Origin of the sequence: Paracoccus sp. (in: a-proteobacteria) (assembly GCF_030536915.1) — a bacterium.
In the GTDB taxonomy this organism is placed as follows: Bacteria; Pseudomonadota; Alphaproteobacteria; order Rhodobacterales; family Rhodobacteraceae; genus Paracoccus.
Genome location: NZ_JAUNPC010000007.1, coordinates 1 through 47,408, shown reverse-complemented (window position 1 = coordinate 47,408; position 47,408 = coordinate 1). Strand labels below are relative to the sequence as shown.

Genomic DNA, 47,408 nt, shown 5'->3' with positions numbered 1-47,408 from the left:
CCCGGCCCGCTGCCTTGGCGGGCCGGTCCTGTTTTGCTCATTCCGCGGCCGGCAGGATGCGGCGGGCCAGTTCCGAATGGCTGCGATACTGTTCCTGCCATTCCGAAGGCCCGTTCGAGGGGCTGACCTGCACCGCCGTCACCTTGAACTCGGGGCAGTTGGTCGCCCAGTCCGAGTTGTCGGTCGTCACCACGTTCGCCTGCGTGTTCGGATGGTGGAAGGTCGTGTAGACGACGCCCGGCGCCACCCGGTCGGTGATCTTCGCCCGGATCGTCGTGTCACCCGCCCGGCTGGCCACGCGGACGTAATCGCCCTCGCGGATGCCGCGCTGCTCGGCGTCATGGGGGTGGATCTCCAGCAGATCCTCGGGGTGCCAGACGGTGTTGTCGGTGCGCCGGGTCTGGGCGCCGACGTTGTACTGCGTCAGCGTCCGGCCCGTTGTCAGCAGCAGCGGGAAGCGGCCGCCGGTGCGTTCGTCGCTGGGCACATACTCGGTGTTGATGAACTTGCCGGGGCCGCGTGCGAAGCCGTCGATGTGCATGACCGGCGTGCCCAAGGGGGCATCCGCGTTGCAGGGCCATTGCACCGACTGCTCGCGGTCCAGCAGGTCGTAGCTGACGCCCGAGAAGCTGGGGGTGGTCAGCGCGATCTCGTCCATGATCTGCGAGGGGTGGTCGTAGTGCCAGCCCGCGCCCAGCGCATTCGCCAGCATCACCGTGATTTCCCAGTCGGCATGACCGTTCATGGGGGTCATGGCTTTGCGGACCATGTTGATCCGCCTCTCGGCATTGGTGAAGGTGCCGTCCTTTTCCAGGAAGGATGATCCCGGCAGGAAGACATGGGCGTAGTTCGAGGTCTCGTTCAGGAACAGGTCGTGGACGATCAGGATGTCGAGGCTCGCCAGCGCCGACTGGACATGGGTCGTGTCGGGGTCGGACTGCAGCACGTCCTCGCCCTGGCAGTAAAGGCCCTTGAACCGCCCCTGCGTCGCCGCGTCGAACATGTTGGGGATGCGAAGCCCCGGTTCATCGGACAGCAGCACGCCCCAGACGCGCTCATAAAGCTTGCGCGTCTCGATGTCGGTGACATGGCGATAGCCCGGGTATTCGTGCGGGAAGGACCCCATGTCGCACGAGCCCTGCACGTTGTTCTGCCCGCGCAGGGGGTTCACGCCGGTGCCGGGCTTGCCGATGTTGCCCGTCATCATCGCAAGGTTGGCGATCGCCATGACGGTCGTGGAACCTTGCGAATGTTCCGTCACCCCCAGCCCGTAGTAGATAGAGGCGCGGGGCGCCTTCGCATAGGCGCGGGCCGCCTGCCGGATCAGGTCGGCGGGGACCTGGCTGTAACGCTCGACTTCCTCGGGGGAATGGCGGGGGTCCAGCAGGAAGTCGCGGTATTCTAGGAACTCGTCCCAGTCGCAGCGTTCGCGGATATAGGCCTCGTCATAGAGACCCTCGGCCGCGATCACATGGGCCATCGCGGTCAGGACGGCCACGTTGGTGCCGGGCAGCAGCGGCAGATGCAGCGCCTCGTTCCGGTGCGCCGTGTCCAGCAGGTCGATATGGCGCGGGTCGAGCACGATCAGCCCCGCCCCTTCCCGCAGCCGACGCCGCAGGCGCGAGCCGAAGACGGGATGCCCTTCCGTCGGGTTCGCCCCGATCACCAGCGCGAGGTCGGTGTCCTCGACCGAGTCGAAGTCATGCGTTCCCGCCGAGGTGCCGAAGGCGGTCTTGAGGCCATAGCCAGTGGGCGAGTGGCAGACGCGGGCGCAGGTGTCGGTGTTGTTGTTGCCGAAGACCGCGCGGGCGAGCTTCTGCACGAGATAGGTTTCCTCGTTGGTGCAGCGGGACGAGGTGATGACGCCAACCGAATCGCGGCCATGCTTCTCTTGCGTGGCGCGCAGGCGGTCGGCGGCGAAGCGGATCGCCTCGTCCCAGGACACCACCCGCCACGGGTCGGTGTAATGCTCGCGGATCATCGGGTTCAGGATGCGCTCGGCATGGGTCGCATAGCCCCAGGCGAAACGGCCCTTGACGCAGCTATGCCCGCGGTTGGCCTTGCCATCCTTCGACGGCACCATCTTCACGACCGTCTCGCCGCGCATATGGGCGTCGAAGGAGCAGCCGACGCCGCAATAGGCGCAGGTCGTCTTCACGATGCGCTCGGGGGTGCCGATCTCGATCACCGTGTTCTCGATCAGGGTGGCGGTCGGGCAGACCTGCACACAGGCGCCGCAGGACACGCAGTCCGAGGACAGGAAGCTGTCCGACATCATCCCCGCGCTGACGCGGCTGTCGAAGCCGCGGCCGTCGATGGTCAGCGCGAAGGTGCCCTGCACCTCCTCGCAGGCCCGGACGCAGCGCGAACAGACGATGCATTTCGCCGGATCGAAGGTGAAATAGGGGTTGGAATGGTCCTTGGCCCGCCATTCCGGGTTCGGCTCGCCGTTCTCGCGGCGCTGGAAGTGGTTCTTGCCCGGCTCATAGCGGACTTCGCGCAGGCCCACCGCGCCCGCCATGTCCTGCAACTCGCAGTCGCCGTTCGCCGCGCAGGTCAGGCAGTCGAGCGGGTGGTCCGAGATGTAAAGCTCCATCACCCCGCGCCGGATCTGCGCGACCTCGTCGGTCTGGGTGTGGACGACCATGCCCTCGGCCACGGGCGTGGTGCAGGAGGCGGGCGTTCCCCGCATCCCGTCGATCTGGACGACGCAAAGACGGCAGGAGCCGAAGGCCGTCAGGTGGTCGGTGGCGCAAAGCTTCGGCACCGTGACCCCGGCGATGGCGGCGGCGCGCATGACGCTGGTCCCCGCGGGGACCGCGACGGGTATGCCGTCCACCGTCAGCGTGACGGTGATGTCCGAGTGCGACGCGGGCGTGCCGAGGTCGCGGTCGTCGGGAATGATGAAGTCCTTCATTCGGCAGCCTCCACCCGGACGCCGCGTCCGGTGAAATCATCGGGGAAATGCGTCAGCGCGGACATGACCGGATAGGGCGCAAAGCCACCAAGGGCGCAGAGGCTTCCCCATTTCATCGTGTTGCAAAGATCGGTGAGGACCGGGATCGCTTCAAGATCGCCGCCCGCGATCCGGTCGATTGTTTCCACCCCGCGGGTCGAGCCGATGCGGCAGGGGGTGCATTTCCCGCAGGACTCGATGGCGCAGAACTCCATCGCGAAGCGGGCAAGCGGCAGCATGTCGGCGGTCTCGTCGAAGATGACGATGCCGGCGTGGCCGACGAGGCCCTCTTTCCCGGCGAACTCCTCGTATCCGAAGGGCGTGTCGAACAGCGCGCGCGGGAAATAGGCTCCCAGGGGGCCGCCGACCTGCACCGCCTTAACGGGCCGCCCCGAGGCGGTGCCGCCGCCGATCTCATCCACGATCTCGCCCAGCGACAAGCCAAAGGCGACCTCGAACAACCCGCCATGCTTGACGTTGCCCGCGATCTGCAGCGGCATGGTCCCGCGCGACCGGCCGATGCCATGCGCCGCGTAAGCCGCCGCGCCATTCGCCATGATCCACGGCACGGTCGCCAGCGACAGCACGTTGTTGACGACCGTGGGCTTGCCCAGGAACCCTTCCAGCGCCGGAATCGGGGGCTTGGCCCGCACCACGCCACGCTTGCCTTCCAGGCTGTTCAGCAGGCTGGTTTCCTCGCCGCAGACATAGGCGCCCGCGCCGACCCGCACCTCCATGTCGTAGCCATAGGCGGAACCCAGGACCGACGGCCCCAGCACACCGGCCGCCCGGGCGATGTCGATGGCCGTACGCATCGCGCGGATCGCGTCGGGGTATTCGCTGCGGATATAGACATAGCCCTGCACGGCACCGACGGCGATGCCCGCGATGGCCATGCCCTCGATCAGGGTGAAGGGGTCGCCCTCCATCACCATGCGGTCGGCGAATGTGCCGCTGTCGCCCTCGTCGGCGTTGCAGACGATATACTTGCGGTCGGCGGCAGCCTTGGCGACGGTCGCCCACTTGATGCCCGTGGGAAAGCCCGCCCCGCCCCGTCCGCGCAGGCCGGATTCCGTGACTTCGGGGACGATCCTCTCGGGCGCGGCCAGCGCGGCCTTCAGCCCCTCAAGACCGCCGTGGGCCTTGTATTCCTCCAGCGACAGCGGGTCGATCACGCCCACACGGGCAAAGGTCAGCCGGGTCTGCCGCTTCATCCAAGGCAGGTCGTCGACCGGCCCCAGGGCCAGCGGATGCCCCTTCGGGTCGGCAAGGATCGCGGGCACATCCTCGGGCGCGACCGGCCCGAAGCCATGCCGCACACCGTCGATCTCCAACTCCATCAAAGGCTCGAGCCAGATCATCCCGCGAGAGCCGTTGCGCGTCGGCGCCACCCCCATCTCGCGCTGAACGGCCTCGGCCACCTCGTCCGCGCCCAGCGCTCGGGAGGCGGCGTCAATCGGAACCCAGACCCGCATCAGCGCGCCCCCTCTGCCATCGCCACGATCCGTTCAGCCGTCGCCCGCCCGACCAGCCGGCCGTCCAGTTGCGCCGAGGGCGCGCAGGCGCAGAGGCCGAGGCAGAACACCGGCTCCAGCGTCAGCCGCCCGTCCCCGGTCGTCTCGTGCCAGTCGAGCCCCAGCGCCCCGCGCACCTGATCGGCCAGCGCATCCGCGCCCATGGACTGGCAGGCCTCGGCCCGGCAGAGGCGCAGGACATGGCGGCCCGCGGGCGCCTCGCGAAAATCGTGGTAGAAGCTGACGACGCCGTAAACCTCGGCCCGGCTCATCCCCAAGGCGTTGCCGATGATCGGCTGGGCGGCCTCGGGGATCATGCCCCATTCGGCCTGCACGTCATGCAGGATCGGCAGCAACGGCCCTTCGGACCCCGCATGGCGCGCAATGATCGCCTGCAGCCTTTCCAGGCTTTCCCCGTCCATTGCCGCAGCCTTGGGCTTGTTCGGGAGATGGGGCGAGTTGGCGCTTGTTGTCATGAGCTGGCTCCGAGGGAAATCCGCTGGCGCCCTAGGCATAGGTCGCCGCGATAGGCGCATCAATCCTGAAGTATCGTCTTCTGATAGATCTTATCTATTGAAACTCTGCCGCGCCACCTGCAGCAGCGCCTCGACCAGCGGCGGCAGCGGCTCGCGGTCCGCCAGCACCAGCCCGACCCGGTTGCCCGGCCCGCCCGACAACGGGCGCGCCCGCACCCCCGCCGGCAAGGGCAGCCCGTCCGCCAGCGCCTGCGGCAGGATCGCCGCCCAGTCGCCGGTCGTCACATGGGACAGGATCGCCAGCATCGAGTTCGATTCGACCCGCGGCACCGCCGGCGCATCCGCCTCGGCCAGCCGCGCAGCCACGATGCGGCGGTTCTGCATATCGGGGGTCAGGAGGCACAAGGGGCGGGTCGCCGCCTCGGCCCAGGACACAGGCCCCGTGTCGTCGGTCCTGTCCACAAGGCACAGGGTTTCCAGAAACAGCGGCACCGTCCGCAGCCGCCCCAGATGCTCACCGTCGAGGTAGGTCACGCCCGCGTCCAGTTCCAGCGCGGCGATCTGGTCGCGGATCTCGTCCGAGGACCGCGACAGGATCGTGACCTCGGCCAAGGGATGGCGCGACAGGAAGGGCGCGGTCAGTTCCGCGATGCGCGGCATGGCCGTGGGGATCACCCCAAGCCGCAGCCGGCCCGAGACGCCGCTGCGGGTCGCCCGCAGTTCCGCCTGCATGGTCCGCACGTCGCCGACGATGCGCCGCGCCCAGTCCAGCACCCGCTCGCCTTCCGGCGTCAGCCCGTGGAACCGCGATCCGCGCCGGACAAGCTGCACGCCAAGCTGATCCTCCAGCGACTTCAGCGCCGAGGACAGCGAGGGCTGCGTGATCCCCAGCGCCTCGGCGGCGCGGCCGAAATGCCGCTCGCGCGCAAGGACCATGAAGGCGTGCAGCCGGTCGATCATGCGATCCGGCCAGCGATCACCGTCAGGGGGAAACGGATGGCGACGGGCAGCGCCTGCGCCCTGCCCTCGCGCCAGTCGATGCGCGGATGCGCGGGCGCCTGGACCAGTTGCGCTGGGCTGACATCGACCCCGGCCACGGCGTCGAAGTGATCCGCCGGCGACGGGGTCAACTGGCCCGAGCCGCAGCCCACATCCACCGCCAGCCCGCGTCCGGGGCAAAGCGCGGCCAGCGCGGCGGCGAGTTCGGGGGGATAGGTCGGGCGGGCACCGGCGTAATCGCCCGCCCCGGTCTGGAAGTGGCTGGCGCGGCGGTCGGGCGCGCCGCCGGTCACAGGATCTCGACCCGCCAGCTTTCGATCACGGTGTTGGCCAGCAGCTTTTCACACATCTGTCCCACCTCGGCCTCGGCAGCGGCGCGGTCGGTGGCCTCAAGGTCAAGCTCGATCACCTTGCCCTGCCGGACGCCGTTCACCCCGGAAAAGCCCAGCGTGCCCAGCGCGTGGCGGATCGCCTCGCCCTGCGGATCGAGGACGCCGTTCTTCAGCATGATCGTGACTCGGGCTTTCATGCGCGGCGGTCCTTTCAGTTGATGAGCGTCGGCTTGACCGGGACGGCGGCGGGCATGACGCCCAGGCGGCGGGCGACCTCGGTATAGGCGTCGGTCAGGTTGCCCAGGTCGCGGCGGAACACGTCCTTGTCCAGCTTCTGGCCGGTCTTCACGTCCCACAACCGGCAGCTGTCGGGGCTGATCTCGTCGGCCACCACCAGCCGCATGAAATCGCCGTCCCAGATGCGGCCGATCTCGATCTTGAAGTCGACCAGCTTGATGCCGACGCCGTAGAAGACGCCCGACAGGAAGTCGTTGACCCGCAGCGCGAGGCTGACGATGTCGTCCATGTCCTGCTGCGTGGCCCAGCCGAAGGCGATGATGTATTCCTCGGACACCATCGGATCGCCGAGTTCGTCGTTCTTGTAGCTGTATTCGACGATGGGCCGGGGAAGCTGGGTCCCCTCCTCCATCCCCAGCCGCTTGGCGATGGAACCGGCGGCGAAGTTGCGCACGATCACCTCAAGCGGGATGATCTCGACCTGCCGGATCAGCTGCTCGCGCATGTTGATGCGGCGGATGAAATGGGTGGGGACGCCGATGTTGCCCAGGCCCTGCATGAAATATTCGGACAGGCGGTTGTTCAGGACGCCCTTGCCCTCGATCACCGCCTTCTTCTGGGCGTTGAAGGCGGTGGCGTCGTCCTTGAAATACTGGATCAGGGTGCCCGGCTCGGTGCCTTCGTAAAGGATCTTGGCCTTGCCCTCGTAGATCTTCTTGCGCCTCGGGGCCATGATCGCGCCTTTCGTCTGGGCAAAGGGGGAATTCGTCGCCGCACCCATAACGCCGATCGGCCTTCGGGGGCAATACGGACGGGCTTGGAAACAGGGTTGCGGCAACGAGGGAGCGGGGGCATACCGAACGCAACCCTTGGACGGAGGCCGCAATGACCACTTTCGACGACCGCGAACGTTCCTACGAGACCAAGTTCGCCCTTGACGCCGAGCTGCGGTTCAAGGCCGAGGCGCGGCGCAACCGCCTGCTGGGCGAATGGGCGGCGGGCCTTCTGGGCAAGACGGGCGACGAGGCGCGCACCTATGCGCTGACCGTCGTGACCTCGGACTTCGAGGAGCCGGGCGAGGACGACGTTTACCGCAAGCTCAGCGAGGATCTGGCCGGCCGCGCGGACGAGGCCACCATCCGCGCGAAGATGGCCGAACTGCGGGAAGAAGCCCGCCGCCAGATCGCCTCCGAGGCCTGAGCGCCCCTCCCTGCCCCGAAAAGGCCCCTTCGGGGGCCTTTTTCATGCCGCGGCGGCCTCGGCGCGGGGATAGCGGCTGGCCATGGTGATGCCGCGCATGGCGTTCAGGATCATCAGCGCCGCCCAAAGGCCGTGGTTGCCGAAGGTCGGCGGCAGCACCAGCAGCGCCAGCACATAGACGGCGACCGAGGGCACCATGGCGTTGCGCATCTCGCGTGTCAGGGTGGCGCCGATGAAGATGCCGTCCAGCATCCAGCTTGCCACGCCCACCAGCGGCGCCAGCACCAGCCATGGCAGGTAGATGCGGGCCACCTCGCGCACCTCGGGCGAGGTGGTCAGCAGGTCGATAATCGCCCCGCCCGCCCCCGCGAAAACCCCCGCCAGCAGCAGCGCCCCGCCTGCCGCCCATGCGCTGGTCAGCCGGGACGCGCGCCGCACCCGGTCGGCCCGCCTTGCGCCCACCGCCTGCCCCACCAGCGTTTCGGCGGCGAAGGCCAGTCCGTCCAGCGAATAGGCGGTGATCTGCAGGAACTGCATCAGCACCTGGTTAGCGGCCAGTGCCACGTCCCCCTGCCCCGCCCCCATGAACAGGAAGGTCGTGAACGAGGCCTGCAGCAGCACCGAGCGGATCATGATGTCGCCGTTGACGCCCGCCATCCGCGCCAGATGCGCCCTCGCCCACAGTCCGCCCGCCTGCAGCCCGTCCCGCAGCGCATGGCGGGCGAACCACAGCGCCAGCGCAAAGCCCGACCATTCGGCGGCCAGCGTGGCCCAAGCCACGCCCGGCACGCCCATCTGCAGGCCCAGCACGAACCACAGGTCCAGCCCGATGTTGACGGCGTTCACCAGCAGTTGCACCAGCAGGATGCCCCGCGTCCGCTCGACCGCGATCAGCCAGCCGGTCAGCGCATACATCCCGATCGTCGCGGGCGCCCCCCAGATGCGGATGGACAGGTACTGCCGGGCCAGCGCCTCGACCTCGGCTGACGCGGGCGACAGCCGGAAGGCCAGGCCGAACAGCGGCCCCTGCAGCAGCACCAGCGCCAGCCCCGCGCCCAGACCCACGCACAGCGCCCGCAGCAGATGCGCCCCCGACTGCGCCCGGTCCCCGGCCCCATGCGCCTGCGCCACCAGCCCCGAGGTGCCCATCCGCAGGAAACCGAAGATCCAGTAAAGCGAGGTCAGGATCACCGCCCCGATCCCCACCGCGCCGATGGGGGCGGCCTCGCCCAACTGGCCGACCACGCCGGTGTCCACCATCCCGAGGATCGGAATCGTCGCATTCGCCAGCACGATCGGCAGCGCGATCGCCAGCACCCGGCGATGGGTCAGGGCGTCAGCGGGCGGCAATCCTCAGCCCTGCGCCATCAGGAAATGGCCGTTGGCCTGGGCAAAGGGGCGCTCGGGGCTGTCCTGCCAGGCCTCGACCTGCACGCTGGCATAGCGGCGGCCCAGCCGGACCACGCGGGCGCGGGCATAGGCGTCGCGCGCGCCGGCCGAGCGCAGGTAGTCGATGGTGAAGTCGATGGTCTTGGGCAGGCGCGGCAACCCGTCCGGTCCGGGATGCAGCTCGCGGCCATCCTCGCCCAGAACGGCCCAGACAAGCCCGAGGATCGCCGTGGTTTCAAGGAATGCGGCCGTGACCCCGCCATGAAGCGCCTGCAGCACCGGGTTGCCGATCAGCCTGTCGGAAAAGGGCAGGACGGCGGTCAGCTCGTCCCCCCGTGGGTCCGTGCGGACCCCTAGCCAGCGGACATAGGGAACCTCGGCCAGCATCCGCTCGACGGTCGATTCGCGGGTGGCAAGGATCCGGTCCATGTCACGCCCCCACGGTGAAGGTGCCGGTGGCGGTGGCGACCGGGCTTTCGCCCTCGTCATGGGCCACGGCGCGGACAAAGGCGACGGAGCGGGTCATGTGAAAACACTCCGCCCGCGTCCGCACCCGCTGCCCCGAGGTGGCCGAGCGCAGGTAGTCGATCCGCAGGTCGATGGTCGCCGTCGTCTTCGGCCGGTCGGGATGGGTCAGCACGGCGGCCCCGCAGCAGGTGTCCATCAGGGCCGAGATCACCCCCCCGTGCAACACGCCCGTGCGCGGATCGCCCACGAAGTCGGGGTTCCAGGGCATCGCGATCTCGACCACGCCGGGACCTGCATCGACCAGTTCCATCCCCAGCGCACAGGCATGGGGGATGACCTTCATGAAGACGCGGGCCATCGCCGCCTCGTCCTCGAACCCCTTGCCGGGCACCAGTTCCATCCTGTCCTCCGCCGCCTTGCGCCCTCCGATCAGTGCAATGCCCGCAGCGCCCCCGCAAGAGCGCGCCCCAGTCTTCGCGCAGAGGTTGAGGTCGGCCGAACGCTGCGTTACGTTGCGGCAATTCACAAGGGCGCAGGCGATGCCGGAGAACACCTGGATCAATTTCAAGGACATGTGCGCCCGTTTTGACGTGACGCCGCGCACCCTGCGTTATTACGAATACATCGAGCTTCTCAGCCCGCGGCGCGAAGGCCGCGCCCGCTGGTATGGCCCGCGCGAGATCGCGCGGATGAAGCTGATCATGCGCGGCCGCCGCTTCGGCTTCAGCCTGGAGGAAATCCGCCAGTGGCTGCTGATCTACCAGCAGCAGGGGACGCGCGCGCAATATGAGGTCTGGGTGGAATTCGCGACCCGCCAGCTTGACGTGCTGAAAGCCCAGCGCGCCGAGATCGAGGCCTCGATCACCGACCTGCAGGACCTGCGCGACGAGACCGTGCGGCTGCTGGCCGAGATGCCCGAAGGCGGCGATCGCCCTGCAGAGGGCCGCGGCTGACGTTCCGGCACGCGCCAGTCTGACGCAGCGTTCCCGCTGGCGAAGAGCGCAGCGGTTTGTAATCGTTGCATGAGACGGCCGGGACGGGAGGGGTTCGGCCATGTCCGGCGGCCGGTGTCCGGTCCGGTTCAGGGCGCCCCCCCCTCCTGCCGGCCAGCGATCCTTCAAGGAGGCCTCATGACCGCCTATACCGCCCCGATCCGCGACATGCAGTTCCTGCTGCACGAAGTGCTTGAGGTCTCGGCGTCCGGCCTGCCGGGCCATGCCGAGCTTGACCTGTCCTTCACCGAGGCCGTGCTGGAAGCCGCGGGCCAGATCGCAAGCGAGGTGCTGGCGCCCCTGAACGCGGTGGGCGACCAGCAGGGCTGCGTGCTGGAAAACGGCACCGTCCGCACGCCCCAGGGCTTCAAGGCGGCCTTCGAGGCGATGAAGGAAGGCGGCTGGACCGGGCTCGACTGCGATCCCGAATACGGCGGCCAAGGGATGCCCTATGTGATGGGCGTGGCCACGGGCGAAATCTTCGTGTCCGCGAACATGGCCTTCAACATGTACCAGGGCCTGACCCACGGCGCTTATTCCGCCATCCACGCCCACGGCACGGACGAACAGAAGCAAACCTATCTGCCGAAGATGGTGTCCTGCGACTGGACCGGCACCATGAACCTGACCGAGCCGCATTGCGGCACGGACCTGGGGATGCTGCGGACCCGCGCCGAGCCGCAGGAGGATGGCAGCTACCTGATCACGGGCCAGAAGATCTTCATCTCGGCCGGCGACCACGACCTGTCGGAAAACGTGATCCACCTGGTTCTGGCGAAGGCACCGGGCGGGGGCGAGGGCACCAAGGGCATCAGCCTGTTCATCGTGCCGAAGTTCCTGGTGAACGAGGACGGATCATTGGGCGAGCGCCAGCCTGTCTCGGTCGGCAAGATCGAGGAGAAGATGGGCATCCACGGCAACTCGACCTGCGTCATGAACTATGACGGGGCGCGCGGCTGGCTGCTGGGCGAGCTGCACAAGGGGATGCGCGCCATGTTCACCATGATGAACGAGGCGCGGCTGGGCGTGGGCCTGCAGGGCTATGCCGTGGCCGAGGCGGCCTATCAGAACTCGGTCGCTTATGCCCGCGACCGGCTGCAGGGCCGCGCGGTGACAGGGGCCGAGAACCCGTCCGGCCCCGCCGACCCGATCATCGTGCATCCCGACATCCGCCGCGCGCTGATGGATCAGCGGTCCTTCCTGGAAGGCGCACGGGCGCTGGCCTTCTGGGGCGCGCACATGATCGACCGCGGCCACAACGGGGATGCGGCAGCCGAGGGGCTGGTGTCGCTGCTGACGCCGGTCATCAAGGGCTTCCTGACCGACAAGGGTTTCGAGGGCACCGTGCAGGCCCAGCAGGTCTATGGCGGCCACGGCTATATCGAGGAATGGGGCATGTCGCAGTTCGTCCGCGACGCCCGCATCGCCATGATCTACGAAGGGGCGAACGGCATCCAGGCGCTGGATCTGGTGGGCCGCAAGCTGGCGCTGGACGGCGGCAAGCACGTCATGGCCTTCTTCGAGATGGTCAAGGGCTTCATCCGGGAGAACGAGGGCAACACGGCGCTGAAGGCCGATTTCCTCGACCCGCTGAAGGCTGCCTCCAAGGATCTGCAGGCGGCGGCCATGTTCTTCATGGAACGCGGCATGAAGAACCCGAACGACGCGCTGGCGGGGTCGTATGATTTCATGCACCTCTTCGGGCACGCCGCGCTGGGCCTGATGTGGGGTCGCATGGCCGTGGCCGCGCAGAAGGCGCTGGACGAGGGCACGGGTGACCGTGGTTTCTACGAGGCCAAGCTGACGACCGGTCGCTACTACATGAAGCGGCAACTGCCGATGACTGGCACGCATCTCGCCCGCATCCAGTCGGGGGCCGAGCCGGTGATGGCGCTTGCGGCCGAGCAGTTCTGAGATGACCACCCTCCCCGCCTGCGGCAGGGCCGGAGCCTCCGGCGGGGATATTTTGACGAAGAAGAACGCAGGCCGAATGCGGCCTCGGTCCGCGCGGCCCGTGGGCATCTCTGGCGGACCGAGGCTTTCTTCTCCTTCGACGGTCATCGGCTTCCCAGCCTTTACCGTGAGACTGAGACTGAAGCAGAAGCCTTGAGAAACGGTTAACCGCTCACGAGATTCTTCTTCGAACAAATATCCCGCGGGATCGTCGTATGCGACGATGGGGGCGCAAAGCGCTCGCCTTGCCCCGCGCCAACGTTTCGATCGGAGGACGCATGACCGACGCCTATATCTACGACGCCGCCCGCACGCCGCGTGGCAAGGGCCGCAAGGACGGCAGCCTGCACGAAGTCACGGCGGTGGCGCTCTCCGCCCGGCTGCTGAACGCGGTCAAGGAGCGGAACGGTCTCAGCGACCACGCGGTCGAGGACGTGATCTGGGGCAACGTCACCCAGGTCGGCGAACAGGGCGGCTGCCTTGCGCGATCTGCCGTGCTGCTCTCGGACCTCGACGAGCGGGTGCCGGGCCTCTCGATCAACCGCTTCTGCGCGAGCGGCATGGAGGCGGTGAACCTGGCCGCCAACCAGGTCAAGGCCGGCGCGGGCGAGGCCTATATCGCGGGCGGCGTCGAGATGATGGGCCGCGTCGCCATGGGAAGCGACGGCGCCGCCATCGCCGTGGACCCCAGCCTTGCGATGAAGACCTATTTCGTCCCGCAGGGCATCTCCGCCGACATCATCGCCACCGAATACGGCTTCACCCGCGAGGAGGCCGATGCCTTCGGCGTCGAATCCCAGCGCCGCACCGCCAAGGCGTGGGAGGAAGGGCGTTTTGCCAAGTCCATCGTCCCGGTGCGCGATCAGAACGGCCTCGTCATCCTCGACCGCGACGAATACATGCGCCCCGGCACGACGATGGAAGACTTGGCCAAGCTGAAGCCCGCCTTCAAGGACATGGGCGAGGTCATGCCCGGCTTCGACAAGGTCGCGCTGCTGAAATACCCCCATCTCGACCGGATCGAGCATATCCACCACGCCGGGAACTCGTCGGGCATCGTGGACGGCGCCGCGGCGGTTTTGATCGGCAGCAAGGAATGGGGCGAGGCGCGCGGCCTGAAACCCCGCGCCCGCATCCGCGCGACGGCCAAGATCGGCACCGACCCCACGATCATGCTGACCGGGCCCGTGCCGGTGACGGAACGCGTCCTGCAGCAGTCGGGCATGAGCATCTCGGACATTGACCTTTTCGAGGTGAACGAGGCCTTCTCGTCCGTCGTCCTACGCTTCATGCAGGCCTTCCAGGTCGATCCCGCACGGGTCAACGTCAATGGCGGCGCCATCGCGATGGGCCATCCGCTGGGCGCGACCGGCGCCATCATCATCGGCACCCTGCTGGACGAACTGGAACGGCAGAACAAGGAAACGGGTCTCGCGACCCTGTGCGTGGCCTCCGGCATGGGCGCGGCAACGATCATCGAGCGGGTGTGAGCATGCAGGTCTTTCGCAAACGCCCGGACGGCGAGATTTATCTGCCGCATCCCGATCGCGCTGGACGCTACGTCCTTGGAAATCCGCAATACGGTAATGAGAAGCACCACGCGAAAAACAAGGTGCTGGCTGACACTTTGGAAGAAGCCGTGCGGCTTGTGGAGCAGCACGGTTTCTCGCTCCGCATGAAGGGTCAGGCCACGAAGCAGACGAATCTCATTTCGCCCCGCGAAATCCAGATCGTCCGATAGGGAGAGTGAAATGACCGATTTCACGATGCAGAAGAGCGACGATGGCGTTGCCGTCATCACCTGGGACGTGCCCGGCAAGTCGATGAACGTGCTGTCGATGGACGGCGCGGGCGAGTTGAACAACCTGATCGACGATGCCTTGGCCGACGAAGCCGTGAAGGGCATCGTCATCACCTCCGGCAAGGCGGATTTCGCCGCCGGCATGGACCTGAACGTGCTGGCGCAGATGAAGGAAGGCGGCGCGCAGGCGGTCTTCGACGGCGTCATGAGCCTGCACCACCTGCTGCGGAAGATCGAACTCGCGGGCATGGACCGCAAGACGCAGAAAGGGGGCAAGCCGATTGCCGCCGCCCTGCCCGGCACTGCGCTGGGCATCGGGCTGGAACTGCCGCTGGCAACTCATCGCATCTTTGCCGCCAATAATCCCAAGGCCAGGATCGGCCTGCCCGAGATCATGGTCGGCATCTTCCCCGGGGCGGGCGGCACCACGCGGCTGATCCGCAAGCTGGGCGCGATGGCGGCGGCCCCTCTGTTGCTGGAAGGCAAGATGAACGACCCGCAGAAGGCGAAGGCCGCGGGCGTCATCGACGAGGTGGTGGACGATCCGGTTGCGGTCGCCAAGGCCTGGGTCTTGCAGGCCACCGACGCGGATCTGGTGAAGCCGTGGGAGGCGAAAAGCTGGAAGATGCCCGGCGGTTCGCCCTATACGCCGGGCGGATTCATGACCTTCCTCGGCGCCTCGGCCATGGTCATGGGGCGCACGATGGGCGTCTATCCCGCGGCCAAGGCGCTGATGAGCGCGGTCTATGAAGGCTCGCTGGTGGACGTCGACACCGCGCTGCGGATCGAGGCGCGCTGGTTCACCCATGTGCTGATGAATCCGTCCTCGGGCAACATGATCCGCAGCCTCTTCATCAACAAGGAGGCGCTGGAGAAAGGCGCAAACCGGCCCGAGGCGCCGGATCAGAAGGTCCGCAAGGTCGGCGTCCTTGGCGCGGGCATGATGGGCGCGGGCATCGCCTATGTCTCGGCCAACGCGGGCATCGAGGTCGTGCTGATCGATTCCACGCAGGAAGCGGCCGACCGGGGCAAGTCCTACGCGACCGGGCTGCTGGACAAGGGCATCAGCCGGAAGAACGTCACTGAAGAGAAGAAGGCCGAGGTCCTTGGCCGCATCCATGCCACCACCGATTATGCCGCGCTGGACGGCTGCGACCTGATCGTCGAGGCGGTGTTCGAGGACCCCTCGGTCAAGGCCGACGTGACCGCCAAGGCCGAGGCGGTGATCCCCGAGGACGCGATCTTCGCCACCAACACCTCGACCCTGCCCATCGGCGATCTGGCGCGTGCCAGCAAGCGGCCGGATCAGTTCATCGGCATCCACTTCTTCAGCCCCGTGGACAAGATGGCGCTGGTCGAGATCATCCGCGGCCAGCAGACCGGCGACCGGGCGGTGGCCAAGGCGCTGGATTTCGTGCGGCAGATCCGCAAGACGCCGATCGTGGTGAACGATGCGCGCTTCTTCTACGCCAACCGCTGCATCATCCCCTATATCAACGAGGGCATCCGCATGGTCGGTGAAGGGGTGAACCCCACGCTGGTCGAGAATGCGGCCAAGCTGATGGGGATGCCGCTGGGACCGCTGCAGCTTGTGGACGAGACCTCGATCGACCTGGGCGTCAAGATCGCCAAGGCGACGAAGGCCGCGATGGGCGACGCCTACACCGATCAGGACGTGGACGCGGTGATCTTCAAGCTGGCCGACGAGGGCCGGATGGGGCGCAAGGCCAAGGCGGGCTTCTACGACTATGACGAGGCGGGCAAGCGCCAAGGCCTCTGGTCCGGGATCGGCGAGAACTGGGCGCGGGCCGAGGACCAGCCGGAACTGACCGAGGTCCAGCACCGCCTGATGTTCGTCCAGGCGCTGGAGGCCGTCCGTGCCTTGGAACAAGGCGTGCTGACCGACATCCGCGAGGGCGACGTGGGCGCGATCCTCGGCTGGGGCTTCGCGCCCTGGACCGGCGGGCCTTTCGGCTGGCTGGACATGCTGGGGGCCGGGCGGGCGGTGGAAATCGCCGAAAGGCTGGCCGCCGAGCATGGCGACCGCTTCACCCCGCCCGCGGTGCTGCGCGAGATGGCCGACAGGGGCGAAAGCTTCTATGGCCGCTTCGGGACGCAGCGGCAGGCGGCCTGACGCGGACCTTTCCGCCATGACTGCAGCGGGCGCGAGATCAGCTTTCGCGCCCGCTGTCTTCTGCAACCGGCAGGGGAACCACTCACGGCTTCGTGCGTTCGCCCTTCTGGCAGTGCAGGGAAAGTGGTCATGGTAGCAGTTTACGGTCCGATCGACCTCAGACCGATTCATCCGATCCACGCGATCCTTCTCTCATTCCCTTTCCCCCTGTTCCTCGGCACCCTGCTCAGCGATTTCGCTTACCGCGCGACCTACGAGATCCAGTGGGCGAACTTCGCGCAATGGCTGAACGCCGGCGGCCTGCTGGTCGGCGCCTTTGTCGGGCTCTGGGCGCTGATCAACCTGTTCCGCCGGGAAACGCGCGGACGCCGCCGCAGCATCATCTATTTCGTTGTGGTGCTGGCCATGTGGGTTCTGGGGCTGATGAACGCCTTCATCCACGCCAAGGACGCCTGGGCCATCATGCCCGAGGCGATCTGGCTGTCGGCGATCTCGGCCTTTCTGGCGCTTGTCGCCGCATGGATCGGCTATTCCGGTCTTTCCATCGACGAGGTGAACTGATGCGCCCGCTTCTTCTTCTCGGCACCGCCATGGCGGCTGCTGTCTTGGCGACCGGCGCATCGGCGCAGGACGGCGGAACGCCGCCCCCCGAATACGGCCCGAACCCCACGCTGCCCGAACCGCAGCGCGGGCTGCTGCCGACCATGACGATCCCGCGTCCCGCCCTCTGGGGCGACGAGCGTCCCACGGTGCCCGAAGGCTATACCATCCAGCCCATCGCCACGGACCTGCGGATTCCCCGCCAGACGCTGGTCCTGCCGAACGGGGACATCCTTGTGGCTGAAGGCTCGGGCGGCAACGCCCCTGCGCTGCGCCCCAAGGACATCATCGCGGCCTATATCAAGAACCTGGGCAAAAGCTCGGTCGAGCCGGGGAACCGGCTGACGCTGCTGCGCGACGCGGATGGCGACGGCACCTATGAACAGCAGGGCATCTTTGCCGAGAACCTGAACGCGCCCTACGGGCTGGCCTATGTCGACGGCACCATCTACGTCGCCAATCAGGATGCCGTGGTGCGCTTTGACTATGCCGACGGCCAGACGCAGGCGAGCGGCCCGCCCACGGTGCTGACCCGCCTTCCGGCGGCGATCAACCATCACTGGACCAAGGCGATGACCGCCAGCGATGACGGGCGCTTCCTGTATGTCGGTATCGGATCGAACAGCAACATCACCGAACGCGGGCTGGAGATCGAGGAAGACCGCGCCATGGTCTGGCAGATCGACACCCAGACCGGGGCCAGCCGGGTTTACGCCACCGGCCTTCGCAACCCGACCGCGCTGACGATCCAGCCGGAAACGGGCCAGCTCTGGGCCGTGGTGAACGAACGGGACGAGATCGGCCCGAACCTCGTTCCCGACTATCTCACCTCGGTGCAGGAAGGCGGGTTCTACGGCTGGCCCTACAGCTACTGGGGCCAGAACGTGGACATCCGCACCCAGCCCCAGAACCCTGAACTGGTCGCCGCGGCGATCGTGCCGGATTATGCGCTGGGGTCGCATGTGGCGGCGCTGGGCGTGGATTTCTCGGTCCCGGCGATGGGGGCCGAGTTCGCGGACGGCGTCTTCGTGGGCGAGCATGGAAGCTGGAACCGCAACCCGCCTGTCGGCTACCGGGTGATCTTCGTCCCCTTCGAGGACGGCCGCCCCGTGGGCGAACCGGTCGACTTCGTGACCGGCTTCCTGCGGGACGAGGACAATACCCGCGGTCGCCCCGTGGGGGTGACGGTCGATCCCCGCGGCGCCCTGATCGTGGCCGACGACCTGTCGAACACGGTCTGGCGGGTCACGCCGGACAATCCCGTGCCTGCGGCCCAGGCGGCGGCAACGCAGCCGGCCCCCACGTCGGGCGAGACCGGGACAAGCCCCGCCACGACAGGCGGGGAACAGGTGCCCGCACCCCCCGCGCCGACGCTGCCGGCCTCGGAAGAGCCTTCAGCCCCCACGACCGGCTTTGGCCAGCCGACCCAGACGCCGTGATGCCCCGGGGATGAGGCGGCGCGGGGTGCCCGCCTCTCAGACCAGCCCTTCGGCCCGGAACAGCACCATGACATCCGCCTCGGGACGGGCGCCGAGGTGGGTGATCACCTCGGCCGCGGCGATGCAGCCCATGCGGCCCGCGACGGCCAGCGGCTTGCCCGTCGCCAGCCCGTAGATCAGCCCCGCCGCGAACTGGTCCCCTGCGCCGGTCGCATCGACCGGCGTCACGGGATGGACCGGAGCCGTCACCCGCTCTCCTTCCCGGATCAGGATCGCGTCCTCGCCCGAGCGGGTGCAGATCACCGTCCCGCAATCCGCCGAGGCGAGGCGCAGCGCCTCCTCCAGATCCTCGACCTGATAAAGTGCCTGCCATTCGTGGAGGTTGCCGATGACGTAATCCATCGGCCCCGCCACCAGCCGGCGGAAATCCTCGCGGTGGCGGTCCACGCAAAACGGATCGCTCAGCGCGATGCCCGCCTGTCCGCCCGCGGCATGGCAGGCCTGGGCAGCCTTGAGGAAGGCGGCCTTTCCCTTGGGCTTGTCAAAAAGATAGCCTTCGAGGAACAGCCAGCTTCCGCCCGAGAACAGGCCCGCATCCACGTCGCCTTCATCCAGTTCCGCCGAGATGCCGAGATAGGTGTTCATCGACCGCTCGCCGTCGGGCGTCACGAAGATGATGGATCGCGAGGTCGGAAGCCCCGCCTCGGCCGGCGGATTGACGAAATCGGTGCCGTCCGTCCCCATCTCATGCGCATAGGCGCGACCCAGGTCGTCCGCCGCCACCCGCCCGATGAAGGCCGTCTCAAGCCCCAGCCGCCCAAGTCCCGTCAGCGTGTTCGCGACCGAGCCCCCGGGCACCAGCCGCGCGCCGGTATCGGCATGGGTCAGCTCTTCGGCGCGGTCACGCTCGATCAGCTGCATGATGCCCTTCCGGATGCCCAGTTCGGCAAGCCGCGCGTCGCTTGCCGTCGAGATCACGTCCATCACGGCATTGCCGATGCCGATCACCTGATATGCCATGCGCTGCCCCTTGTGCCTGTCCCGGCGCTTAAACCGGGGACGCGCGGCAGGGACAAGAGGTCAGGCCGGATCGGTCGTCTTCGGCTCATAGGGGCACTGCGGGCGGATCGGGCAGATGGTGCAGCGCGGGCGGCGGGCCTGGCAGATGTAGCGGCCGTGCAGGATCAGCCAGTGATGGGCGTTCTGCTGGAACCCGGCGGGGACGTTGTCCTCGATGGCGCGCTCTACCTCGGCCTCGTCGCGGCCCGGCGCGATGCGGGTGCGGTTGCCCACGCGGAAGATATGGGTGTCCACCGCCTGCGCCGGGATGCCGAAGAACGAGTTCAGCACCACATTCGCGGTCTTGCGCCCCACGCCCGGCAGGCTCATCAGCGCGGCCCGCGAGGTCGGCACCTCGCCGCCGAACTCGTCCACCAGCCGCTGCGACAGGGCCACGATGTTCTTCGCCTTCTGCCGGTAAAGGCCGATGGTGCGGATCAGCTCGGTCACGCCCTCGACCCCCAGCGCGACCATCGCCTGCGGCGTGGGGGCGGCGTCGAACAGCGCGGGCGTGGCCTTGTTCACGCCCACGTCCGTCGCCTGCGCCGACAGCGCCACCGCCACCAGCAGGGTGAAGGCGTCGCGATACTGAAGCTCGGTCACCGGATGCGGGTCCGCCGCCTGCAGGATGCCGAAGATGGCGACCTGATCTCGGTAAGGCAGCGGCGGCGGCACCCGCCCCTTGCCACGGGGGGGGTTCTTGTCGGCAGGAGAAGGGGTTCGGACCATGGCAGGGTGATGCCCCGGTCGGCGGAAACACGCAAGCCTTCGGGAAAGTCGAGAGAATGTGACGCGCTTTCAGGGGCTTCGGCTGGCAGACAGGGGGAACTTCTGAAAGGCTGGCGCCGTTCGGCGGCATGACGGGCGACCCCGACGGGCGCCACGCCGCCTTGGCAAAGGAAAGGACAGAACCATGATCCGCCGAGTTCACCTGTTGATCGCCTCCGTGGGGGTCATGGCGCTTGGCGCCTGCGCCCAGGACCCTTATGGCCAGTTCGGCAACATGAGCAGGACGCAGCAGGGCATCATCGCCGGCGCCGCAACCGGCGCGGTGCTGGGCGCGGTCCGCGACGACGACAGCAACAACCGCGGGCGCGACATCGCGCGGGGCGCGATCGCCGGGGGCGCGGCGGGCGGCCTGATCGGCTCGGTCCTGGATGCGCAGGCCCGCGCGCTGCAGCAACAGATGACCACGCCCGGCGTGCAGGTGGTCAACACCGGGCAGACGCTGAACGTCACGCTGCCGGAAGGGGTGCTGTTCGCCTTTGACAGCGCCGCCGTGTCCGGCCCGGCGCAGAACGACCTTTACGCGCTGGCGCGGAACCTGCAGCAATATCCAAACTCGACCGTGCAGGTGATCGGCCATACCGACTCGACCGGGGCCGCCGCCTACAACATGGACCTGTCGCAGCGCCGGGCGCGGTCGGTGGCCTCCATCCTGACGGCGGGTGGCGTATCCCCGAACCGCATCGCCACGCAGGGCATGGGGATGAACCAGCCCATCGCTTCGAACGCGACCGAGGCGGGCCGCGCCCAGAACCGCCGGGTCGAGATCATCATCCGCCCGAATCGCTGAGATCGGCAGAGGCAAAGGAAAACCCCCGGTGTTGCCACCGGGGGTTTTTTCATGATCCCGAGAGGATCAGTTCAGGTGACGGGCAACGTCGTCAATGGCGCGGTCGATGCCTGCGGCGCGGTCCTGCGGACCCATCTGGCGGCCCAGCACTTCGGTCGCGGCAGCCATGGCGACCTGGATCGCCTGGTTGCGGACGGCGCGGATCGCGTCGTTCTCGGCGGCCGTGATCTGGTCCTGGGCGGCCTGCAGCCGGCGCTCGATGGACTTCTGCAGATCGACCTTGGCCTTGTCGGCCTGTGCCACGGCCTCGCGCTTGGCATTGGCCACGATCTCGCCGGCCTGGGTGTGAACCTCGCGCTGGCGGCGTTCGTAGCTGGCGTAGATTTCCTGCGCCTCGTCCCGCAGGCGGCGAGCTTCCGAGATGTCGGCCTTGATCCCCTCGGCCCGGCGGTCCAGCAGCCGGCCGATGGCGCCCGGCACCTTGTAATACAGCAGGATGCCGATGAAGGCGAGGAACGCCAGCAGCACGATGAAATCCGTGTTGGCCAGCGAGAAGAAGGCCCCCTCAGCAGCCAGCGCGGGGCTGGCGGCGAAAGCGGCCGCAAGGGCGGTCAGGCGGGCGATCATAGCGCGGCTCCCTTGATGCGGGCATCGACGGCCTGGTCGATCGAGCCATCGGCGTTGCCGCCGAAGGTCCGCACCAGTTCGGCCGCGACATCGCGGGCGACGTTGCGGGCGTCGGTTGCGGCGGAGTCGCGGATCTCGGAAATCCGGCGCTCGGATTCCTGGGTCCGGGCGGCGATGTCGGCATCGGCCCTGGCGATGGCGGCGGAAAGTTCCGCGTCGATCTCGGCCTTGTTGGCGGCCACGATCTTCTGCGCCTCGCCCCGGGCATCGGCCAGCGCCTTGTCATAGGCGGACTCGGCCTCGCGCGCCTTGCGCTTGAAGTCCTCGGCCGCGGCCAGATCGGCGGTCATCAGCCCCTGACGGTCCCCGAGGATGCGGCCGATGCGCGGCAGCGCCACCCGCGACAGGATCAGGTAGATCAGCGCCAGCGCCACCAGCAGCCAGAAGATCTGGTTGCCGAAGGTGGCGAAGTCGAGCTGCGGCATCCCGGCGGAAGCGGCCGCATCGGCGCCATGCGCGACGGCATGGGTCGTGTCGGTGCCCGGCACGGCGGCCCCGGTCACAACCTCGGTCGGCAGGTGGCCCTGACCGTCCTGCGCGATGGCGGGTGCGTTCTCGACGCCCGAGGCGCCGGGGACGATGATGGAATCGGTGGCGTGGGTCTGGGCCGCGGGCGATTCCGCGGCGGCGACCGGATCGGTTCCGACGGGCGCGGCGGTCACCGCACCGGTCGTCGTGGTGGTCGTTTCGACCGCGGTCGGGGCGGTCTGCTGCATTAGGCTGAACATTTCCTATCCCTGGCCTGCGGTTGTCAATCGGGCGGGCGCGTCATGCGCCCGCCCAAAAGCAAGGAATGGCGCCGGGATCAGGCTGCGAACAGCAGCAGCAGCGCGACGAGGAACGAGAAGATGCCCAGAGCTTCGGCGAAGGCCATGCCGATGAACAGCGTGGCGGTCTGCGACGCGGCGGCCGAGGGGTTGCGCAGGGCGCCGGCCAGGTAGTTGCCGGCAACGTTGCCCACGCCCATGGCGGCGCCCGCCATGCCGATGCAGGCCAGGCCCGCACCCAGGTATTTGCCCAGATCGGCGTAGTTCGCGACGTTTTCCATGAGATGCTCCTTGAGGCTTTGGAAACGGTTGCTGAGAAATCCTGCGGACGTCAGTGGCCCGGATGCAGCGCGTCCTTGAGATACACGCAGGTCAGGATGGTGAAGACATAGGCCTGGATCACGGAGACCATGACCTCGAAGGCATACATGCCGACGATGGCAAGGATCGAGACCGGCGCCACGACCGCGATGGCGGCAAAGGCGGCGAAGACCTTGATGACGGCGTGGCCAGCCAGAAGGTTGCCCGCAAGTCGGATGGAATGGCTGACAGGGCGCACGAAATAAGAGATCAGCTCGATCACGGCCAAGACCGGGCGTAGCGCCAAGGGCGCCGACTTGACCCAGAAGAGGCCGAGGAAGTGCGTCCCGTTCAGCACGAAGCCCAGGATGGTGACACCGAAGAATACCAGCAGCGCCAGCACGCCGGTCACGGCGATATGCGAGGTGGTGGTGAAGGACTTGGGGATCAGGCCCAGCAGGTTCGCGAATAGGATGAAGCAGAACATCGTGAAGATGTAGGGGAAATAGCGCAGCCCCTCTTTCCCGGTCACGTCCTCGACCATCTTGTGGACCATGCCGTAGGTCAGCTCGGCCACCGACTGCACGCGCGAGGGGATCAGCGAACGGCCCGAGGTGCCCGCGACGAACAGCAGCCAGACGACCAGCACGGCCAGCATCAGCCACAGGGTCACGTTGGTGGGCGTGTACCAGTGGACCGGCCCGTCGCCGAACAGCGGACGGACGATGAACTGGTCCATCGGATGGAACACCAGGCCCGTGCTTTCTTCAGTCGCCACGCTCAGTCCCTTTCGTCCTTCGGCGGCATCTCCGCCGGCTTGTCGCCTGCCGGCTTTGCCGGCCCTGTTCCCGGTGCGGTCCCGCCCATCTCGGCGGCGGTCCGCAGCATTGTCTTCACGCCGGCCGCGAAGCCGAGGAAGATGAAGATCACCAGCAGGATCGGCGTCGTGCCGAGCAGCCGGTCAAGCCCATAGCCGACGCCGAACCCCACGGCGAGACCGGCGACAAGCTCGATGACCATCCGCCATGCCTGGTTGGCATGGGCGAACTTGTCCATCCCGGGGGGTGCGAGCCGATCGTCGCGGCGCGCCTGCGACAGCCGTTCTTCCAGCGCCCTCAGCCGTTCGGCGTCCCGCGCCTGCTGGACGCTGTCATCGCCTTCGTCCGGCACGCCCTGCCCCCTTCGAGTTGCGGTGCTGATAGGGACTGGCCCGGCCCGAGTCAACCAGCGTTCCCCGCGATCCACCCCTCTGAAACGGCAGCATTTTCCCATAAGGCCGCGGTGGCTTGCGGCTTGCGAGTTGCCCGTTCATCATTCAACCCTGCAGTTGAACATGGCCCATGACCCGCGAATCCCACCTCGACGCGATCTTCGCAGCCCTCGCCGATCCGACCCGGCGGGCGATCCTGTCGATGCTGCTTGAGGACGACATGGCCGTGACGGATGTGGCGGCGCCCTTCGGGATCAGCCTTGCCGCAATCTCGAAGCACTTGGCGACGCTGGCCGCGGCCGGGCTGATCCAGCAGGAGCGGCGCGGGCGGATCACCTGGTGCAAGCTCGACCCCGAGGGGATGCAGGCGGCCGCGGTCTGGATGCGCGGCTTTGGTCAGGTCGATCCGCTGGACCTTGATGATTTCGAGCGGTTCCTTGCGGCAGAGATGGACATGACCACCGACGATCAGCCATGAAAAAAGGGCCGGTTGTCCGGCCCCGTTTCAAGTGCGACTGCCGCAGATCAGGCCGCGTGGTCGTAGGACGACTCGATCTGCCCTGCGGGCGCCTGGATGTCGTGATAGGCGTACATCTGGTTCAGGACCTCAAGCGCACGCGTGTTGGGCAGGTGCCGCACGGCGCGCGAGGTGTTTTCAAGATCGGCCATCAGACCCTGCGGACGGTCATGTTCAGTGTGGTTCATTCTGCGCTTTTTACCTTGGACTAAAGAACGTCCTCCCTTGCAGCATATATAGTGCTGCAACGCAGCACCCGCCATGTAGGTGACGCCGGGTCATCTTGGCAAAACCATAAGGATTGAGTCGAAAAGGCCGCCCCCCGGGGGGCGGCCCTCGACTGACGCGCCGGTTCAAAGCGCGCGTTCGACCATCATGTGCTTGATCTCGGCGATGGCCTTCGCCGGGTTCAGCCCTTTGGGGCAGGTGTTGGTGCAGTTCATGATCGTGTGGCAGCGATAGACCTTGAAGGGGTCCTCCAGCTCATCCAGCCGCTCGCCCGTGGCCTCGTCGCGGGAATCGATGATCCAGCGATAGGCGGTCAGCAGCGCAGCAGGTCCCATGAAGCGGTCCTGGTTCCACCAGTAGGACGGGCAGGCCGTGGAACACGAGGCGCAGAGGATGCACTCGTAAAGGCCATCCAGCTTCTTGCGGTCCTCGATCGACTGGCGCCATTCCTTGCCGGGGGCGGGTGTCTCTGTGATCAGGTAGGGATGCACCGCCGCGTGCTGGGCATAGAAATGCGTCAGGTCGGGTATCAGGTCCTTGACCACCGGCATGTGCGGCAGCGGATAGATGTTCACGTCGCCGTCGATCTCGTCCATGCCGTAGATGCAGGCAAGATGGTTACCGCCACTGATATTCATGGCGCAGGAGCCGCAGATCCCTTCCCGGCAGGAGCGGCGGAAGGTCAGGGTCGGGTCGATCTCGTTCTTGATCTTGATCAGCGCGTCCAGCACCATCGGCCCGCATTTGTCGAGGTCGATCCAGTAGGTATCCAGCCGCGGGTTTTCCCCGGTATCCGGGTCCCAGCGGTAGATGTTGAAGCGGCGCAGGTTCGTCGCGCCCTCGGGGCGCGGCCAGGTCTTTCCGACCCGGATGCGGCTGTTCTTGGGAAGGTTGAACTGGACCATGGGGCTATCCTTTCGGGTCTTGCTGGCTCAGCGCGGGTCGGTGAAGGCACCCGCGAAGCGCGTCAACTGCTCGGGCGGCAATGATTGCGGGTGGACGTCGAAACGGGCCATGCGGCCGATCATCCCGGCGCGGGGGACCAGTTCCTCGATCCAGTGGTAAGCCTCGCGGTCGATATAGTCATCGAACAGCACGGTGACAGGGCGCGTGCAGCGGATCATCGTGGTCAGGAAGCAGGCGACACGGAAACGGCCGTCGATCAGGACCACATCGGGATGCCGGAACTGCGGATGATCCCAGATCGCAGCGGGGTAAAGGTGAAACCGCCGGAAGGGCGCGTTCTTCGCCGGGCGGCCCCAGGGCAGGGTCGGGCCGATATCCGCGTGATGCACCAGAAAGCGATCCGCGGGAAACTCGGCTTCCAGCGCATCCGTGATCCGCTGCGACCATGCGCGGTCGCTTTCGACCGACATGACGAAGCCGGCGCCCGCGCGCAGCGCCAGAAAGGTCGAACCGCCGCTGCCATATTCCAGCACCGCACGGGCCGAGGAACAGGCCGCCGCGTAGGCCCTGCCCGCCTCATCGGGCAAGGTCAGCCGGAATGCGGGTTTCTCCGCATCTTCGTGGCGCTGCCCGCCGTCATCCGCGCCCTCGAACATGGGCTAGGTAGCCTCCTGCGCGGTCTTTGTGCGAGTGCCGGGCCCCATGCCGATATGATCCAGCGGCGCTGCGATGATTTCACCGACAGCCGAGACCACCGGCAGCGTGGGCCTGCTCCGCAGCGTTCCTGAAAGGCTCGATCCCTCGAGCTCGGGGCTCATGCCGTCCCTCAGCCACCGTTCGGCCCGGGGCAGCATCCAGGCCTTGCGGCCGGCCCGCAGGTTCAGCAGCGCGAAGCCCACGTCCGCATGGCCGAAGTAAGGCGCCATCGCGGCGAAGGAGGGAACCGCATCCCCCCGCGCCAGGACCGAGCCGGTGCCCAGCATCCGAACTCCCCGCGCCGACGGCAGACCCTGCGACATGCCGGTCGCCTGCCAGCCCGTCCCCTGCCGATCGCCGCCGCGATGGTTCATGCCCCCATAGCCGAAGACATTGCCGTCCCAGCCGATCTCGGTGGCCCGCTCGATCGAGCACGGGACATAATCATGGGGGTAAAGGATATCGTCATCGACCAGGAAGACGATGTCGTCCGGTCCGGGCGGCATGAAGAAGCGGCCAAGGTCCTTGGTGTCCCGGTCGGTGGTGATCGCCTCGATCCGGTCATTCGCGGCGATGTCGGCAGGGACCTCGTCCATCTCGTTGAAGACGATGACCATGCGGTCCACCTGCGGCAGGATCGCGTCCACCACGCGGCGGAAGATGCCGGCGCGCGCCGGAAAGGTCGCCATGTGGGCGCGCACGATGCCGCGCGGCGCGCCCGACGGGCGATAGATCCGCGTCTGGGTCACTGCGGCCACCTGTAACCCGGCTGTTCGTGCAAGGGCCGGGTCGGCACCTGCCCCGAGCGCCGCAGGACGCAGTCGTGGAAAGCCACCGCCGGGTCACGGCCCCTGATGTAGTCGGACGACAGCGAGACGCTGATGCCGCCCATGGTCCGGACCTTGTGGCCGTCCGTGCCAAGGCCCAGGCCGATCTCGGTCCGGGGGGCGGTGGCGGCACGCGCATTCTCAAGGCAGAGGCGTTCCGCCTGGGCGACAGGAACCGGGCTGCTGCAGGCCGCGATCCCCGAGGCCAGCAGCAGCACCAGGGCCACGCCGGAACGCGCGCGCCGCTGCATCAGGCGACCGCTGCCCGGGCGATGCACTGCGAGGTGGCGGGACGCGACACGACCGAGGCCACGGCCCCGGCGGCGCCCGCCTGCCCCTGCTGCGCGGCGATGTCGGCCAGTTCCGCCATGGTGGCATTGGCCACCACGCAGTCGGTCAGCGGCCCGACGTTGCGCCCCGGCAGGCGGCGCGCCATCTCGGCGTTGATGACCTGGCGGGCGGCGGCGTTGTTCGGCGTGGCCGGTGGCGGGGTCACGACGACCGTGCCGCCCGGAGGAGGCGACACCACCGCCGTCCCGGGGATGGAGGTCATCGGGACAACCGCGCAGCCCGCCAGGGCGGCAGCGGCTGCAACAGCGGCAAGAACAGAGAAACGCATCAGTAGACCCTCGCTTTCGGTGCGATCTTCTTTGGATCGATCCCGCCATCCTCGTGCTTCGTCAGCGGTTCGAGGTGGACGGGCCGATAGGCGAGTTTGACGTCATTTCCATCGACCCACGCAAGCGAATGCTTGCGCCAGTTGGCGTCGTCCCGGTCCGGGTAGTCCTCATGGGCATGGGCTCCGCGGGATTCCTTGCGCGCCTCGGCGGCGACGATGGTCGCCAGGGCGTTCGGCATCAGGTTGGTCAGCTCCAGCGTTTCCATCAGGTCGCTGTTCCAGATCAGGCTGCGGTCGGTGACATGCAGGTCGTCGAGGCCCAGCGCGATCTCGCGCATCTTCTCGACCCCTTCAGCCAGTGTCTTGTCCGTGCGGAACACGGCCGCATCCGCCTGCATGGTGCGCTGCATCCGGTCGCGCAAGGTCGCCGTGGACGTTCCGCCTTTCGCATGGCGCAGCGCGTCGAAGCGGTCGAGCGCGCGGTCCACTTCGGCCTTGTTGACCGAGGGAATGGCCGATTCGCGGTCGATCACCTCGCCCGCGCGGATCGCGGCGGCGCGGCCGAAGACCACGAGGTCGATCAGCGAGTTCGATCCCAGCCGGTTCGCCCCGTGGACCGAGGCGCAGCCTGCCTCGCCTACCGCCATCAGGCCGGGAAAGACGCGGTCGGGGTCGCCCTGCTTGGGCGCCAGAACCTCGCCCCAGTAGTTCGTGGGGACGCCGCCCATGTTGTAATGCACGGTCGGCAGCACCGGGATCGGTTCGCGCGTCAGGTCCACGCCCGCGAAGATCCTGGCCGATTCGCTGATGCCCGGCAGGCGTTCATGCAGCGTGTCCGGCGGCAGGTGCGACAGGTGCAGGAAGATGTGATCCTTGTCGGAACCAACTCCCCTGCCCTCGCGGATCTCCAGCGTCATGCAGCGCGACACCACGTCGCGGGAGGCGAGATCCTTGTAGGTGGGCGCGTAGCGTTCCATGAACCGCTCGCCTTCCGAGTTGGTCAGGTAGCCCCCCTCGCCCCGCGCGCCTTCGGTGATGAGGCAGCCGGAACCGTAGATGCCGGTCGGGTGGAACTGCACGAACTCCATGTCCTGCAAGGGCAGGCCCGCGCGGGCGACCATCCCGCCGCCGTCGCCGGTGCAGCTATGGGCGCTGGTCGCACTGAAATAGGCCCGGCCATAGCCACCGGTCGCCAGCACCACCATCTTGGCGTTGAAGACGTGGATGGTGCCGTCGTCCAGCTTCCAGCAGACGACGCCCGTGCAGGCCCCGTCCGTGATGATCAGGTCGAGCGCGAAATACTCGATGAAGAACTCGGCCTTTTCCTTGAGGCTTTGCCCATAGAGCGTGTGCAGAATCGCGTGGCCGGTGCGGTCGGCCGCGGCGCAGGTGCGCTGGACGGGCGGGCCTTCGCCGAACTCGGTCGTGTGGCCGCCGAAGGGGCGCTGGTAGATCTTGCCCTCCTCGGTGCGCGAGAAGGGCACGCCGTAGTGTTCCAGCTCATAGACGGCCTTCGGCGCCTCGCGTGCGAGGTATTCCATTGCATCGGTGTCGCCCAGCCAGTCGGACCCCTTCACGGTGTCGTAAAGGTGCCACTGCCAGTTGTCCGGCCCCATGTTCGACAGCGAGGCGGCGATGCCCCCCTGCGCCGCGACGGTGTGGCTGCGGGTCGGGAAGACCTTGGTCACGCAGGCGGTGCGGAAGCCCTGCTCGGCCATGCCGAGGGTCGCGCGCAGGCCAGCACCGCCGGCCCCCACCACCACCACGTCGTAATCATGCGTCTGGTATTCGTAAGCGGACATGGGAACCTCAGTGGACGACGACGGTGGTGACCGAGCTGACCGCCGGGGACAGCGCCATCCGGGCCAGCGCATAGACGGCGGCGGCGATCACGCCCCAGCCGAAAAGCTGGGCAGCGATCAGCGCGACCCGGCGTTCGGTATGGGCGGTATAGTCGTCGATCATGATGCGGGTGCCGCCGATATAGTGCAGCATCCCCACGATCAGGAACAGTGCCGTGACGATGGCCGGATAGGGACGGCTGAAGTAGGCGAAGACCGCGTGATGCGGCAGGCCGATGGCCGAGGCGATCACGAAGACGAAGGCGGGCGTCAGGATCAGCAGCGCGACGGAACTGACCGTCATCGACCAGTGCTGGGCGGTGCCGGTGCTGGGACCTGCGGCGCCGAGGCCACGGGCGGCCTTGCGGGGGGTGATGTAGCGCATGGACGATCCCCTCAGAATGCGAACATGAAGGCGGTGATCAGCGTCAGCACCACCGAGCCGATGATGATGACCCAGCTTGTCCGCTGCGCGTCGTCGCGCGTCATCAGCAGGCCGGCATCGTAGAACAGGTGCCGCACGCCTGCGAGGAAGTGGAACCACAGCGCCCAGGCCGAGCCGAACAGGACCAGGTAGCCGATCCAGCTGCGCAGCACCCAATCGGCGGTGGCGAAGGCGCGCGGGCCGGTGGCCGCCGCGACAAGCCACCAGACGATCAGCAACAGCCCGGCCATGAGGGCCTGCCCGGTGACGCGGGTCATGATCGAGGTGACCGCCGCCATCGGCAGCCGATAGACGCTGAGATGGGGCGAAAGCGGGCGATTGCCGCGGGGGATGTCCGCCATGGGCGCTCCTGTCCGAAAAGCGCGGGCCAAGCTGGCGCGCGGGCTGGCTTGAAACTGCTGGTCTCTCTAGACATCCTTTCGTCCGTGTCACGGGTTTGTTCAAGTCCCGCCGTGTCAGGGGCGATGTTAGCGCCGGTTGTGATCACAAGCTCGCAACCAGTGATCACATCCTTCCGCTCAGGCTCACCACCTGTCCGCGATGGTCCGAGCCGAACCGCGGCCGCATGACGGCCCCCGCCGGCCAGTCGGCAGGCGCAAGGACATGGTCGATGGCGATGGGCAGCCCGCCAAGCAGGAATGTCGGCCGCACCGGGCCCGCCCGTTCCGTCCCAGTGGCGCTGGCGACGCGCGCCACGATGCGCGACCACGGGACGGCATTGAAGTCGCCCCCAAGCACCACCGGCCCCGGCAAGCCAGCGAGTTGCGGCAAAACGCGCTCTACCTGCGCGGCCTGACCATAGGGCCAGGGCCAGCCGAGGTGGAGGGAGACGACCGTGACCGCGCCTTCGGGGGCCAGCACGCGGGCCGAGGCCATGCCGACGCCGGTGGCGCAATCCGGTTCCGCGGCAAAGGGCCAGCGTGACAGGATCGCGACGGTGCCCGGCGTCGGGGCCGGGCAGACCACCTGATGCGGCATCTCGCCGGAAAGCGCGCCTGTCACGCCCGCGTTTGTCCGGCTGACCTCCTGCAGCAGCGCCACGTCGGCGCGGGCCTGCAGGATGTCGGCGGCGATGCCCGAAGGGTCATCGACGGAATGCAGCAGGTTCTTCTGGTAGACGACGATCTGCGGCACGGGCGGGGCATGCGGCCGCATCGCCCAGAGGATCGGCGCCAGCGCCAGCACCCCCGCAGCGGCTGCGAGCCAGCCGGGACGCCCGCGCAAGCCCAGCCCGCCCAGCACCAGCAGCGCCGCAAGGAACGGCCGCCCGACCGCCAGCGAATCGCCCGCCGGGTGCAGCCGCCCGGCGTATGAGGCCGCCAGCAGCACCAGCCCCGCGGCCAGCGCGGCGCGCCCGAGCCTGCGCCACCTCACAGCGGCATCAGCACCCAGTAGTCGAGATCCAGCAGGACATGGGACGCGTAGCGCCCGTCCTCGCGCTTCAGCGTCAGGTCTCCCGGCTCGCCCTTGTGGGCGACCAGCCGCAGGCGCAGGGCGCCGATGCCCGGCGCATTGGTCGGCGCGCGGTCCAGCACCTCGGACCAGGCCCGCACGGTGTCGCCCGCGAAACAGGGGTTCGCATGCGCGCCCGCGTTCAGCGCCACGATCATCTGCGCGTTAGCCAGTCCGTTGAAGCTGAGCGCCCGCGCAAGGCTGATGACATGGCCGCCATAGATCAGCCGGGCGCCGTCGTCGCGGAAGGTCGCGTCGAAATGGACCTTCGCTGTGTTCTGCCACAACCGGGTGGCCAGCATATGCTCGGCCTCTTCCACCGTCACGGCGTCCACGTGGTCGATGACCTCGCCCACGCCGTAGTCGCCCCAGCGATGCGGCTCGCCGGCAAGGGTGAAGTCGTAGTCGCTGAAATCCAGCCCGTCCGGGATCACCAGCGCCTGCGGCAGCACCACGCGGTCAAGGCGCGGCACGACCTCGTCGGGCGCAGGGCTGGCGGCCTCGCGCTTCCGCACCATGACCCAGCGGACATATTCCAGCACCGGCACGTCGCGCTGGTTCAGCCCGCGCGTGCGGACATAGACATTGCCCGAGGTGCCGTTCGAGTTCTGCTTGAGCCCGATCACCTCGGATTCGGCGCGGATCGTGTCGCCGGGCCAGACGGGTTCCAGCCAGCGCCCCTCGGCATAGCCGAGATTCGCCACCGCGTTCAGCGAGATGTCGGGGACGGTCTTGCCGAAGACGGAATGGAAGGCGATCAGGTCGTCCATCGGCGCGGCGGGCAGCCCGCAGGCGCGGGCGAACTCGTCCGAGGAATGCAGCGCATGGCGGGCGGGATAAAGCGCGTGATACAGCGCCCGCTCGCCGCCCGAGACCGTGCGGGGGACGGCGTGGCGGATCACCTCGCCGACGCGGTAATCCTCGAAGAAGCGGCCCGGATTGGTCTTGGTCATTGCTGTCCCAGCTTCATGTCGGGGTGATAATCACCCGCGATTTCCTTGGTGACGGCCTGCGCGCAGCGCATGGTGCCGCGGACGGGATCGAAGGCGATCGAGGGCGACCCGTGCAGCATCCAGCCCTTGGACAGCGCGAGGCTGATCTTGTGGCAGAAGGCCGGGGTGTCGTCCTCGGTCAGCAGGCGGTAGATCTGGGACATCCTCAGGCTCCGAAGGGGTTGGGACCGACCCAGCCATGGATCAGGCCGACAACCAGATAGACGACCAGGGCGCCGACGGCGGCCATGACCTCTTTCCGCATCACGGTCCGGTGCGGCGGGCGCACCCAGTTCGGCTCGGCCCGGTTGATGACCGCCATCTCGACCAGCGCCCAGAGCAGCAGCCCGCCGAACAGGACGAAGGACGGCAGGTCGCCGTTCGTCAGCAGATGCGCGAAGGCCCAGAGCGAAAAGCCCGTGAGTTGCGGATGCCGCATCTGGGTGCCGATGCGGTTCTTGATCCCCGCCGAGGCGAACAGGAAGAAACCCACCAGCACCAGCAGGTTGTTGATGCCCTTCAGCGCCGGGCCGGCCGCCCACCACATCACGACATCGGCCCGCTGGTAGCCGATGGTCATCAGGATCACCGAGACAACCAGCGCCAGCGCGACCACGCCCTTGCGCCGGTTGTCAGGTGCCGGGTGCGGCGCGGCGCGCTTGTAAAGATGCGCGCCCCACCAGAGCGCAACGCCAAGGATCAACAGGATCATGGGGGGACATCCTTCATGCGATTTCGCGCCACCCTGCCATCAGCCCGCCAGCGCGGCAATCGCCTGCGCTTTCGTCAGGGTCCTGCGGGCGGTTTCCACATGCAGGTTCTCGACGATGCGGCCATCGACGACGGCCACGGCCTTGCCTTCCGCGATGGCAGCTTCATAGGCCTCGATCTGGCGGCGGGACAGATCCACCTCGGCCTCGGTCGGGGCAAAGGCCGCGTTGGCGATCTCAAGCTGCGCGGGATGGATCAGGGTCTTGCCGTCGAATCCCATGTCGCGGCCCTGCCCGCATTCGGCGCGCAGGCCCTCGTCGTCCTTGAAGGCGTTGAAGACGCCGTCCACGATCACCCGCCCATGGGCGCGCGCCGCCAGCAGGCAGAGTCCGAGGCCCGTCTGCATCGCCAGCCGGTCGGGGCGGTTGCGGCTGCCCAATTCCTTGGCAAGGTCGTTGGTGCCCATCACCATCCCTTCCAGCCGGGGATGGGCGGCGATGGCGGCCGCGTTCAGCATGCCCAGCGCGGTTTCCATCATCGCCCACAAGGGCGTGTCGCCGGTCAGCGCGGCGACCGCATCCAGATCCTCGGGACGGCTGACTTTGGGGACCAGCACCGCGTCGGCCCCGGTGGCAAAGGCCGCCGCGTCGTCCCGGCCCCATTCGGTGTCGAAGCCGTTGATCCGCACGATCCGCGCCCGCCCGCCGTAATCCTGCGCCAGCGCCTGACGCAGCAGGTCCCGGGCGCCGGGCTTCTCGGCGGGCGCCACCGCGTCCTCGAGGTCGAAGATGATCGCGTCGGCGGCCAGCGTGCGGGCCTTTTCCATGGCGCGCTGGTTGGCGGCGGGGATGTAAAGGACCGAACGATAGGGGCGCGACATGGCGGCAGGCTCTCTCACTTGCAAAACGACGCCTGGATGAGTGCCCTGTGACGGCCCGGACGGCAAGACCGCATGCTGCGATGCGGCGATTCAGATTTTGTCGGAAACGGGAAACCTATCGCCCCTCGGCGGCTTTTCCCTGTCTCGACCAGACTCCTTCAACTTGACAGGAAAAGACATGGCGACCGAACAGATGGGACTGACCGACCTGCTCAAGCACGGGCTTGAGGACATGTATTACGCCGAGGCGCGCATCCAGAAGGCCCTGCCCAAGATGATCGCGGCGGCCGAGGACGAGGAGCTCAAGAGCGGACTGGAAAAGCACCTGGAAGAGACCGCCCAGCAGATCACCATGCTGGAGGAGGCGTTCGAGGCGATGGGCGAGAAGCCCCGCTCCGAGAAATGCGACGCGATGGACGGCATCCTCAAGGAAGGCGATTCGCTGCTGAAGGATTTCGGCGGCACGGCGGCGGGGGACGCGGCAATCATCTTCTCGTGCCAGGCCGTCGAGCATTACGAGATCGCCCGCTACGGCAGCCTGCGCGCCTATGCCGAACTGCTGGGGCTGGAACAGGTGGCCAGCCTCATGTCCGACATCCTCGAACAGGAGGAAGCCGCAGACGACCTGCTGTCCGAGATCGCCGAGGAACGGGCCAATCCGATGGCCGCCGGAACCTCGGCCGAGGATGACGAGGACGAGGACGAGGACGACGAGTGAGCCGCTAGATCACCGCATCGGCGATCAGCTTCAGCGACACCGCCAGAAGCGCCCAGGTGATGAACAGGTAGAAGGCCCGTTGCGGGATGCGCCGCACCAGCCAGACGCCCGCGAAGACGCTTGCGGCCGCGACCGGGATCATGGTCGCGGCCTTTCCCAGATTCGCCGCCCCCAGTTGCCCCAGCGCCGCATAGGGAACCAGCTTCACCAGATTGACCACCGCGAAGAAGACCGTGACGGTGCCCGCATAGGTCTGCGGCCCCAGCCGCAGCGGCTGGACATAGATCTGGTAGGGCGGCCCGCCCGAGTGGCTGACGAAGCTGGTGTAGCCCGTGACCGCGCCCCAGCCGGTGCCGCGCAGCCAGTCGGGCTCGCGCGGGGCTGCATCCTCGGGCGTGGGGCGCAGCAGGGTCATCACCGCGAACCAGGCGCCGATCACCCCCACGATGCCGCCGACCCAGGCGTCGTCCACAAGGCTCGCCGTGGCCCAACCCAGCGCGACGCCCGCGACCGCGCCGGGCAGCAGGCGCGCCACCACCCGGCGGTCCCAGTGGCGGCGATAGGCGATCAGCCCGAAGGCATCCGACACCACATAGACCGGCAGCAGCAGCCCCGCCGCCTGCACCGGCGACATCGCCAGCGACAGGATCGGCACCGCCAGCATCCCCACCATCGCCAGCCCGCCCTTGGCCAGCCCCACCAGCGCCGAGGCCAGCGCCAGAAGCAGCCAGCCCCCGACCGTCAGATCCACGTCCCACCTCTGCCGTTTCAGCGCGTTTCAGGCCCGCGGGCAGCCGTCTGCGCCGCTCTACGCCTTGCGCGGGGGCGGGCAAAGGGTCTATCGCGGCCCCGACCCATCAGCCAAACGGAGGACTCCATGGCCCGTCCCAAGATCGCCCTCATCGGCGCCGGACAGATCGGCGGCACGCTGGCGCACCTTGCCGCCATCAAGGAACTGGGCGACGTCGTCCTGTTCGACATCGCCGAGGGCACGCCCCAGGGCAAGTCGCTGGACATCGCCCAGTCCGGCCCGTCCGAGGGCTTTGACGGAACCTTCAAGGGCACCAACGATTACGCCGACATCGCCGGCGCCGATGTCTGCATCGTGACGGCGGGCGTTCCGCGCAAGCCGGGCATGAGCCGCGACGACCTGCTGGGCATCAACCTCAAGGTCATGAAATCCGTGGGCGAGGGCATCAAGGCCCATGCGCCCGACGCCTTCGTCATCTGCATCACCAACCCGCTGGACGCGATGGTCTGGGCGCTGCGCGAGTTTTCCGGCCTGCCGCATGAAAAGGTTGTGGGCATGGCGGGCGTGCTGGATTCCGCCCGTTTCCGCCATTTCCTGTCACTGGAATTCGGCGTGTCCATGCGCGACGTGACCGCCTTTGTCCTTGGCGGCCACGGCGACACGATGGTGCCACTGACCCGCTATTCCACCGTCGCCGGCATCCCCCTGCCCGACCTGGTGAAGATGGGCTGGACCACGCAGGAGAAGCTGGACGCCATCGTCCAGCGCACCCGCGACGGCGGCGCCGAGATCGTGGGCCTGCTGAAGACCGGCTCTGCCTTCTACGCCCCCGCGACCTCGGCCATCGAGATGGCGGAAGCCTATCTCAAGGACCAGAAGCGCGTCCTGCCCTGCGCGGCCTATGTCCAGAACGCCTACGGGCTTGACGGCATGTATGTCGGCGTCCCGACCGTGATCGGCGCGAACGGCATCGAGAAGGTCATCGAGATCGAGATGAACGCCGAAGAGCAGACGATGATGCAGAAGTCCATCGACGCGGTGAAGGGCCTCGTGGAAGCCTGCAAGGGCATCGACAACTCGCTGGCCTGAACCCGCGCCTCTGCCTTTGAACGGCAAGGGCCGCCCTTTTCGGGGCGGCCCTTTCTTTTAGCGCGGACGAACCGGGACAGCCCGCCCGACCGGCTGCATACAATGGCACATCAACAGTGTGATCACACGCCGATGGCATGTGATCACGGAACTTGTAAAAACTGCGGCCTTTCACCAAAAGCGGAACGCGCGGCTTTGCTTTGCACGCGCGTTCTGGCACATAAACGCGAGTTTCCCTGCGAGGTTCCCGATGAACATCCACGAATACCAGGCCAAGGCGCTGCTGAAGCAATACGGCGCGCCGGTGTCCGAGGGCCGCGCGGTCCTTTCCGCCGACGAAGCCGAAGCCAAGGCGCGCGAGCTGCCCGGCCCCCTCTGGGTCGTCAAGTCCCAGATCCACGCGGGCGGCCGCGGCAAGGGCCGGTTCAAGGAAGCCGAGGCCGGCGAGAAGGGCGGCGTCCGGCTGGCCAAGTCGGTGGACGAGGTCGTGGAAAACGTCCGCGCCATGCTCGGCTCGACGCTTGTCACCCACCAGACCGGCGCCGCCGGCAAGCAGGTGAACCGCATCTATCTGGAAGACGGCTCGGACATCGCACGGGAACTGTATCTCGCGCTGCTGGTGGACCGCTCCTCCTCGCGCATCAGCTTCGTGGCGTCCACCGAGGGCGGCATGGACATCGAGGAAGTCGCGGCCTCGACGCCGGAAAAGATCGTGTCCTTCAGCGTCGATCCCGCCTCGGGCCTGTCGGACTTCCACGGCCGCCGAGTGGCCTTCGCGCTGGGGCTGGAAGGCGACCAGGTCAAGCAATGCGTGGCACTGGTGAAGCTGCTGTATAAAGCCTTCGTCGAGCGCGACATGGAGATGCTGGAGATCAACCCGCTGATCGTGACCGAGGACGGCAAGATCAAGGTTCTGGACGCCAAGGTCAGCTTCGACAACAACGCGCTGTATCGTCAGAAGGACGTGATGGCGCTGCGCGACGAGACCGAGGAAGATTCCAAGGAACTCGAAGCCTCGAAACACGACCTGAACTACATCGCGCTGGACGGCGAGATCGGGTGCATGGTGAACGGCGCCGGGCTTGCGATGGCGACGATGGACATCATCAAGCTATACGGCGCGGAACCCGCGAACTTCCTCGATGTCGGCGGCGGCGCGTCCAAGGAAAAGGTGACGGAAGCCTTCAAGATCATCACCTCGGACCCGAACGTGAAGGGCATCCTGGTCAACATCTTCGGCGGCATCATGCGCTGCGACATCATCGCGGAAGGCATCATCGCCGCGGTGAAGGAAGTCGGCCTGCAGGTCCCGCTGGTCGTGCGGCTTGAGGGCACAAACGTGGACCTCGGCAAGCAGATCATACGTGAGAGCGGGCTGAACGTGATCCCGGCGGACGACCTGAGCGATGCGGCCGAGAAGATCGTGAAGGCGGTCAAGGGGTGATGTTGCCCGCCGCTTTCAAGGCAATGTTCGCGGTTGTCGCGCTGGCGGGCCTGACCGCCTGCGCCACGGACGACTCGAGCTTTGCCGAGCGGCAGGAGCTTGCCAATACGTCCCCGCTTCTCGCAGTCCCGAAAGCAACTGGCCGCAGCCTCACCAGGAACTTCGAGCGGTTCTGTCTTGAGGGCAGCACCGACGCGGATGATCGCGCGACGCGGCTCCGGGCGGCTGGCTTTGTCCCCGACGGCGGCTGGCGCAATGGGCTGCGGCAGTTCGTCGAGAACGACACGCGCCCGGCGGTCCGGATTTCCAGGGACGGCAAGCTATGTGCCGTCCGCGCCCGTGCCCAGACGGGGCAGAACGCGGAAATCCAGAAGTCGATGGCGGCGTGGTTTCCGCAGGCCAGGCTGCTCAAGGACCGTGGCACGGATCAAATCTGGCAGGTCGGGCCGAGCGAAGGGATAGCCATCGCGCGCAATTCCCTCGGCCCGCATTTCAATGAAATCACGCTGGCGCGTATCCAGCTGTAAGACCGACAAGGACACGGAATGGCCATTCTCGTTGACAAAACGACCCGCGTCATCACCCAGGGCATCACCGGCTCGCAGGGGACCTTCCACACCGAGCAGGCGATTGCCTATGGCACGCAGATGGTCGGCGGCGTGACCCCCGGAAAGGGCGGCACCACGCATCTGGACCTGCCCGTCTTCAACTCGGTCCACGAGGCCGTGGAGAAGACCGGCGCGAATGCCTCGGTGATCTACGTCCCCCCGCCCTTCGCGGCGGACTCGATTCTTGAGGCGATCGACGCGCAGGTGCCTCTGATCGTCTGCATCACCGAAGGCATCCCGGTGCTGGACATGATGAAGGTCAAGCGCGCGCTTGAGGGTTCCGCAAGCCGCCTGATCGGGCCGAACTGCCCCGGCATCATGACGCCCGACGAATGCAAGATCGGCATCATGCCCGGTTCCATCTTCAAGCGCGGCCGCGTGGGCGTGGTCTCGCGGTCCGGCACGCTGACCTATGAGGCGGTCAAGCAGACCTCGGACGTGGGCTTGGGCCAGTCCTCGGCGGTCGGCATCGGCGGCGACCCGATCAAGGGGATGGAGCATATCGACGTGCTGGAGATGTTCCTGGCCGATGACGAGACCGAGTCGATCATCATGATCGGCGAGATCGGCGGCTCGGCCGAGGAAGAGGCGGCGCAGTTCCTGGCCGACGAGAAGAAGCGCGGCCGCTGGAAGCCGACCGCAGGCTTCATCGCGGGCCGCACCGCCCCCCCCGGCAGGCGCATGGGCCATGCGGGCGCGATCGTGTCGGGCGGCAAGGGCGACGCGGAATCGAAGATCGAGGCCATGAAGGCCGCCGGCATCATCGTCGCCGACAGCCCCGCGGGCCTGGGCGAGGCCGTGCTGAAGGCGATGGGCCGCTAAGGCTGTTGATAACCGGCCGCCCCGGCTTAGGTTGGGGCGGCAAGACTTTCCCCCGGGCGCGGCGAAACGACCCTGCCCTTCACAAGGCCAAGCCGGTCAGGTGTCCGTCATGAACGATCAATCCCCGAACTCCGCCTTCCGCGATTCGTCCTTCCTGCAGGGGGCCAACGCGGCTTACGTGGAACAGCTCTATGGCCAGTGGGCGAAGGATCCGGCCGCCGTCGATCAGGCTTGGGACGAATATTTCCGCAGCCTCGGCGACAGCGAGGCCACCGCTACCCGCGGCGCTCAGGGGGCAAGCTGGGCGCGTCCCGACTGGCCGCCGGTGCCCGCGGATGAAAACACCGCCGCGCTGACGGGCGAATGGCCGATGGCGACCGAGGCCGAGGCCAAGGCCGCGATCAGGAAGATCACCACCAAGGCCGACGAAAAGGGCGTGTCGCTGTCGGACGAGCAGTTGCGCCGCGCCGTGCTGGACAGCGTGCGCGCGATCATGCTGATCCGCGCCTACCGCATCCGGGGTCACCTGCATGCGGACCTCGACCCGCTGGGCATTCGCGAGGTGCCCCCGCTGGGAGAGCTTGACCCGGCGACCTACGGCTTCACCGCGTCCGACCTTGACCGGCCGATCTTCATCGACAACGTACTGGGCCTGCAGGTCGCCTCGATCCGCCAGATCACCGAGCTGATGAAGCGGACCTACTGTGGCACCTTCGCGCTGCAGTTCATGCATATCTCGGACCCCGAGCAGGCGGCTTGGCTGAAGGAACGCATCGAGGGCTACGGGAAAGAGATCGCCTTCACCCAGGAAGGCCGCAAGGCGATCCTGAAGCGGCTGGTCGAGGCCGAGGGCTTCGAAAAGTTCCTGCATGTGAAGTACATGGGGACCAAGCGCTTCGGCCTTGACGGCGGCGAGGCGCTGATCCCGGCGATGGAACAGATCATCAAGCGCGGCGGTCAGCTGGGCGTGAAGGAGATCGCCATCGGCATGCCCCACCGCGGCCGGTTGTCGGTGCTGGCCAACGTGATGGAAAAGCCCTATCGCGCGATCTTCCACGAGTTCCAGGGCGGCAGCTTCAAGCCCGAGGACGTGGACGGCTCGGGCGACGTGAAATACCACCTCGGCGCCTCGTCGGACCGCGAGTTCGACGGCAACATGGTCCACCTGTCGCTGACCGCGAACCCCTCGCACCTTGAGGCGGTGAACCCGGTGGTGCTGGGCAAGGTCCGCGCCAAGCAGGACCAGTACAACGACCGCGTCGACCGCACCAGCGTCATCCCCATCCTGCTGCACGGCGATGCGGCCTTCGCGGGCCAGGGCGTCGTGGCGGAATGCCTGCAGCTTTCGGGCATCCGCGGTCATCGCACGGGCGGGACGATCCACATCATCGTCAACAACCAGATCGGCTTCACCACCGCGCCGCATTTCAGCCGCACCAGCCCCTATCCGACCGACATCGCCCTGATGGTCGAGGCGCCGATCTTCCACGTCAACGGCGACGACCCCGAGGCGGTCGTCCACGCCGCCCGTGTCGCGACCGAGTTCCGGCAGAAGTTCCGCAAGGACGTGGTCATCGACATCTTCTGCTACCGCCGCTTCGGTCACAACGAAGGCGACGAGCCGATGTTCACCAACCCGGCGATGTACAAGCAGATCAAGAGCCACAAGACGACGCTGCAGCTTTACACCGAGCGGCTGGTCCGCGACGGCCTGATCCCCGAAGGCGAGATCGAGGACATGAAGGCCGCCTTCCAGGCGCATCTGAACGAGGAGTTCGAGGCCGGAAAGGTCTTCAAGCCCAACAAGGCCGACTGGCTGGACGGCAAGTGGTCCGGCCTCAAGCCAGAGGGCGAGGACTATCATCCCGGCGAGACCGGCATCTCGGCCGAGACCATGGCGCAGGTCGGCGCGGCCCTGACGCGGGTACCGGACGGCTTCGACATGCACAGGACCGTAGGCCGGCTGCTGGAAGCCAAGAAGCAGATGTTCGAGACGGGGCGCGGCTTCGACTGGGCCACAGGCGAGGCGCTGGCCTTCGGCAGCCTGCTGGCCGAAGGGCATCCGGTCCGTCTGGCCGGGCAGGATTCCGCCCGCGGTACCTTCAGCCAGCGTCACTCTGCCTTCGTGGACCAGACGACCGAGGACCGCCATTACCCGCTGAACCACATCCGCGAGGGTCAGGCGCGGTATGAGGTCATCGACTCGATGCTGTCGGAATACGCGGTGCTGGGCTTCGAATACGGCTATTCGCTGTCCGAACCCAACGCGCTGGTGATGTGGGAAGCCCAGTTCGGCGACTTCGCCAACGGCGCGCAGATCATGTTCGACCAGTTCATCTCGTCGGGCGAAAAGAAGTGGCTGCGGATGTCGGGCCTTGTCGTCCTGATGCCGCATGGCTTCGAGGGCCAGGGGCCGGAACATTCCTCGGCCCGGCTGGAACGCTGGCTGCAGATGTCGGCCGAGGACAACTGGATCGTCGCCAACCTGACGACTCCGGCCAACTACTTCCACATCCTGCGGCGGCAGCTGCACCGCAGCTTCCGCAAGCCGCTGATGCTGATGACGCCCAAGTCGCTGCTGCGCCATCCGATGGCGGTTTCCACGGCCGAGGAGTTCCAGTCCGGCTCGACCTTCCACCGGGTGCTGCATGACGATGCGGAACGCGGCAAGGTGGATTTCCAGCTGGCGCCCGACGACCGCATCCGCCGCGTCGTGATCTGCTCGGGCAAGGTCTATTACGACCTGCTGGCGGCCCGGAACGAGGCGGGGGCGGATGACGTCTACCTGCTGCGGCTGGAACAGTTCTATCCCTTCCCCGCGCAGTCGATGTCCAAGGAGCTTGAGCGGTTCAAGAACGCCGAGATCGTCTGGTGCCAGGAGGAACCCAAGAACCAGGGCGCCTGGAGCTTCGTGGAACCGAACCTCGAATGGGTCCTGAACCGCGTCGGCGCCAGCCATCCGCGCGCCCGCTATGTCGGCCGCGTCGCGCAGGCCTCGGTCGCGACGGGCCTCGCCAGCCGCCACAAGGTCGAACAGGACACGCTGGTCCACGACGCCATCACGATCGGAGCCTGAGATGACCACCGAAGTCCGAGTGCCTGCGCTGGGCGAAAGCGTCAGCGAGGCGACGATCGCCACCTGGTTCAAGAAGCCGGGCGATGCCGTCGCGGTGGACGAGATGCTGTGCGAGCTTGAAACCGACAAGGTGACGGTCGAGGTCCCCTCGCCCGCCGCCGGGGTGCTGGCCGAGATCGTCGCGGCCGAGGGCGAGACGGTGGGGCCGAACGCGCTGCTGGCGCAGATCGACGAGACCGGGGCGGCATCCGCCCCGCGCGACAATGCAACCGCGGCGGCCCAGCCCGCCCAACAGACCGCAGACAGGGGTGAGCCGAAGATGGCCGGGAAATCCGTTGACGTGATGGTGCCCACGCTGGGCGAAAGCGTGACCGAGGCGACGGTCGCCACCTGGTTCAAGAAGCCGGGCGATGCCGTGCAGCAGGACGAGATGCTGTGCGAGCTGGAAACCGACAAGGTGTCGGTCGAGGTTCCCGCCCCCGCCTCGGGCGTGCTGGCCGAGATCCTTGCCGAGGAAGGCGCGACCGTGGACGCCAAGGCGCGACTGGCGATCATCACGGAAGGCGCGTCCTCGGCCGGGGCCACGGGCCTTGCGGGTCCGGGCGACAAGCCGGTCAGCGACCCCGACAAGCGCATCGAGGCGGCCGACAAGGTCGGCTCGCCCGGCGACGGCCCCGAGCAGATGGTCCTGCGGACGGATGTCGAGGACGCGCCTTCCGCGAAGAAGGCCTTGGCCGAGGCCGGCCTCAGCCGCGACCAGGTCCAGGGCTCGGGCCGCGATGGCCGGGTAATGAAGGAAGACGTGGCCCGCGCCGGTTCCGCCCCCGCCCCCCAGCGCACCGAGGCCCCTGCCCCCGCGCCCGCCCCGCGCGCGCCCTCCTCGGCCGAGGATTCGCGGCGCGAGGAGCGGGTGAAGATGACCCGCCTGCGCGCGACCATCGCCCGCCGCCTCAAGGACGCGCAGAACACCGCCGCGATGCTGACCACCTACAACGAGGTGGACATGTCGGCGATCATGGACATCCGCAGCGAGTACAAGGACCAGTTCGAGAAGAAGCACAAGGTCAAGCTCGGCTTCATGTCCTTCTTCGTGAAGGCCTGTTCCCACGCGCTGAAGGAAGTCCCCGAGGTCAACGCCGAGATCGACGGCGGCGACGTGGTCTACAAGAACTTCGTCCACATGGGCGTGGCGGTCGGAACCCCGAACGGCCTCGTGGTCCCGGTCGTCCGCGACGCCGACCAGAAGTCCTTTGCCGGGATCGAAAAGGAGATCGGTGAACTCGGCGCCCGCGCCCGTGATGGCAAGCTGACCATGGCCGACATGCAGGGCGGCACCTTCACCATCTCGAACGGCGGCGTCTACGGCTCGCTGATGTCCTCGCCGATCCTGAACCCGCCGCAGTCAGGCATCCTCGGAATGCACAAGATCCAGGATCGTCCGGTCGTGGTCGGCGGCCAGATCGTGATCCGCCCGATGATGTATCTGGCGCTCAGCTACGACCACCGCATCGTGGACGGAAAGGGCGCGGTGACGTTCCTCGTGCGCGTCAAGGAGGCGCTGGAAGACCCACGTCGCCTGCTGATGGACCTCTGATCCGGTCCGGGGCGTTCGGACCGCTGAACGCCCCGATCCGAAGAAAGGACCATGACATGACCAACCAGCTCATCGCCCGCTACGACATCGCCGACTATGCCCAGTTCCGGGCCGAGTTCGACGCGGATGCCGAGGACCGCGGCAATGCCTCGCTGACGGTGCTGCAGATCTGGCGCGAGGGAACGGGCCGGGTCTGGGTGCTGTATCAGGTCGCGGACGGAAAGCGCGCACTCGACTATCTGCAGGGCGCGGGCCAGGTCTTCAACGGCCGCGCGGGCGTGCAGGATGCCGAGTATCACGTGGTGCAGACGGCATGATCCCGCCCTCGCCGGAACTGGTGGTGCTTGGCCTCGCCGCTATCCTGCAGGCGATCCAGATCGGGCTTGCCGGATGGTCGATGGGCCGGGACGGGATGCAGCAGTGGAATGTGGGTCCGCGTGACGGCGAGCCGCAGTTCTCGCCTCGCACGGGGCGGCTGCGTCGCGCAGTGGACAACCACTTCGAGGCGCTGGCCTTCTTCACAATCGCCGTGGTGCTGGTGCAGTTCACCCAGTCCAACACCGGCTTCACCGCCGCCTGCGCATGGGTCTACCTGATTGCCCGCATCCTCTATGTCCCGGCCTATGCGCTCGGCTGGTCGCCCTGGCGCTCGCTGATCTTCGGGGTGGGTTTCCTCGCCACGATGCTGATGATCCTGGTGGCGCTGCTGTGACTTCTTCTTCGTCGAAATATCCCGCCGGGATCGTCGTATACGACGATGGGGGCGCGAAGTCCCCGATCCGGCCGTTCAACCAAGGACAGAGTGATGTATGATCTGATCGTCATCGGCGCCGGCCCCGGAGGCTATGTCTGCGCCATCCGCGCCGCGCAACTGGGGCTGAAGGTCGCCTGCGTCGAAGGGCGCGAAACGCTGGGCGGCACCTGCCTGAACGTCGGCTGCATCCCGTCCAAGGCGCTGCTGCACGCCAGCCACATGGCCCACGAGATGCACGAGAACTTCGAGAAGCTCGGCCTGATGAACGCGACAGCCGACATCGACTGGGACCGGATGCAGGCCTACAAGGCCGAGACGGTCGGCACCAACACCAAGGGCATCGAGTTCCTGTTCAAGAAGAACAAGATCGACTGGCTCAAGGGCTGGGCTTCCATCCCCGCCTCGGGCAAGGTTCAGGTCGGCGATCAGGTGCATGAGACGAAGAACATCGTCATCGCCTCGGGGTCGGTCTCGACGGCGCTGAAGGGCGTCGAGGTGGACAATGACGCCGGCATCGTCGTCGATTCCACCGGCGCGCTGGCGCTGAAGAAGATCCCCGAAACCATGGTCGTGATCGGCGCGGGCGTGATCGGGCTGGAACTCGGCTCGGTCTACAGCCGTCTCGGCACCCAAGTCACAGTGGTGGAATACCTCGACGCCATCACGCCCGGCATGGACGCCGAAGTGCAGAAACAGTTCCAACGCATCCTGACCAAGCAGGGCCTCAAGTTCGTCATGGGCGCAGCCGTCTCGGGGGTCGAGGCTACCGATGGCCGCGCAACCGTCACCTACACGCCCAAGAAAGGCGGCGAGCCGCAGACACTCGACGCCGAGGTGGTGCTGGTCGCGACCGGCCGCCGCCCCTATCACGACGGCCTCGGCCTCGACGCGCTGGGTGTGCAACTGACCGACCGCGGCCAGATCGCCATCGACAAGCACTTCGTCACCAGTGTTCCCGGCGTCTATGCCATCGGCGACGCGGTGCCCGGACCGATGCTCGCCCACAAGGCCGAGGACGAGGGCATGGCCGTGGCCGAAATCATCGCCGGCAAGCACGGGCATGTGAATTATGACGTGATCCCCGGCGTCATCTACACCACGCCCGAGGTTGCCTCGGTCGGGCTGACCGAGGAAGACGCGAAAGCCTCGGGGCGCAAGATCAAGGTGGGCAAGTTCCCCCTGATGGGCAACGCGCGGGCCAAGGCGATGCTGCAGGCGGAAGGCTTCGTGAAGATCATCGCGGATGCCGACACCGACCGCATCCTCGGCTGCCACATCATCGGCCCCGGCGCGGGCGAGATGATCCATGAGATCTGCGTGGCGATGGAATTCGGCGCCGCCGCGCAGGACGTCGCGCTTACCTGCCATGCCCACCCGACCATCAGCGAGGCAGTGCGCGAAGCGGCACTCGCCTGCGGCGACGGGGCGATCCACGTCTGATCGGATGGAAAAGGCCGGGCTTAAGCCCGGCCTTGGCCTCTGACGGGGTATTCGGGCCAGAATAAAGTCCAAGGCCTGCAACTTCTCGGCGACTTCCCGCCGATGGCAGCCACCATAGGGGCGGAGTTTCGCTTTAAGGCTGGTGCGATGGAACGGGGTTGGTATCGTCCGGCGCAATCAAAACAGAATGCGTCAGGACAGTGATGATCCCCACAATCACCCGCATCGGCGCTCTGGCGCTGATTACAGTGCTTGCGGCTTGCGGTGGCGGCGAACCCGGCAAGATGTATCTTGTCCAGCCTCGCGTCAGCCAAGCCGCCCTGCATCCGAATGAGACACCCGAGCTTCGGACGCTGATCCAGAAATACTCGGCTGCTTATGGCGTTCCCGAGGAACTGGTGCATCGCGTCGTCATCCGCGAAAGCCGCCACCGCCCCGGTGCCCGCAACGGTCCCTATTACGGGCTGATGCAGATGCTTCCGGCGACTGCGCGCGGGATGGGTTATCGCGGTTCTCCTGCCGGGTTGCTGGATGCGGAAACCAACCTGAGATATGGCGTCAAATACCTGCGCGGCGCCTATATGGTCGCCGACGGGAACCATGATGCTGCCGTGAAATGGTATTCCCGCGGCTACTACTACGAGGCCAAGCGCAAGGGCCTGCTGGAAGCAACCGGACTGCGCTGACACTTGCAGGTCAAGCCGTCCGTAATCCTTTGTCTGGAAATATCACGGAATACCTGTGAATATCATGCGCTGCAGCCTGCAGAAACTTTACAGGCGTGGCATCAGTAGCATGTGGCGGCCCGATTTTCTTTATCTTTGACTAGTCTGGTCATGTTGACAAATGGCCTAGGGCGCATCCTGAACTCTGTGTATCTGCCGCGGTCCATGCGGTTTTCAGATACGT

General features: G+C 67.1%; 53 protein-coding genes. 21 read left to right on the top strand and 32 right to left on the bottom strand.

Annotated features, from left to right (window positions below; genetic code table 11):
• Positions 1-37: 37 nt before the first annotated feature.
• The 7 genes from fdhF to purC all read right to left on the bottom strand — a co-directional run bounded on the left by fdhF (position 38) and on the right by purC (position 7,247).
• Entirely contained in the window at positions 38-2,917 is a 2,880-nt protein-coding gene (gene fdhF / locus Q4F04_RS02695) for a formate dehydrogenase subunit alpha (RefSeq protein ID WP_303368291.1), read from the bottom strand.
• Complete coding sequence (locus tag Q4F04_RS02690; RefSeq protein WP_303368290.1) at positions 2,914-4,431, bottom strand: NADH-quinone oxidoreductase subunit NuoF; 1,518 nt, start codon at positions 4,429-4,431, stop codon at positions 2,914-2,916. Before Q4F04_RS02690 ends, fdhF begins: the two co-directional genes overlap by 4 nt.
• Positions 4,431-4,892 carry a formate dehydrogenase subunit gamma gene (locus Q4F04_RS02685; RefSeq protein ID WP_303368289.1) on the bottom strand — a complete coding sequence of 154 codons (462 nt, stop codon included), beginning with the start codon at positions 4,890-4,892 and terminating at the stop codon, positions 4,431-4,433. Before Q4F04_RS02685 ends, Q4F04_RS02690 begins: the two co-directional genes overlap by 1 nt.
• A 144-nt stretch (positions 4,893-5,036) precedes the next feature.
• Positions 5,037-5,906: a LysR family transcriptional regulator gene (locus Q4F04_RS02680; protein WP_303368288.1), complete on the bottom strand. Its 870-nt coding sequence runs from the start codon at positions 5,904-5,906 to the stop codon at positions 5,037-5,039.
• Complete coding sequence (locus tag Q4F04_RS02675) at positions 5,903-6,238, bottom strand: class I SAM-dependent methyltransferase (RefSeq protein ID WP_303368287.1); 336 nt, start codon at positions 6,236-6,238, stop codon at positions 5,903-5,905. Before Q4F04_RS02675 ends, Q4F04_RS02680 begins: the two co-directional genes overlap by 4 nt.
• Positions 6,235-6,474: a phosphoribosylformylglycinamidine synthase subunit PurS gene (purS, locus tag Q4F04_RS02670; RefSeq protein WP_303368286.1), complete on the bottom strand. Its 240-nt coding sequence runs from the start codon at positions 6,472-6,474 to the stop codon at positions 6,235-6,237. Before purS ends, Q4F04_RS02675 begins: the two co-directional genes overlap by 4 nt.
• Positions 6,475-6,488: 14 nt before the next feature.
• On the bottom strand, positions 6,489-7,247 hold the full coding sequence (purC, locus tag Q4F04_RS02665) for a phosphoribosylaminoimidazolesuccinocarboxamide synthase (protein WP_303368285.1): 759 nt from the start codon (positions 7,245-7,247) through the stop codon (positions 6,489-6,491).
• Between the two features lie 152 nt (positions 7,248-7,399).
• Between purC and Q4F04_RS02660 the strand changes: the two genes are divergently transcribed.
• A complete protein-coding gene (locus Q4F04_RS02660; RefSeq protein ID WP_303368284.1) occupies positions 7,400-7,714 on the top strand; it encodes a DUF1476 domain-containing protein in 315 nt (104 codons plus the stop codon).
• Between the two features lie 42 nt (positions 7,715-7,756).
• On the opposite strand, the gene Q4F04_RS02655 is transcribed toward Q4F04_RS02660, so the two are convergent.
• Genes Q4F04_RS02655 through Q4F04_RS02645 form a run of 3 tightly spaced genes read right to left on the bottom strand, consistent with a single transcriptional unit; the run spans position 7,757 to position 9,971 of the window.
• Complete coding sequence (locus Q4F04_RS02655) at positions 7,757-9,064, bottom strand: MATE family efflux transporter (RefSeq protein ID WP_303368283.1); 1,308 nt, start codon at positions 9,062-9,064, stop codon at positions 7,757-7,759.
• 3 nt (positions 9,065-9,067) lie between these two features.
• Complete coding sequence (locus tag Q4F04_RS02650; protein WP_303368282.1) at positions 9,068-9,532, bottom strand: PaaI family thioesterase; 465 nt, start codon at positions 9,530-9,532, stop codon at positions 9,068-9,070.
• Between the two features lies 1 nt (position 9,533).
• Positions 9,534-9,971, bottom strand: coding sequence for a PaaI family thioesterase (locus Q4F04_RS02645; protein ID WP_303368281.1), 438 nt, complete (start codon positions 9,969-9,971; stop codon positions 9,534-9,536).
• Between the two features lie 139 nt (positions 9,972-10,110).
• Between Q4F04_RS02645 and Q4F04_RS02640 the strand changes: the two genes are divergently transcribed.
• The 7 genes from Q4F04_RS02640 (at position 10,111) to Q4F04_RS02610 (ending at position 18,490) form a co-directional block, all read left to right on the top strand.
• Complete coding sequence (locus Q4F04_RS02640) at positions 10,111-10,524, top strand: MerR family DNA-binding transcriptional regulator (RefSeq protein ID WP_303368280.1); 414 nt, start codon at positions 10,111-10,113, stop codon at positions 10,522-10,524.
• 177 nt (positions 10,525-10,701) lie between these two features.
• Positions 10,702-12,477, top strand: coding sequence for an acyl-CoA dehydrogenase C-terminal domain-containing protein (locus Q4F04_RS02635; protein WP_303368279.1), 1,776 nt, complete (start codon positions 10,702-10,704; stop codon positions 12,475-12,477).
• A 317-nt stretch (positions 12,478-12,794) separates the two neighbouring features.
• Positions 12,795-14,006 carry an acetyl-CoA C-acetyltransferase gene (locus Q4F04_RS02630; protein ID WP_303368278.1) on the top strand — a complete coding sequence of 404 codons (1,212 nt, stop codon included), beginning with the start codon at positions 12,795-12,797 and terminating at the stop codon, positions 14,004-14,006.
• 2 nt (positions 14,007-14,008) lie between these two features.
• Positions 14,009-14,257: a hypothetical protein gene (locus Q4F04_RS02625; RefSeq protein ID WP_182791484.1), complete on the top strand. Its 249-nt coding sequence runs from the start codon at positions 14,009-14,011 to the stop codon at positions 14,255-14,257.
• A gap of 10 nt (positions 14,258-14,267) precedes the next feature.
• The gene (locus Q4F04_RS02620) at positions 14,268-16,451 is read left to right on the top strand and encodes a 3-hydroxyacyl-CoA dehydrogenase NAD-binding domain-containing protein (RefSeq protein WP_303368277.1); all 2,184 of its coding nucleotides are present in this window, start codon (positions 14,268-14,270) and stop codon (positions 16,449-16,451) included.
• A 129-nt stretch (positions 16,452-16,580) separates the two neighbouring features.
• Positions 16,581-17,012, top strand: a complete 432-nt coding sequence (locus tag Q4F04_RS02615) for a DUF2231 domain-containing protein (RefSeq protein ID WP_303368276.1) — start codon at positions 16,581-16,583, stop codon at positions 17,010-17,012.
• Positions 17,012-18,490: a sorbosone dehydrogenase family protein gene (locus tag Q4F04_RS02610; protein ID WP_303368275.1), complete on the top strand. Its 1,479-nt coding sequence runs from the start codon at positions 17,012-17,014 to the stop codon at positions 18,488-18,490. The genes Q4F04_RS02615 and Q4F04_RS02610 overlap by 1 nt, the downstream gene beginning before the upstream one ends.
• A 36-nt stretch (positions 18,491-18,526) precedes the next feature.
• Here Q4F04_RS02610 and Q4F04_RS02605 read toward each other — a convergent pair whose 3' ends face one another.
• Both Q4F04_RS02605 and nth read right to left on the bottom strand, forming a co-directional pair.
• Complete coding sequence (locus Q4F04_RS02605) at positions 18,527-19,510, bottom strand: adenosine kinase (protein WP_303368274.1); 984 nt, start codon at positions 19,508-19,510, stop codon at positions 18,527-18,529.
• Between the two features lie 60 nt (positions 19,511-19,570).
• Positions 19,571-20,278, bottom strand: a complete 708-nt coding sequence (nth, locus tag Q4F04_RS02600) for an endonuclease III (RefSeq protein WP_303368273.1) — start codon at positions 20,276-20,278, stop codon at positions 19,571-19,573.
• A 184-nt stretch (positions 20,279-20,462) separates the two neighbouring features.
• On the opposite strand from nth, the gene Q4F04_RS02595 reads away from it, so the two are divergent.
• Positions 20,463-21,125: an OmpA family protein gene (locus tag Q4F04_RS02595; RefSeq protein ID WP_303368272.1), complete on the top strand. Its 663-nt coding sequence runs from the start codon at positions 20,463-20,465 to the stop codon at positions 21,123-21,125.
• A gap of 66 nt (positions 21,126-21,191) precedes the next feature.
• On the opposite strand, the gene Q4F04_RS02590 is transcribed toward Q4F04_RS02595, so the two are convergent.
• The 5 genes from Q4F04_RS02590 to Q4F04_RS02570 all read right to left on the bottom strand — a co-directional run bounded on the left by Q4F04_RS02590 (position 21,192) and on the right by Q4F04_RS02570 (position 24,049).
• Positions 21,192-21,752, bottom strand: a complete 561-nt coding sequence (locus tag Q4F04_RS02590; protein WP_303368271.1) for a F0F1 ATP synthase subunit B — start codon at positions 21,750-21,752, stop codon at positions 21,192-21,194.
• Complete coding sequence (locus Q4F04_RS02585) at positions 21,749-22,300, bottom strand: F0F1 ATP synthase subunit B' (RefSeq protein ID WP_303368299.1); 552 nt, start codon at positions 22,298-22,300, stop codon at positions 21,749-21,751. Before Q4F04_RS02585 ends, Q4F04_RS02590 begins: the two co-directional genes overlap by 4 nt.
• Positions 22,301-22,617: 317 nt before the next feature.
• On the bottom strand, positions 22,618-22,860 hold the full coding sequence (locus Q4F04_RS02580) for a F0F1 ATP synthase subunit C (RefSeq protein ID WP_182791490.1): 243 nt from the start codon (positions 22,858-22,860) through the stop codon (positions 22,618-22,620).
• A gap of 50 nt (positions 22,861-22,910) precedes the next feature.
• On the bottom strand, positions 22,911-23,618 hold the full coding sequence (locus tag Q4F04_RS02575; protein WP_182791551.1) for a F0F1 ATP synthase subunit A: 708 nt from the start codon (positions 23,616-23,618) through the stop codon (positions 22,911-22,913).
• A gap of 41 nt (positions 23,619-23,659) precedes the next feature.
• Positions 23,660-24,049 (bottom strand): AtpZ/AtpI family protein, encoded by a 390-nt coding sequence (locus Q4F04_RS02570; RefSeq protein WP_303368270.1) that lies wholly within the window; start codon positions 24,047-24,049, stop codon positions 23,660-23,662.
• A gap of 170 nt (positions 24,050-24,219) precedes the next feature.
• Between Q4F04_RS02570 and Q4F04_RS02565 the strand changes: the two genes are divergently transcribed.
• A complete protein-coding gene (locus Q4F04_RS02565) occupies positions 24,220-24,567 on the top strand; it encodes a helix-turn-helix transcriptional regulator (protein ID WP_303368269.1) in 348 nt (115 codons plus the stop codon).
• 47 nt (positions 24,568-24,614) lie between these two features.
• Here Q4F04_RS02565 and Q4F04_RS02560 read toward each other — a convergent pair whose 3' ends face one another.
• From Q4F04_RS02560 to Q4F04_RS02495, 14 genes are all read right to left on the bottom strand, one after another.
• Positions 24,615-24,794 carry a hypothetical protein gene (locus Q4F04_RS02560; protein ID WP_303368268.1) on the bottom strand — a complete coding sequence of 60 codons (180 nt, stop codon included), beginning with the start codon at positions 24,792-24,794 and terminating at the stop codon, positions 24,615-24,617.
• 165 nt (positions 24,795-24,959) lie between these two features.
• Positions 24,960-25,739: a succinate dehydrogenase iron-sulfur subunit gene (locus tag Q4F04_RS02555; protein WP_303368267.1), complete on the bottom strand. Its 780-nt coding sequence runs from the start codon at positions 25,737-25,739 to the stop codon at positions 24,960-24,962.
• A gap of 27 nt (positions 25,740-25,766) precedes the next feature.
• On the bottom strand, positions 25,767-26,396 hold the full coding sequence (locus Q4F04_RS02550; protein ID WP_303368266.1) for a hypothetical protein: 630 nt from the start codon (positions 26,394-26,396) through the stop codon (positions 25,767-25,769).
• A 3-nt stretch (positions 26,397-26,399) separates the two neighbouring features.
• Positions 26,400-27,185, bottom strand: a complete 786-nt coding sequence (locus Q4F04_RS02545; RefSeq protein WP_303368265.1) for a hypothetical protein — start codon at positions 27,183-27,185, stop codon at positions 26,400-26,402.
• Positions 27,182-27,514: a hypothetical protein gene (locus Q4F04_RS02540; RefSeq protein ID WP_303368264.1), complete on the bottom strand. Its 333-nt coding sequence runs from the start codon at positions 27,512-27,514 to the stop codon at positions 27,182-27,184. Before Q4F04_RS02540 ends, Q4F04_RS02545 begins: the two co-directional genes overlap by 4 nt.
• Positions 27,514-27,816, bottom strand: coding sequence for a hypothetical protein (locus tag Q4F04_RS02535; protein ID WP_303368263.1), 303 nt, complete (start codon positions 27,814-27,816; stop codon positions 27,514-27,516). Before Q4F04_RS02535 ends, Q4F04_RS02540 begins: the two co-directional genes overlap by 1 nt.
• A 65-nt stretch (positions 27,817-27,881) precedes the next feature.
• Positions 27,882-29,684: a succinate dehydrogenase flavoprotein subunit gene (gene sdhA, locus Q4F04_RS02530; RefSeq protein ID WP_303368262.1), complete on the bottom strand. Its 1,803-nt coding sequence runs from the start codon at positions 29,682-29,684 to the stop codon at positions 27,882-27,884.
• 7 nt (positions 29,685-29,691) lie between these two features.
• Positions 29,692-30,108 (bottom strand): succinate dehydrogenase, hydrophobic membrane anchor protein, encoded by a 417-nt coding sequence (locus Q4F04_RS02525; protein ID WP_303368261.1) that lies wholly within the window; start codon positions 30,106-30,108, stop codon positions 29,692-29,694.
• A gap of 11 nt (positions 30,109-30,119) precedes the next feature.
• Positions 30,120-30,509, bottom strand: a complete 390-nt coding sequence (gene sdhC / locus Q4F04_RS02520; RefSeq protein ID WP_303368260.1) for a succinate dehydrogenase, cytochrome b556 subunit — start codon at positions 30,507-30,509, stop codon at positions 30,120-30,122.
• 163 nt (positions 30,510-30,672) lie between these two features.
• Positions 30,673-31,542: an endonuclease/exonuclease/phosphatase family protein gene (locus Q4F04_RS02515; protein WP_303368259.1), complete on the bottom strand. Its 870-nt coding sequence runs from the start codon at positions 31,540-31,542 to the stop codon at positions 30,673-30,675.
• Positions 31,539-32,573, bottom strand: coding sequence for a MaoC family dehydratase (locus Q4F04_RS02510; protein ID WP_303368258.1), 1,035 nt, complete (start codon positions 32,571-32,573; stop codon positions 31,539-31,541). The genes Q4F04_RS02515 and Q4F04_RS02510 overlap by 4 nt, the downstream gene beginning before the upstream one ends.
• Positions 32,570-32,776, bottom strand: a complete 207-nt coding sequence (locus Q4F04_RS02505) for a DUF1737 domain-containing protein (protein WP_303368257.1) — start codon at positions 32,774-32,776, stop codon at positions 32,570-32,572. Before Q4F04_RS02505 ends, Q4F04_RS02510 begins: the two co-directional genes overlap by 4 nt.
• A 2-nt stretch (positions 32,777-32,778) precedes the next feature.
• The gene (locus tag Q4F04_RS02500; RefSeq protein ID WP_303368256.1) at positions 32,779-33,324 is read right to left on the bottom strand and encodes an NnrU family protein; all 546 of its coding nucleotides are present in this window, start codon (positions 33,322-33,324) and stop codon (positions 32,779-32,781) included.
• 39 nt (positions 33,325-33,363) lie between these two features.
• Positions 33,364-34,203 (bottom strand): CoA ester lyase, encoded by an 840-nt coding sequence (locus tag Q4F04_RS02495; RefSeq protein ID WP_303368255.1) that lies wholly within the window; start codon positions 34,201-34,203, stop codon positions 33,364-33,366.
• A gap of 178 nt (positions 34,204-34,381) precedes the next feature.
• On the opposite strand from Q4F04_RS02495, the gene Q4F04_RS02490 reads away from it, so the two are divergent.
• The gene (locus Q4F04_RS02490; RefSeq protein WP_303368254.1) at positions 34,382-34,921 is read left to right on the top strand and encodes a ferritin-like domain-containing protein; all 540 of its coding nucleotides are present in this window, start codon (positions 34,382-34,384) and stop codon (positions 34,919-34,921) included.
• Positions 34,922-34,925: 4 nt separating this feature from the next.
• Here Q4F04_RS02490 and Q4F04_RS02485 read toward each other — a convergent pair whose 3' ends face one another.
• Positions 34,926-35,666 (bottom strand): sulfite exporter TauE/SafE family protein, encoded by a 741-nt coding sequence (locus tag Q4F04_RS02485; protein WP_303368298.1) that lies wholly within the window; start codon positions 35,664-35,666, stop codon positions 34,926-34,928.
• A 132-nt stretch (positions 35,667-35,798) separates the two neighbouring features.
• On the opposite strand from Q4F04_RS02485, the gene mdh reads away from it, so the two are divergent.
• The 10 genes from mdh to Q4F04_RS02435 all read left to right on the top strand — a co-directional run bounded on the left by mdh (position 35,799) and on the right by Q4F04_RS02435 (position 47,185).
• Positions 35,799-36,761 (top strand): malate dehydrogenase, encoded by a 963-nt coding sequence (gene mdh, locus Q4F04_RS02480; protein WP_303368253.1) that lies wholly within the window; start codon positions 35,799-35,801, stop codon positions 36,759-36,761.
• Between the two features lie 250 nt (positions 36,762-37,011).
• The gene (sucC, locus tag Q4F04_RS02475) at positions 37,012-38,205 is read left to right on the top strand and encodes an ADP-forming succinate--CoA ligase subunit beta (RefSeq protein ID WP_303368252.1); all 1,194 of its coding nucleotides are present in this window, start codon (positions 37,012-37,014) and stop codon (positions 38,203-38,205) included.
• Positions 38,202-38,732 carry a hypothetical protein gene (locus Q4F04_RS02470; RefSeq protein WP_303368251.1) on the top strand — a complete coding sequence of 177 codons (531 nt, stop codon included), beginning with the start codon at positions 38,202-38,204 and terminating at the stop codon, positions 38,730-38,732. Before sucC ends, Q4F04_RS02470 begins: the two co-directional genes overlap by 4 nt.
• Before the next feature lie 18 nt (positions 38,733-38,750).
• Complete coding sequence (gene sucD / locus Q4F04_RS02465) at positions 38,751-39,635, top strand: succinate--CoA ligase subunit alpha (RefSeq protein ID WP_303368250.1); 885 nt, start codon at positions 38,751-38,753, stop codon at positions 39,633-39,635.
• A 109-nt stretch (positions 39,636-39,744) separates the two neighbouring features.
• Entirely contained in the window at positions 39,745-42,711 is a 2,967-nt protein-coding gene (locus Q4F04_RS02460) for a 2-oxoglutarate dehydrogenase E1 component (RefSeq protein WP_303368249.1), read from the top strand.
• A gap of 1 nt (position 42,712) precedes the next feature.
• On the top strand, positions 42,713-44,305 hold the full coding sequence (gene odhB / locus Q4F04_RS02455; RefSeq protein ID WP_303368248.1) for a 2-oxoglutarate dehydrogenase complex dihydrolipoyllysine-residue succinyltransferase: 1,593 nt from the start codon (positions 42,713-42,715) through the stop codon (positions 44,303-44,305).
• A gap of 56 nt (positions 44,306-44,361) precedes the next feature.
• On the top strand, positions 44,362-44,622 hold the full coding sequence (locus Q4F04_RS02450) for a hypothetical protein (protein ID WP_303368247.1): 261 nt from the start codon (positions 44,362-44,364) through the stop codon (positions 44,620-44,622).
• Positions 44,619-45,017: an MAPEG family protein gene (locus tag Q4F04_RS02445; RefSeq protein ID WP_303368246.1), complete on the top strand. Its 399-nt coding sequence runs from the start codon at positions 44,619-44,621 to the stop codon at positions 45,015-45,017. Before Q4F04_RS02450 ends, Q4F04_RS02445 begins: the two co-directional genes overlap by 4 nt.
• A 93-nt stretch (positions 45,018-45,110) precedes the next feature.
• On the top strand, positions 45,111-46,499 hold the full coding sequence (lpdA, locus tag Q4F04_RS02440; RefSeq protein WP_303368245.1) for a dihydrolipoyl dehydrogenase: 1,389 nt from the start codon (positions 45,111-45,113) through the stop codon (positions 46,497-46,499).
• Between the two features lie 203 nt (positions 46,500-46,702).
• Positions 46,703-47,185, top strand: coding sequence for a lytic transglycosylase domain-containing protein (locus Q4F04_RS02435; protein WP_303368244.1), 483 nt, complete (start codon positions 46,703-46,705; stop codon positions 47,183-47,185).
• The last annotated feature ends 223 nt before the right edge of the window (positions 47,186-47,408 follow it).

Coding starts and splice junctions, on each gene's coding strand:
- fdhF (WP_303368291.1), bottom strand. CDS start 2,917: ATGAAGGACTTCATCATTCCCGACGACCGCGACCTCGGCACGCCCGCG.
- Q4F04_RS02690 (WP_303368290.1), bottom strand. CDS start 4,431: ATGCGGGTCTGGGTTCCGATTGACGCCGCCTCCCGAGCGCTGGGCGCG.
- Q4F04_RS02685 (WP_303368289.1), bottom strand. CDS start 4,892: ATGGACGGGGAAAGCCTGGAAAGGCTGCAGGCGATCATTGCGCGCCAT.
- Q4F04_RS02680 (WP_303368288.1), bottom strand. CDS start 5,906: ATGATCGACCGGCTGCACGCCTTCATGGTCCTTGCGCGCGAGCGGCAT.
- purS (WP_303368286.1), bottom strand. CDS start 6,474: ATGAAAGCCCGAGTCACGATCATGCTGAAGAACGGCGTCCTCGATCCG.
- purC (WP_303368285.1), bottom strand. CDS start 7,247: ATGGCCCCGAGGCGCAAGAAGATCTACGAGGGCAAGGCCAAGATCCTT.
- Q4F04_RS02660 (WP_303368284.1), top strand. CDS start 7,400: ATGACCACTTTCGACGACCGCGAACGTTCCTACGAGACCAAGTTCGCC.
- Q4F04_RS02650 (WP_303368282.1), bottom strand. CDS start 9,532: ATGGACCGGATCCTTGCCACCCGCGAATCGACCGTCGAGCGGATGCTG.
- Q4F04_RS02645 (WP_303368281.1), bottom strand. CDS start 9,971: ATGGAACTGGTGCCCGGCAAGGGGTTCGAGGACGAGGCGGCGATGGCC.
- Q4F04_RS02640 (WP_303368280.1), top strand. CDS start 10,111: ATGCCGGAGAACACCTGGATCAATTTCAAGGACATGTGCGCCCGTTTT.
- Q4F04_RS02635 (WP_303368279.1), top strand. CDS start 10,702: ATGACCGCCTATACCGCCCCGATCCGCGACATGCAGTTCCTGCTGCAC.
- Q4F04_RS02630 (WP_303368278.1), top strand. CDS start 12,795: ATGACCGACGCCTATATCTACGACGCCGCCCGCACGCCGCGTGGCAAG.
- Q4F04_RS02625 (WP_182791484.1), top strand. CDS start 14,009: ATGCAGGTCTTTCGCAAACGCCCGGACGGCGAGATTTATCTGCCGCAT.
- Q4F04_RS02620 (WP_303368277.1), top strand. CDS start 14,268: ATGACCGATTTCACGATGCAGAAGAGCGACGATGGCGTTGCCGTCATC.
- Q4F04_RS02615 (WP_303368276.1), top strand. CDS start 16,581: ATGGTAGCAGTTTACGGTCCGATCGACCTCAGACCGATTCATCCGATC.
- Q4F04_RS02610 (WP_303368275.1), top strand. CDS start 17,012: ATGCGCCCGCTTCTTCTTCTCGGCACCGCCATGGCGGCTGCTGTCTTG.
- Q4F04_RS02605 (WP_303368274.1), bottom strand. CDS start 19,510: ATGGCATATCAGGTGATCGGCATCGGCAATGCCGTGATGGACGTGATC.
- nth (WP_303368273.1), bottom strand. CDS start 20,278: ATGGTCCGAACCCCTTCTCCTGCCGACAAGAACCCCCCCCGTGGCAAG.
- Q4F04_RS02595 (WP_303368272.1), top strand. CDS start 20,463: ATGATCCGCCGAGTTCACCTGTTGATCGCCTCCGTGGGGGTCATGGCG.
- Q4F04_RS02590 (WP_303368271.1), bottom strand. CDS start 21,752: ATGATCGCCCGCCTGACCGCCCTTGCGGCCGCTTTCGCCGCCAGCCCC.
- Q4F04_RS02580 (WP_182791490.1), bottom strand. CDS start 22,860: ATGGAAAACGTCGCGAACTACGCCGATCTGGGCAAATACCTGGGTGCG.
- Q4F04_RS02575 (WP_182791551.1), bottom strand. CDS start 23,618: ATGGACCAGTTCATCGTCCGTCCGCTGTTCGGCGACGGGCCGGTCCAC.
- Q4F04_RS02565 (WP_303368269.1), top strand. CDS start 24,220: ATGACCCGCGAATCCCACCTCGACGCGATCTTCGCAGCCCTCGCCGAT.
- Q4F04_RS02560 (WP_303368268.1), bottom strand. CDS start 24,794: ATGAACCACACTGAACATGACCGTCCGCAGGGTCTGATGGCCGATCTT.
- Q4F04_RS02555 (WP_303368267.1), bottom strand. CDS start 25,739: ATGGTCCAGTTCAACCTTCCCAAGAACAGCCGCATCCGGGTCGGAAAG.
- Q4F04_RS02550 (WP_303368266.1), bottom strand. CDS start 26,396: ATGTTCGAGGGCGCGGATGACGGCGGGCAGCGCCACGAAGATGCGGAG.
- Q4F04_RS02540 (WP_303368264.1), bottom strand. CDS start 27,514: ATGCAGCGGCGCGCGCGTTCCGGCGTGGCCCTGGTGCTGCTGCTGGCC.
- Q4F04_RS02535 (WP_303368263.1), bottom strand. CDS start 27,816: ATGACCTCCATCCCCGGGACGGCGGTGGTGTCGCCTCCTCCGGGCGGC.
- sdhA (WP_303368262.1), bottom strand. CDS start 29,684: ATGTCCGCTTACGAATACCAGACGCATGATTACGACGTGGTGGTGGTG.
- Q4F04_RS02525 (WP_303368261.1), bottom strand. CDS start 30,108: ATGCGCTACATCACCCCCCGCAAGGCCGCCCGTGGCCTCGGCGCCGCA.
- sdhC (WP_303368260.1), bottom strand. CDS start 30,509: ATGGCGGACATCCCCCGCGGCAATCGCCCGCTTTCGCCCCATCTCAGC.
- Q4F04_RS02510 (WP_303368258.1), bottom strand. CDS start 32,573: ATGACCAAGACCAATCCGGGCCGCTTCTTCGAGGATTACCGCGTCGGC.
- Q4F04_RS02505 (WP_303368257.1), bottom strand. CDS start 32,776: ATGTCCCAGATCTACCGCCTGCTGACCGAGGACGACACCCCGGCCTTC.
- Q4F04_RS02500 (WP_303368256.1), bottom strand. CDS start 33,324: ATGATCCTGTTGATCCTTGGCGTTGCGCTCTGGTGGGGCGCGCATCTT.
- Q4F04_RS02495 (WP_303368255.1), bottom strand. CDS start 34,203: ATGTCGCGCCCCTATCGTTCGGTCCTTTACATCCCCGCCGCCAACCAG.
- Q4F04_RS02490 (WP_303368254.1), top strand. CDS start 34,382: ATGGCGACCGAACAGATGGGACTGACCGACCTGCTCAAGCACGGGCTT.
- mdh (WP_303368253.1), top strand. CDS start 35,799: ATGGCCCGTCCCAAGATCGCCCTCATCGGCGCCGGACAGATCGGCGGC.
- sucC (WP_303368252.1), top strand. CDS start 37,012: ATGAACATCCACGAATACCAGGCCAAGGCGCTGCTGAAGCAATACGGC.
- sucD (WP_303368250.1), top strand. CDS start 38,751: ATGGCCATTCTCGTTGACAAAACGACCCGCGTCATCACCCAGGGCATC.
- Q4F04_RS02460 (WP_303368249.1), top strand. CDS start 39,745: ATGAACGATCAATCCCCGAACTCCGCCTTCCGCGATTCGTCCTTCCTG.
- odhB (WP_303368248.1), top strand. CDS start 42,713: ATGACCACCGAAGTCCGAGTGCCTGCGCTGGGCGAAAGCGTCAGCGAG.
- Q4F04_RS02450 (WP_303368247.1), top strand. CDS start 44,362: ATGACCAACCAGCTCATCGCCCGCTACGACATCGCCGACTATGCCCAG.
- Q4F04_RS02445 (WP_303368246.1), top strand. CDS start 44,619: ATGATCCCGCCCTCGCCGGAACTGGTGGTGCTTGGCCTCGCCGCTATC.
- lpdA (WP_303368245.1), top strand. CDS start 45,111: ATGTATGATCTGATCGTCATCGGCGCCGGCCCCGGAGGCTATGTCTGC.
- Q4F04_RS02435 (WP_303368244.1), top strand. CDS start 46,703: ATGATCCCCACAATCACCCGCATCGGCGCTCTGGCGCTGATTACAGTG.